The sequence below is a fragment of the Microbacterium sp. 2MCAF23 genome, assembly GCF_052115565.1.
Classification (GTDB): Bacteria; Actinomycetota; Actinomycetes; order Actinomycetales; family Microbacteriaceae; genus Microbacterium.
This window is the reverse complement of the sequence record NZ_JBFRGY010000002.1, coordinates 57,011-114,681: the sequence shown is the minus strand read 5'-3', so window position 1 is coordinate 114,681 and position 57,671 is coordinate 57,011. Positions and strand designations below refer to the sequence as shown.

General features: G+C 70.1%; 46 protein-coding genes and 1 tRNA gene (2 of these 47 running past the window's edge). 20 read left to right on the top strand and 27 right to left on the bottom strand.

What is annotated here, in order from left to right; translation table 11 throughout:
* The 3 genes from hemW to lepA form a co-directional block, all read right to left on the bottom strand.
* Positions 1-709, bottom strand: the 5' portion of a protein-coding gene (gene hemW, locus AB4078_RS02015; RefSeq protein WP_441975769.1) for a radical SAM family heme chaperone HemW. The gene continues 536 nt to the left of window position 1, outside the view; only the first 709 of its 1,245 coding nucleotides appear in the window; its start codon is at positions 707-709; its stop codon lies beyond the left edge, outside the window.
* A gap of 31 nt (positions 710-740) precedes the next feature.
* Positions 741-1,391, bottom strand: coding sequence for a DUF1990 family protein (locus AB4078_RS02010; RefSeq protein ID WP_440731577.1), 651 nt, complete (start codon positions 1,389-1,391; stop codon positions 741-743).
* Positions 1,392-1,463: 72 nt separating this feature from the next.
* Complete coding sequence (lepA, locus tag AB4078_RS02005; protein WP_441975768.1) at positions 1,464-3,317, bottom strand: translation elongation factor 4; 1,854 nt, start codon at positions 3,315-3,317, stop codon at positions 1,464-1,466.
* A 373-nt stretch (positions 3,318-3,690) separates the two neighbouring features.
* On the opposite strand from lepA, the gene AB4078_RS02000 reads away from it, so the two are divergent.
* From AB4078_RS02000 to AB4078_RS01965, 8 genes are all read left to right on the top strand, one after another.
* On the top strand, positions 3,691-4,860 hold the full coding sequence (locus AB4078_RS02000; protein WP_441975767.1) for a hypothetical protein: 1,170 nt from the start codon (positions 3,691-3,693) through the stop codon (positions 4,858-4,860).
* A 150-nt stretch (positions 4,861-5,010) separates the two neighbouring features.
* Positions 5,011-6,429 carry a response regulator gene (locus tag AB4078_RS01995; protein WP_441975766.1) on the top strand — a complete coding sequence of 473 codons (1,419 nt, stop codon included), beginning with the start codon at positions 5,011-5,013 and terminating at the stop codon, positions 6,427-6,429.
* A gap of 7 nt (positions 6,430-6,436) precedes the next feature.
* A complete protein-coding gene (locus tag AB4078_RS01990) occupies positions 6,437-7,801 on the top strand; it encodes a sensor histidine kinase (protein ID WP_441975765.1) in 1,365 nt (454 codons plus the stop codon).
* 319 nt (positions 7,802-8,120) lie between these two features.
* Complete coding sequence (locus AB4078_RS01985; protein WP_440731575.1) at positions 8,121-9,104, top strand: ABC transporter permease; 984 nt, start codon at positions 8,121-8,123, stop codon at positions 9,102-9,104.
* Position 9,105: 1 nt separating this feature from the next.
* A complete protein-coding gene (locus AB4078_RS01980; protein WP_441975764.1) occupies positions 9,106-10,026 on the top strand; it encodes an ABC transporter permease in 921 nt (306 codons plus the stop codon).
* Complete coding sequence (locus AB4078_RS01975) at positions 10,023-12,077, top strand: ABC transporter ATP-binding protein (RefSeq protein ID WP_441975763.1); 2,055 nt, start codon at positions 10,023-10,025, stop codon at positions 12,075-12,077. The genes AB4078_RS01980 and AB4078_RS01975 overlap by 4 nt, the downstream gene beginning before the upstream one ends.
* Positions 12,078-12,198: 121 nt before the next feature.
* Entirely contained in the window at positions 12,199-13,908 is a 1,710-nt protein-coding gene (locus AB4078_RS01970) for an ABC transporter family substrate-binding protein (RefSeq protein WP_440731572.1), read from the top strand.
* 114 nt (positions 13,909-14,022) lie between these two features.
* Positions 14,023-14,748: an alpha/beta fold hydrolase gene (locus tag AB4078_RS01965; protein ID WP_441975762.1), complete on the top strand. Its 726-nt coding sequence runs from the start codon at positions 14,023-14,025 to the stop codon at positions 14,746-14,748.
* On the opposite strand, the gene AB4078_RS01960 is transcribed toward AB4078_RS01965, so the two are convergent.
* Entirely contained in the window at positions 14,699-15,991 is a 1,293-nt protein-coding gene (locus tag AB4078_RS01960) for an MFS transporter (RefSeq protein ID WP_441975761.1), read from the bottom strand. The two genes, AB4078_RS01965 and AB4078_RS01960, sit on opposite strands and share 50 nt — an antisense overlap.
* Positions 15,988-17,343, bottom strand: coding sequence for a GH1 family beta-glucosidase (locus AB4078_RS01955; RefSeq protein WP_441975760.1), 1,356 nt, complete (start codon positions 17,341-17,343; stop codon positions 15,988-15,990). Before AB4078_RS01955 ends, AB4078_RS01960 begins: the two co-directional genes overlap by 4 nt.
* Before the next feature lie 268 nt (positions 17,344-17,611).
* Between AB4078_RS01955 and rpsT the strand changes: the two genes are divergently transcribed.
* A complete protein-coding gene (rpsT, locus tag AB4078_RS01950; protein WP_045270507.1) occupies positions 17,612-17,872 on the top strand; it encodes a 30S ribosomal protein S20 in 261 nt (86 codons plus the stop codon).
* Between the two features lie 209 nt (positions 17,873-18,081).
* Here the strand turns inward: rpsT and holA are convergent, their stop codons facing one another.
* From holA to AB4078_RS01935, 3 genes are all read right to left on the bottom strand, one after another.
* The gene (gene holA, locus AB4078_RS01945) at positions 18,082-19,134 is read right to left on the bottom strand and encodes a DNA polymerase III subunit delta (protein WP_440731568.1); all 1,053 of its coding nucleotides are present in this window, start codon (positions 19,132-19,134) and stop codon (positions 18,082-18,084) included.
* Positions 19,135-19,163: 29 nt separating this feature from the next.
* Positions 19,164-21,575 (bottom strand): ComEC/Rec2 family competence protein, encoded by a 2,412-nt coding sequence (locus AB4078_RS01940; RefSeq protein ID WP_441975759.1) that lies wholly within the window; start codon positions 21,573-21,575, stop codon positions 19,164-19,166.
* A 110-nt stretch (positions 21,576-21,685) separates the two neighbouring features.
* Positions 21,686-22,351: a helix-hairpin-helix domain-containing protein gene (locus AB4078_RS01935; protein ID WP_441975758.1), complete on the bottom strand. Its 666-nt coding sequence runs from the start codon at positions 22,349-22,351 to the stop codon at positions 21,686-21,688.
* 167 nt (positions 22,352-22,518) lie between these two features.
* Here AB4078_RS01935 and AB4078_RS01930 point away from each other — a divergent pair, with 167 nt between their 5' ends.
* A complete protein-coding gene (locus AB4078_RS01930) occupies positions 22,519-23,121 on the top strand; it encodes an HD domain-containing protein (protein ID WP_441975757.1) in 603 nt (200 codons plus the stop codon).
* Positions 23,122-23,132: 11 nt separating this feature from the next.
* Here the strand turns inward: AB4078_RS01930 and AB4078_RS01925 are convergent, their stop codons facing one another.
* Both AB4078_RS01925 and leuS read right to left on the bottom strand, forming a co-directional pair.
* The gene (locus AB4078_RS01925; RefSeq protein WP_441975756.1) at positions 23,133-24,866 is read right to left on the bottom strand and encodes a GDSL-type esterase/lipase family protein; all 1,734 of its coding nucleotides are present in this window, start codon (positions 24,864-24,866) and stop codon (positions 23,133-23,135) included.
* A 54-nt stretch (positions 24,867-24,920) separates the two neighbouring features.
* On the bottom strand, positions 24,921-27,518 hold the full coding sequence (gene leuS / locus AB4078_RS01920) for a leucine--tRNA ligase (RefSeq protein WP_441975755.1): 2,598 nt from the start codon (positions 27,516-27,518) through the stop codon (positions 24,921-24,923).
* 123 nt (positions 27,519-27,641) lie between these two features.
* On the opposite strand from leuS, the gene AB4078_RS01915 reads away from it, so the two are divergent.
* Together AB4078_RS01915 and AB4078_RS01910 are read left to right on the top strand one after the other, a co-directional pair.
* Positions 27,642-28,700 (top strand): App1 family protein, encoded by a 1,059-nt coding sequence (locus tag AB4078_RS01915; RefSeq protein WP_441975754.1) that lies wholly within the window; start codon positions 27,642-27,644, stop codon positions 28,698-28,700.
* A complete protein-coding gene (locus tag AB4078_RS01910) occupies positions 28,697-29,638 on the top strand; it encodes a 3-methyladenine DNA glycosylase (protein WP_441975753.1) in 942 nt (313 codons plus the stop codon). Before AB4078_RS01915 ends, AB4078_RS01910 begins: the two co-directional genes overlap by 4 nt.
* Positions 29,639-29,790: 152 nt before the next feature.
* Here the strand turns inward: AB4078_RS01910 and AB4078_RS01905 are convergent, their stop codons facing one another.
* A complete protein-coding gene (locus AB4078_RS01905; RefSeq protein ID WP_441975752.1) occupies positions 29,791-31,002 on the bottom strand; it encodes a glycoside hydrolase family 3 N-terminal domain-containing protein in 1,212 nt (403 codons plus the stop codon).
* Positions 31,003-31,072: 70 nt separating this feature from the next.
* On the opposite strand from AB4078_RS01905, the gene AB4078_RS01900 reads away from it, so the two are divergent.
* The gene (locus AB4078_RS01900; protein WP_440731560.1) at positions 31,073-32,356 is read left to right on the top strand and encodes a threonine/serine exporter family protein; all 1,284 of its coding nucleotides are present in this window, start codon (positions 31,073-31,075) and stop codon (positions 32,354-32,356) included.
* A gap of 134 nt (positions 32,357-32,490) precedes the next feature.
* On the opposite strand, the gene AB4078_RS01895 is transcribed toward AB4078_RS01900, so the two are convergent.
* Complete coding sequence (locus AB4078_RS01895) at positions 32,491-33,564, bottom strand: NAD(P)-binding domain-containing protein (RefSeq protein ID WP_441975751.1); 1,074 nt, start codon at positions 33,562-33,564, stop codon at positions 32,491-32,493.
* 169 nt (positions 33,565-33,733) lie between these two features.
* Here AB4078_RS01895 and AB4078_RS01890 point away from each other — a divergent pair, with 169 nt between their 5' ends.
* The gene (locus tag AB4078_RS01890; protein ID WP_441975750.1) at positions 33,734-34,015 is read left to right on the top strand and encodes a hypothetical protein; all 282 of its coding nucleotides are present in this window, start codon (positions 33,734-33,736) and stop codon (positions 34,013-34,015) included.
* On the opposite strand, the gene AB4078_RS01885 is transcribed toward AB4078_RS01890, so the two are convergent.
* Together AB4078_RS01885 and AB4078_RS01880 are read right to left on the bottom strand one after the other, a co-directional pair.
* On the bottom strand, positions 34,012-35,532 hold the full coding sequence (locus AB4078_RS01885) for an RNA polymerase sigma factor (protein ID WP_441975749.1): 1,521 nt from the start codon (positions 35,530-35,532) through the stop codon (positions 34,012-34,014). The two genes, AB4078_RS01890 and AB4078_RS01885, sit on opposite strands and share 4 nt — an antisense overlap.
* Positions 35,533-35,671: 139 nt before the next feature.
* Positions 35,672-36,700, bottom strand: coding sequence for a helix-turn-helix domain-containing protein (locus AB4078_RS01880; RefSeq protein ID WP_441975748.1), 1,029 nt, complete (start codon positions 36,698-36,700; stop codon positions 35,672-35,674).
* Positions 36,701-36,785: 85 nt separating this feature from the next.
* Between AB4078_RS01880 and AB4078_RS01875 the strand changes: the two genes are divergently transcribed.
* On the top strand, positions 36,786-37,022 hold the full coding sequence (locus tag AB4078_RS01875; protein ID WP_441975747.1) for a hypothetical protein: 237 nt from the start codon (positions 36,786-36,788) through the stop codon (positions 37,020-37,022).
* Between the two features lie 48 nt (positions 37,023-37,070).
* On the opposite strand, the gene AB4078_RS01870 is transcribed toward AB4078_RS01875, so the two are convergent.
* The 5 genes from AB4078_RS01870 to AB4078_RS01850 form a co-directional block, all read right to left on the bottom strand.
* Positions 37,071-40,427 (bottom strand): ATP-binding protein, encoded by a 3,357-nt coding sequence (locus AB4078_RS01870; RefSeq protein WP_441975746.1) that lies wholly within the window; start codon positions 40,425-40,427, stop codon positions 37,071-37,073.
* Positions 40,424-41,140, bottom strand: coding sequence for a DUF4194 domain-containing protein (locus tag AB4078_RS01865; protein WP_441975745.1), 717 nt, complete (start codon positions 41,138-41,140; stop codon positions 40,424-40,426). Before AB4078_RS01865 ends, AB4078_RS01870 begins: the two co-directional genes overlap by 4 nt.
* Positions 41,137-42,603 carry a DUF3375 domain-containing protein gene (locus AB4078_RS01860; protein WP_441975744.1) on the bottom strand — a complete coding sequence of 489 codons (1,467 nt, stop codon included), beginning with the start codon at positions 42,601-42,603 and terminating at the stop codon, positions 41,137-41,139. Before AB4078_RS01860 ends, AB4078_RS01865 begins: the two co-directional genes overlap by 4 nt.
* Before the next feature lie 98 nt (positions 42,604-42,701).
* Positions 42,702-42,777: transfer RNA gene (locus AB4078_RS01855), tRNA-Ala, on the bottom strand.
* A gap of 109 nt (positions 42,778-42,886) precedes the next feature.
* On the bottom strand, positions 42,887-43,813 hold the full coding sequence (locus AB4078_RS01850; protein ID WP_441975743.1) for a LysR family transcriptional regulator: 927 nt from the start codon (positions 43,811-43,813) through the stop codon (positions 42,887-42,889).
* Positions 43,814-43,931: 118 nt separating this feature from the next.
* Here AB4078_RS01850 and AB4078_RS01845 point away from each other — a divergent pair, with 118 nt between their 5' ends.
* The 5 genes from AB4078_RS01845 (at position 43,932) to AB4078_RS01825 (ending at position 49,818) form a co-directional block, all read left to right on the top strand.
* On the top strand, positions 43,932-45,488 hold the full coding sequence (locus AB4078_RS01845) for an aminotransferase class I/II-fold pyridoxal phosphate-dependent enzyme (protein WP_441975742.1): 1,557 nt from the start codon (positions 43,932-43,934) through the stop codon (positions 45,486-45,488).
* Positions 45,489-45,549: 61 nt separating this feature from the next.
* Complete coding sequence (locus AB4078_RS01840) at positions 45,550-47,052, top strand: amino acid permease (protein ID WP_440731549.1); 1,503 nt, start codon at positions 45,550-45,552, stop codon at positions 47,050-47,052.
* Positions 47,049-47,948 (top strand): universal stress protein, encoded by a 900-nt coding sequence (locus tag AB4078_RS01835; protein ID WP_441975741.1) that lies wholly within the window; start codon positions 47,049-47,051, stop codon positions 47,946-47,948. Before AB4078_RS01840 ends, AB4078_RS01835 begins: the two co-directional genes overlap by 4 nt.
* Positions 47,949-47,989: 41 nt before the next feature.
* A complete protein-coding gene (lysA, locus tag AB4078_RS01830; protein WP_441975740.1) occupies positions 47,990-49,249 on the top strand; it encodes a diaminopimelate decarboxylase in 1,260 nt (419 codons plus the stop codon).
* 23 nt (positions 49,250-49,272) lie between these two features.
* The gene (locus AB4078_RS01825) at positions 49,273-49,818 is read left to right on the top strand and encodes an NUDIX domain-containing protein (protein ID WP_441975739.1); all 546 of its coding nucleotides are present in this window, start codon (positions 49,273-49,275) and stop codon (positions 49,816-49,818) included.
* A 26-nt stretch (positions 49,819-49,844) separates the two neighbouring features.
* On the opposite strand, the gene AB4078_RS01820 is transcribed toward AB4078_RS01825, so the two are convergent.
* The 8 genes from AB4078_RS01820 to proB all read right to left on the bottom strand — a co-directional run.
* Positions 49,845-52,196: an FdhF/YdeP family oxidoreductase gene (locus tag AB4078_RS01820; RefSeq protein ID WP_441975738.1), complete on the bottom strand. Its 2,352-nt coding sequence runs from the start codon at positions 52,194-52,196 to the stop codon at positions 49,845-49,847.
* Positions 52,193-53,080 carry a formate dehydrogenase accessory sulfurtransferase FdhD gene (fdhD, locus tag AB4078_RS01815; RefSeq protein ID WP_441975737.1) on the bottom strand — a complete coding sequence of 296 codons (888 nt, stop codon included), beginning with the start codon at positions 53,078-53,080 and terminating at the stop codon, positions 52,193-52,195. The genes AB4078_RS01820 and fdhD overlap by 4 nt, the downstream gene beginning before the upstream one ends.
* A 186-nt stretch (positions 53,081-53,266) precedes the next feature.
* A complete protein-coding gene (gene rsfS / locus AB4078_RS01810; RefSeq protein WP_440731544.1) occupies positions 53,267-53,653 on the bottom strand; it encodes a ribosome silencing factor in 387 nt (128 codons plus the stop codon).
* Positions 53,653-55,047 (bottom strand): hypothetical protein, encoded by a 1,395-nt coding sequence (locus AB4078_RS01805; protein WP_441975736.1) that lies wholly within the window; start codon positions 55,045-55,047, stop codon positions 53,653-53,655. The genes rsfS and AB4078_RS01805 overlap by 1 nt, the downstream gene beginning before the upstream one ends.
* A gap of 134 nt (positions 55,048-55,181) precedes the next feature.
* On the bottom strand, positions 55,182-55,778 hold the full coding sequence (gene nadD, locus AB4078_RS01800; RefSeq protein WP_441975735.1) for a nicotinate-nucleotide adenylyltransferase: 597 nt from the start codon (positions 55,776-55,778) through the stop codon (positions 55,182-55,184).
* A 9-nt stretch (positions 55,779-55,787) separates the two neighbouring features.
* On the bottom strand, positions 55,788-56,015 hold the full coding sequence (locus AB4078_RS01795) for a hypothetical protein (protein ID WP_441975734.1): 228 nt from the start codon (positions 56,013-56,015) through the stop codon (positions 55,788-55,790).
* 48 nt (positions 56,016-56,063) lie between these two features.
* The gene (locus AB4078_RS01790; RefSeq protein ID WP_441975956.1) at positions 56,064-57,290 is read right to left on the bottom strand and encodes a glutamate-5-semialdehyde dehydrogenase; all 1,227 of its coding nucleotides are present in this window, start codon (positions 57,288-57,290) and stop codon (positions 56,064-56,066) included.
* Between the two features lie 126 nt (positions 57,291-57,416).
* Positions 57,417-57,671, bottom strand: the final stretch of a protein-coding gene (gene proB, locus AB4078_RS01785) for a glutamate 5-kinase (RefSeq protein WP_440731540.1). Its footprint extends 528 nt past the window's final position; only the last 255 of its 783 coding nucleotides appear in the window; its start codon lies off the right edge, out of view; the stop codon is at positions 57,417-57,419.

Genomic DNA, 57,671 nt, shown 5'->3' with positions numbered 1-57,671 from the left:
GCCGGATCTGACGGGCGAGTTTCGTGCCGTCCTCGATGATCAGCGCGTACGCGGAGATGTGATCCGGATCCAGGGCGATTGCGGTCGTCAGCGAGGAACGCCAATCCTCCAGCGACTCCCCCGGTGCGCCGTAGATGAGGTCCACGCTGACCGCGAGCCCTGCGGCGCGGGCCGCGTCGACCGCGGTGCGCACGTTCTCCGGCCGGTGCGTGCGGTCGAGCGCCGCGAGCACGTGCGGCACGGCGGACTGCATCCCGATCGACATCCGGGTGACACCGGCGGCCGCGAGCTCCTCGGCCACCTCAGGGGTCACCGTGTCGGGGTTGGCCTCCACGGTCACTTCGGCATCGGCGGCGATGCCGAACGCGCCGACCACGGCGCCGAGCATGCGGCCGAGGTCGCCCGCCGGCAGCAGCGTGGGCGTCCCGCCGCCGAAGAACACCGTGCTCAGCGGGCGGAGCGGACCACGCTCGGCCAGCACGTCGCGGGCGAGGGCGATCTCCTGGATCAGGGTTTCGGCGTACGTGTCCTGCCGCGCACCGCGCAGCTCGGACGCCGTGTACGTGTTGAAGTCGCAGTAGCCGCAGCGCACCCGGCAGAACGGCACGTGCAGATACGCAGAGAACGGCGCGTCAGGATCGATCGGCAGATCATCCGGCAGGCGGCCATCCGCGGGAGCCGGATCCCCGAGCGGCAGGGGGCCGGCCATCAGGCCGTCCTCCCCGTCAGCAGAGACCCCATCAGAGGGGCGTCGCGTACAGCGGGGAGATCGCCCGCAGGTACCGAGCGAACAGCTCGCGACGGCGGCGCTTCACCAGATACGGGAAGCTGCGGTACAGAAAGCTGTTCGGTCGGTCGAAGGCGCGCACCGTGAACCACACCTCGTCGGCGTCGTTCCACTCGATGTCGAACGACTCCTCGCCGCTCACCACGGATCCGGCGACCGTGCCCAGCACGAACCCGATCCGGTGGGTCTGCTCCGTCACCGAGATCACCCGCAGCTCGGCGTCCGCACGCATGCCCGACACCCGTCCGTGCAGCTTGAGAGTCATGCCGGGGCCCACCCACGGCGTGCCGTCCTCGTCGTAACGCGGCTCCACCTCGGTACGGCTCGGGGCGATCGGGGCGCCCTCGGCGTCGAAGCTGACCCCGGCGTACCCGGGGCTCGATGCCGGACGCACATCCGTGAGCTGAAGACCCGCCGCACGTTGCGCCGTCCAGGACAGCAGGGCGTCGCCGGCGGTGCGGAACCGCTCTTCGCCACTGCCCAGCCGCCACGACTCCTCGGCGGGAATGCTCCGCTCCGGCGGATACTGCATCAGGTCGGGCGCGTGGGTTGCCCCCACGGCGGCATAGTCCACCGTTCCTTCTCGGAATGTCCCGCGACGCATGACAACCACCCTACTTGCTGGCCCCGGCGCCCCACCCAGGTTCTCCCAAGGGTGGGGTGCATCGCGCGCAGCCTACTTCTTGTCCTTGCCCTCGACATCTCCCGAGAGCGCGGCGATGAACGCCTCCTGGGGGACTTCGACGCGGCCGACCATCTTCATCCGCTTCTTGCCCTCCTTCTGCTTCTCGAGGAGCTTGCGCTTACGGGTGATGTCACCGCCGTAGCACTTGGCGAGCACGTCCTTGCGGATGGCGCGGATGGTCTCGCGGGCGATGATGCGTGCGCCGATCGCAGCTTGGATCGGCACCTCGAACTGCTGACGCGGGATCAGCTTGCGCAACCGCTCGGCCATCATCGTCCCGTAGGCGTAGGCCTTGTCGCGGTGCACGATCGAGCTGAACGCATCGACCTTCTCGCCCTGCAGCAGGATGTCGACCTTGACCAGGTCGGACTCCTGGGATCCCGAGGGCTCGTAGTCGAGCGAGGCGTAGCCCTGCGTCTTGGACTTCAGCTGGTCGAAGAAGTCGAACACGATCTCGCCGAGCGGCATGTTGTAGCGCAGCTCGACGCGCTCCTCGGAGAAGTACTCCATGCCCAGCAGGGTGCCGCGGCGGGACTGGCAGAGTTCCATCACGGTGCCGACGTAATCCTTGGGCAGCAGGATGGCCGTCTTCACCATCGGCTCGGAGACGGATCCGATCCGCCCGTCGGGGTACTCGCTGGGGTTGGTGACGGTGACCGTCTCGCCGGTGTCGGAGGTGAGCACCTCGTAGACCACGCTCGGTGCGGTCGTGATGAGGTCGAGGCCGAACTCGCGGGACAGCCGCTCCGTGATGATCTCCAGATGCAGCAGGCCGAGGAAGCCGCAGCGGAACCCGAAGCCGAGTGCGACCGAGGTCTCCGGCTCGTACTGCAGCGACGCGTCGGAGAGCTTGAGCTTGTCGAGGGCCTCACGCAGCTCCGCGTAGTCGCTGCCATCGATCGGGTAGATGCCGCTGAACACCATGGGCTTCGGGTCGGTGTATCCGGCCAGCGCCTCGGTCGCGGGCTTGCGGGCGTTGGTGATCGTGTCGCCGACCTTCGACTGGCGCACGTCCTTCACCCCGGTGATCAGGTAACCCACCTCACCGACGCCGAGGCCCTTGGAGGGCACCGGCTCGGGGCTGGAGACGCCGATCTCCAGCAACTCGTGGTTGGCTCCCGTGGACATCATCTGGATCCGCTCGCGCGGCGACAGCTTGCCGTCGACCATCCGCACGTAGGTGACCACGCCGCGGTAGGAGTCGTAGACCGAGTCGAAGATCATCGCGCGCGCCGGGGCATCCGCGTCGCCGGACGGCGCCGGGATCTGCTGCACGAGACGGTCCAGGAGCTCCTCCACGCCGACGCCGGTCTTGCCGGAGACCCTCAGCACATCCTCGGGGCGACCGCCGATGAGGTCGGCGAGCTCCTTGGCGTACTTCTCGGGCTCGGCGGCGGGCAGATCGATCTTGTTCAGCACCGGGATGATCGTGAGATCGTTCTCGAGCGCGAGGTACAGGTTCGCGAGCGTCTGGGCCTCGATGCCCTGCGCGGCGTCGACGAGGAGGATCGCGCCTTCGCACGCGGCGAGCGAGCGGGAGACCTCGTAGGTGAAGTCGACGTGCCCCGGAGTGTCGATCATGTTCAGCGCGACGGTCTCGCCGTCGACCTGCCAGGGCATGCGCACGGCCTGGCTCTTGATCGTGATGCCGCGCTCGCGCTCGATGTCCATGCGGTCCAGATACTGCGCGCGCATGTCGCGGTCGGAGACCACGCCGGTGATCTGGAGCATCCGGTCGGCCAGCGTCGACTTGCCGTGATCGATGTGGGCGATGATGCAGAAGTTGCGGATCTGCTGCGGAGGCGTGGCGGCCGGCTGCAGCGGAGTGAGGGCGCGAGGTGACATGGGGTCCTGAGGTTGTCCGTGGCGAAGGTCCTGCGCAGCAGAGTGCGCGTGCGGATCGAGCAGCCCCGCTCGAGTCCGGGGATCTTATCGATTCTACGGGAGCGAGCGGTATGCCCGCGGGACGGGCTCCCGGATTCGAGCAACGGGCCTCGGACGTCGATTCCCAGGGCGGACTCTCGAGCGCGGTTCCGCGGCGAGCGCTCGGAACGGGTCGGCCGCTGTGCGAAAAGCCCTGTATCCCCCGATCGGGGGACCCACCGCTCCCCCAGGTCATGGCCCGATGGGCCGATGGTCACCGCTCCTATGCCAAGGGAGGCTCGAAGACAGAACACACCAGGCCGCACATCGGCGGCCGACGGAAGGGAAGCGGTCGATGACTACAAAGACTTTCATCTCCAAACTGAGTGGGGCACTCGCACTCGGCATCGTGCTGACCGGAGTGGGCACGGGGGCCGCGATGGCCGCGACACCGAGCACGACCCCGAGCCCGACCGGATCCTCGACAACCGCGACGCCGGTCGGGACAGGGGTTCCGCCGGCGATGACGAAGAAGCCCGGGGCGGAGAACGCCAAGACGCAGACCGTCTCGGCGACACCGCCCGGCGCCTACGCGATGTCGCAGGTGACGAACGACACCCCGTACACCTGGACCCTGACGCAGTTCAGCACGGAGTACTACTGGACCGGCCCTTGGCTCGTGACGCCGCCGCAGACGCTCGCCCCGGGTCAGACCGCGCAGTGGGTGCCGAACTACGGCCCCTACGGGCAGAGCGGCACGGATTACCGGTTCGTCGACGCGGCCGGGCAGACCCACGACATGTACGTCGTGGACAAGCCGGACAACTTCCGGTCCTACTCCCTCGACCGGGCCTCGAACGGCGCCTGGACCGAGTCCGGAAGTTACCACATGCAGGGGGATCCGGATGGTCTCGCGAACCACGCGGACGCCATCTGGAACTCGCCGACGTCGATCACGATCGACGCGAACAAGGATGCAGCCGACGCGACCGCGATCGTGAACTCCGAGCTGCCGCGGGTCGCTGCGGCGAACGTCAGCTGGACGCCGGTGTCGACGACGCCGACCTTCCAGCAGATCGACCAGCAGCAGATCTCGAGCACGCTGGAGAACTACTCCAGCGCACCGGCGACGCTGGGCGTCAGCCACAGCACCTCGGTCGGCGAGAGCACCACGATCGGCGAGGCGCTCACCTACTCGGAGAGCTCGAACGTGTTCGGCTTCGTCGGGAAGATCGCCGCATCCGTGACGGGCGACCAGTCCTGGGGTGACACCGACAGCGTGCAGATCTCGCAGTCCGCTCCGATCAACCCGGGCAAGTCCGGCTACGTATACCGCGACCTCACCGTCGCGAGCATGACCGGCACGCTGACCTTCACCACCCCGGAGGGCACGACCTTCACGATCGAGAACGTCTCCATCTCGCGCGGCGACATCGTCGACCCGCACGGCACCCGCCACACCGGCATGGACGTCAGCGCGACGGAGACGGCGGCACCGCCGCTCACCGCGGCGGCGGGCCACTGACCGAGGTCCCTGGCTTCCCCCGATCGATGGGGTCCGGAATCCCCCGGTGGCTCCACCGATCAGACGACACCACGCCCTCCCCGCCGCTGGGAACCTCGATACATCGGCGCCCCACCCGGCTAAGACACTCACCCGACAAGGAACACGGACATGACCACCCACACCCCCCAGACCAGCACAGACTCCGCCGACACTCTCCTCCGGTCGCGCCGCGGGCGGCTCCGCGGCCCGCTGGCCGTGGTCGCCGGCTCGGCCGCGGCGATCGCACTGATCGCCTGCAGCGGGCTCGCGGCGGCCAACGCGGCGACCACCGGCGCCGGCTCGCTCGTCATCATCGACGCGAAGGCCGACCAGAAGGGCGCCGCCGACGCCATGACGCTCTACGGCGGCGCATCCAACGCCACGTTCACCCCGACCGCCGCCCCCGTGTACGCGCAGACCGGCTGGAGCCCGGTGTACGACTCGGAGGGAAAGCTCGCCTCGTCCGTGACCGGCAAGCCCGATCAGCCCATGCAGGAGACCGTGACGGTCAGTCACGCGCACAACTCCAGCTGGTCGCTCGGCACGTCACTCACGACCACCGCCGGCTTCAGCGTGCTCGACGCGGTGAACTCGGAGCTCTCGGCCACGTTCACGGCGAAGCACACCTGGAGCGCCTCCGACGGCGACGGGCAGTCGATCGTGATCACCGCCGAGCCGGGCAAGACGGTCTGGCTCGAGGAGAACGTGAGCACGGCGAAGATCATCGGCGACTTCACCTTCGATGCCAACGGCACCCACTACGAGGTCGACAACGTCAGCATCACACAGCCGGCGTCGGAGGCCACCGGCACCAAGGCGGCCGCGGCCTACCGGGTGATGGAGCAGCTTCAGAAGGGCCGGAACCGACCGCACGAGGCGGAGTATCCTTCTCCCGTGGCGGAGCTGCAGCACGGGCACCTGGTCCGGGTCGTCGTGGTCGACGATCATCCGTTCTTCCGTGATGGCCTGGTGCGAGGATTGACCCAGAGCGGTCGGATCCGCGTCGTCGGCGAAGCCGATGACGGCCGGGCGGGACTGGCGCTGATCTCCGACGAACACCCGGATGTCGCCGTCGTCGACTACCAGATGCCCGACCTGGACGGCCTCGACCTGGTGCAGGCCGTCGCCCGTGACAAGCTCCCCACGAGAGTGCTCCTCCTATCCGCCGTCACCGACAGCGCGGTCGTCTTCCGGGCCCTCGAGCTCGGCGCGTGCGGATACCTCGGCAAGGACAGCCGACGGCCTCAGATCGTCGATGCCGTGCTCCAGGTCGCGCAGGGGCACACCGTGGTGCCGCCCGAGCTGACCGCAGGTCTCGCCGACCAGATCCGGCTTCGCGCCGCCTCCAGCGGTCCCGTGTTCAGCGAGCGCGAGCTGCAGGTGCTGCGCGGATTCGCCCGCGGTCTCTCCGTGCCTCAGCTCGCCTCCGAGCTGTTCCTGGGCGCGAGCACGGTGAAGACGCACACGCAGCGGCTCTACGAGAAGCTCGGCGTCTCCGACCGTGCTGCGGCCGTGGCCGAGGGCATGCGGCGCGGACTGGTCGAATGAGCGCCGGATGAGCAGCACGGCGCGCCCCGGTCATTCCACCCCCGGTGAGGAGCCGGCGGGTTCGTCAGCCGGATCCCGACCGTCCCGACTCGCGGTCGGCCACGCCTTCCAGGGGGTGGTCGTCCAGATGGTCCTGAGGCTCGTGCTGGTCGTCTTCCTCGTGCTCACCTGCGTCCTCGTGCCGCCGCTCCGCGACGACTTCGCGTGCTACGGCATCGTTGCCGCGTACGCGATCTGGCTGGCCGCGCTGGGCTGGCTGATCCGGCCCAGGGGCAGCTGGTACGGCCGGCGGGTGTGGCCGGCGGCCTTCGTCGACCTGGCCGCCCTCTCGGCCCTCGCCCTGGTGACGGGCATCGACTCCGGGTCGGCGAGCTGGACCTCCGATGTGCTGCTGCGCGGGTTCTTCCTCGTCCCGGTGATCGCCGCGCTCGAACAGCGCTGGCGCATCTGCCTCGTCGTGTGCGTTCCGGCCGTCGCCACCTACCTCGCGATCGCCTTCATCACCCGCGCTGCCAACGAGGAGCCGACCGCGTCCGTCTGGCTGCGCGGGGTCGTGCTGGCCGGGCTCAGCGCGGGCTGCGTACTTTTGGCCCGGGTGCAGGCGTCCAGAGTCGCCGCGATCTCGGAGCTCGCCACCGCCAGAGACGAACTGCTCTCGCAGCTGACGCTCATCGAGCGACGCGAACGCGCCGACCTCGCCGAGAGCCTGCACGACGGCGCGCTGCAGTATGTGCTGGCCGCGCGCCTGGACCTGGAGGACCTGGAAGGGCTCGCCGCGGCGGAACCCGCGGCGGAGACGCGCGAGCCCTTGGCCCGCATCGACCAGGCGCTGAGTCAGACGGTGATGCTCCTGCGCTCGACCGTGGCCGAACTGCACCCCCGAGTGCTGGAGACCTCTGGTCTGGCGCGCGCGGTCACGGAGCTGGTGCGCACCAGCGCGGCACGCGGCCGGTTCCACGCCGAGGTCGACCTCGACGGTTGGGACGAGCAGACCCGCACCAGCGCAGACGCACTCCTGTTCAATGCCGCACGGGAACTCCTCGCCAACGTGGTCAAGCACGCCAGGGCGACCCAGGTGCGGGTCGCGCTCGGCCTCTCGGATGCAGTCGCCACGCTCGCCGTGACGGACAACGGCGTGGGGATCCCGCCCGGGCGGGTCGACGCCCAGCTCGCCGCGGGGCACATCGGCGTCGCCTCCCAGCGCGTGCGCCTCGCCGCGGCCGGTGGCGGCCTGGAACTGCACGACGGCAACGGCAACGGCAACGGCAACGGCAACGGCAACGGCACGATCGCCCGCGCTTGGGTTCCCGCCACCCCTCTGACCGCGATTCCCTCAGGGGCGGAGTCACAACCTGAGGCGACGACGCCGTGAGATGAAGCCGCCCGCCGAGGCGCGAGGGCGCCCCGGGGTCCGGCGTGCCGCACCGGCGCCCGGTCCCCGGCGGAGGTGGTCGGCTCCCGCGGGTGGGTTCCGCGGCAGGCGAGCCCGATATACGGCATCGCGCCCGGCCGATGATAGTCTCGCGAGGTTGCCGCTCCCCGGAACCGGGTGTCAGCAGCAGCAACACTCCGTCTCGCACTGCGCGGGCCGGAGCACCGCGTCACCGGTTTCGGGTCGTGTTGATATGGCATCGACCCAGCGCTGCGTCGGAGATCCCGCGCTGCGCCTGTGACCAGAGAGAGAAACCATCTTGATCAAGTACTTGCTGCGCCGGGCTCTCGGCTGGCTCCTCATGATCGTGGTGGCGACCAATGTCACGTACTTCCTCGCGTGGGCCTTCCTCGATCCGCGCAGCAACTACGTCGGTCGTCGCCCTCCGCTGAGCGAAGACCAGATCAACCGCCTCCTCGAACCTCGCAACCTCAGCGACACCGTGCCGCTGCTGGAGCGCTGGTGGCACTGGTTCACCGACATCGTCCTGCACTGGAACTGGGGAGTGAGCCCGGTCGGACAGTCCGTGAACGACCAGATCGCGTATCGCATGTGGGTCTCCGGCGAACTCGTGCTCGGCGCGACGATCATCACGGCGGTGCTCGGCATCGCCATCGGCGTGTACACCGCCTCTCGGCAGTACAAGGTCGCGGACCGTGTCTGGCAGGGCATCTCCATCGTCACCATGAACATCCCGATCATCGTCGCGGCGCTCGGCATCGTGATCATCGCGATCGCGATCAACGACGCGCTCGGCTTCCGGTTGTTCTACGTCACGGGGGCGCGCAGCGACGGGGTGACGGGGTTCTTCCCGGTGCTGATCGACACCCTGCAGCATCTGATCCTTCCGACCATCGCGCTGGTGTTCATCGGCTACTCCAGCTACCACTTCCTGCAGCGCTCCCTGCTGCTGGACAACATCAAGGCCGACTACGTCCGCACCGCGCGAGCCAAGGGTCTGACGAAGCCGCAAGCGATCCGCAAGCACGCGCTGCGCACGTCGCTGATCCCTGTCGCGACCCAGCTGGCCTTCAGCATCCCCACCGTGTTCACCGGTGCGGTGCTGACCGAGACGATCTTCGCGTGGAACGGCATGGGCCGGTACTTCGTGCAGACCATCGGCACCAACGATGTCCACGGCGTGGTGGCGATCGCCGCCTTCAGCGCCGTGCTCACGGCGATCGGCGCCATCCTCGCCGACATCGCCGTGGTGGTCCTCGATCCGCGAGTGAGGGTGAGCTGACATGACTTCCCAGACCGTCCAGCCCCCCGTCGGGCCCGACACCACCGCCGCGCGGATCCCGCGCAAGCGCATCGGCACCTTCCGGCTCTACTACCGCCGCTTCGTGCGAAACCGTCCCGCGGTCGCGGGCGTGTTCATCTTCGCCTTCCTCGCGCTGTTCGCGGTGTTCGGCCCTCTGATCGCGCGCTTCAGCTTCAGCGAACTCGACTTCCTGGCGCTCGGCACTCCGCCGGACGGCACGCACTGGTTCGGCACCGCCGCGGACGGCGGGGACCTGTTCGCGCAGACCGCCGTGGGCCTGCAGCGCTCGCTGATGATCGCACTCACGGTCTCGATCGGTACCACGGTGATTTCCGCGATCGTCGGCACGGCAGCCGCCTACTTCGGCGGCACGACCGAGCGCATCATCCTGCTGATCATCCACTTCCTCATGGTCGTGCCGACGTTCCTCATCCTGGCCCTGGTCTCCTCGAACGCCGGCGGGGACTGGCGCGTGATCTCGGCCGCGATGATCTTCATCAGCTGGTTCTTCCCCGCCCGCGTGATCTGGACGATGGCGCTGTCACTGCGTGAGCGCGAGTACGTGCACGCCGCGCGCTACATGGGCGTCCCCGGCATGAAGATCGTGCTGCGCCACCTGCTGCCGAACATCGGCTCGCTCCTAGTGATCAACTTCACGCTCGGCGTCGTCGGCGCGGTCATCACTGAGACCGGCCTGTCCTTCATCGGCTTCGGCGTCAAGATCCCCGACGTCTCGCTCGGATCCCTCATCGGCATCGGAGCGAACTCCCTCGCCAGCGCCCCGTGGACGTTCTACTTCCCCGCCCTCGCGCTGACGCTGCTGACCGTCTCCATGGCGCTCGTCGCCGACGGCCTCCGCGACGCCCTCGACCCCACCTCGGCGGCGGGAGGCCGCGCATGACCGCTCCTCTTCTCTCCGTCCGCGATCTGAACGTCAGCTTCGCCTCCGAATCCGGCCGTGTCGACGCCGTCCGCGGTGTCTCGTTCGACCTCGAGCCGGGGCGGACGCTCAGCATCGTGGGCGAGTCCGGCTCCGGCAAGTCGGTCACCTCGCTCGCGATCATGGGGCTGCTCGATGAGAACGCGAAGGTCGGCGGGTCGATCATGTTCGACGGCATCGAGCTCGTCGGAAAGAGCGACAAGGAACTCTCGGCACTGCGCGGCAACGGCATCGCGATGATCTTCCAGGATCCGCTCACCTCGCTCACCCCGGTGTTCACCGTCGGCGACCAGCTCATCGAGGCACTCACCGTGCACCGCAGCATGTCGCACGCGGACGCGACCGCGCGAGCGGTCGAGCTGCTCCGGCTCGTCGGCATTCCGAGCCCGGAACGGCGACTGAAGTCGTTCCCGCACGAGTTCTCCGGCGGCATGCGCCAGCGCGTGGTGATCGCGATCGCGATGGCCAACAACCCGAAGCTGATCATCGCCGACGAGCCCACCACGGCCCTCGACGTGACGATCCAGGCCCAGATCCTCGACCTGATCGCCACGGCGCAGCGCGAGACCGGGGCCGCGGTCATCATGATCACGCACGACATGGGCGTGGTCGCCAAGACCGCCGACGACGTGCTGGTGATGTACGCCGGCAAGCCCGTGGAGCAGGCTCCTGTGCGCGAGCTGTTCCACGAGACCCGGATGCCGTACTCGATCGGCCTGCTCGGCGCGATCCCGCGCGTGGACAAGGCGGAGAAGCAGCCGCTGGTGCCGATCAAGGGCAACCCGCCGCTACTGATCAACCTCCCCGACGAGTGCCCGTTCGTGGCGCGCTGCCCCATAGCCACCGAGGCCTGCCGCACCAGGGAACCCGAGCTGCGGGCGATCAAGACGAGCGAAGGCGGCGAACACCGGGTCGCATGCGTGCGCGCCGACGAGATCGAGAACGGCCTCATCGGCGGCGTGCCGGTGTATCCGGTCCCGGAGCTCCCCACCAGCGCCCTCGATCGCATCCCGCGAGAAGAGCGACCGGTCACCCTCGACGTCCGCAACATGCAGAAGACGTTCCCGCTCACCCGGGGCGCCTTCCTCAAGCGCAAGGTCGGCGAGGTCCACGCCGTCAAGGGACTGACCTTCGACATCCGCGAGGGCGAGACGATGGCGATCGTCGGCGAGTCCGGCTGCGGCAAGACCACGACCCTGCTCCAGATCATGGACCTGGTAAAGCAGACCGATGGCGAGATCACGATCGCCGGCACCAAGGTGTCGGAGCTGCACGGCGGCAAGGCGGAGCGGACCATCCGACGCGATCTGCAGATCGTCTTCCAGGATCCGATGGGAGCGCTCGACCCGCGCCTCACCGTCGCGGACGTGATCGCCGAGCCACTGCGCGCGATCGGCGTGCCACGAGCCGAAGCCGACCTCAGGGTGGACGAGCTCATGGACCTCGTGGGCCTCGACCCGGCGCACGCGAGCCGGTTCCCCGGCGCGTTCTCCGGTGGTCAGCGTCAGCGCATCGGCATCGCCCGCGCGCTCGCGACCAACCCCAAGATCGTCGTCCTCGACGAGCCCGTCTCGGCGCTGGACGTCTCGATCCAGGCCGGTGTGATCAACCTGCTCGACGAGCTCAAGGTCAAGCTGGGGCTCTCCTACCTCTTCGTTGCGCATGACCTCTCCGTGGTACGGCACATCGCCGACCGCGTCGGAGTCATGTACCTCGGCGAGTTCGTCGAGCACGGCGACGTGGACGAGATCTTCGACGATCCGCAGCACCCGTACACCCAGGCGCTGCTGTCGGCGATCCCCGTCCCCGATCCCGACATTGAGCGCACCCGCGAGCGCATCGTCCTGCAGGGCGATCTGCCGAGTCCGGCGGACCGCCGCGACGGCTGCTCCTTCACCTCGCGCTGCCCGCTGTACAAGATGCTCCCGGAGAATCAGCGCACCCGGTGCGAGACCGTGGTCCCCGAGCTGCACGGTCCGGAGTCGCACGTGAACGCCTGCCACTGGCGGTGACCGAACGGCAGCCGTTGAACTCGAAACGGTAACGGTTTGTCTCGATATACCGGGGTGCTTCGGTTCACGCCGGTTAACTGTCCCTTGTCCCCAAATAGCCGAAAGGCATCGAAGGAGAACCATGAAAAGGCAGCACAAGCTGTGGGGCGTCGTCGCCCTCAGCGGGGCGCTGGCAATCGCCATCAGCGGTTGCTCGGCGACCGGAGGATCCACCGGCGGAAGCACCGACAAGCCCGCCGAGACCAAGACCGCGGACTACAACCCGCAGCCGCGCGAGAACCTCAAGCAGGGTGGAGAGGCGCACTTCTGGATCAGCGAAGTTCCGGCGCAGATGAACTTCATGAACGGTGACGGCACGGCCGACACCTCGCGCCTGGCTGCCTGGTACACCCCGCAGGTGTTCCTGATGGATCCGGACGGCACCGTCAAGGCCAACCCCGCCTACCTCGACAAGTGGGACACGTCCGTCAAGGACGGCAAGACGGTCGTCACCATGAAGATCAACGAGAAGGCGGTCTGGAACGACGGCTCTCCGATCGACTGGACCGCCTTCGAGACGACGTGGAAGGACAACAACGGGTCGAACCCCGACTTCAAGGCGAGCGCCACCGACGGCTACAAGGACATCGAGTCCGTCACGAAGGGCGACACCGACAAGGACGTCATCGTGACGTTCAATCGCGAGTTCGCCTGGCCGGCCATGCCGTTCCTCACCGGCATCCTGAACCCCAAGGTGAACACGCCGGAGCTGTACAACGACGCGTACAACGGCAACGCGCACCCCGAGTGGGGCGCCGGCCCGTACAAGATCACCAACTTCGACGTGAACGGCCAGAAGGTCACCCTCGAGCCGAATGACAAGTGGTGGGGCGACAAGCCCATGCTCGACAAGGTCACCTTCTCGGGCATGGACCGCGCTGCCTCGCTGAACGCTTTCAAGAACGGCGAGATCGACCAGGTCGAGACCGCCTCGGCAGACGCGATCAAGCAGGTGAAGGACGTCAAGGACGCCGTCATCTACCGCGCCCAGCAGACGGCCAAGACGGTGATCCAGCTCGATGGATCCAAGCCGCAGCTGAAGGACCCGAAGGTACGTCAGGCCTTCTTCATGGCGATCAACATCGACCAGCAGAAGAAGATCGCCTGGAACGGTCTGGACTACACCGAGCCGGCAGCCGGCTCGCTGATCCTCTACCCCTTCCAGAAGGGCTACGACGACTCGTTCAAGGCTGCCGGCCTCAAGTTCGACACGGCCGCCGCTAAGAAGCTGCTCGACGACGCCGGCTGGAAGGCCGGTTCGGACGGCGTGCGGGAGAAGGACGGCGTCAAGCTGACCGTCACCTACCCGGTGTTCAGCGACAGCCCTGTCCAGGCCGCTCTCGCCAAGGCGCTGCAGCAGCAGGAGAAGGCTGTCGGCATCGACCTGAAGATCGACACGCGTGCGCCGTCGAACTTCTCGAACGACGTCGCCACGAAGAACTGGGACGCACTCGGCCTCCGGTTCACCGACTCCGACCCGTTCGGCCCGGCCTGGTTCTGCCAGATGTACTGCTCTGACAGCAACCTGAACCTGTCGAGCACCGGCACGGCTGAGATCGACAAGAAGATCAAGGGCGACGTCGAGTCGCAGACCACCACCGAGTCGTGGACCAAGGCTGCGATGAAGCTCGAGCCGGAGATCATCAAGGAGACCTGGGGCGTCATCCCGCTCTACAACGGTCCCTCGATCCAGGTCGCAAAGAAGGGTCTCGCGAACCTGACCCCCGAGACCTACGTGGGCCTCGACCTCTACCGGGTCGGTCCCGTCGAGAACGTCGGCTGGGAGAAGTAAGCACCCGCCGCAATTCTGGAGCGGGGTCGGTGGTTCGCCACCGGCCCCGCTTCGTCGTTCTGCGCCTGCTGCACACGCGCGGCCCGGGCGGTCGCACCTTTTAGACTGGCGGCCATGAGCCGCTCCCCCGCGTCCGTGGTCCTCGTGCACGGGATCCGCACCTCGTCGACGATGTGGCGCGCGCAGGAGGAGTTCCTGGCCGAACGCGGCAATCCGGCGGTCGCCGTGGATCTGCCCGGCCACGGCACCCGCATGGACGAGCCGTTCGCCCTCGAGGAGGCGATGCGCACGGTCGACGCCGCGGTGCGCGACGCCGACGGACCCGTGCTGCTGGTCGGGCACTCGATGGGAGGGCTGCTTTCGACCGCGTATGCCGGGGCGGATCCGACGCCGCCGATCGCCGGCTTCGTCGGGGCCTCGTGCACCGCGCTCCCCCGCGGCGCGGGGCTCGCCGCCTATCGCGTGCTGGCGGGCGCGCTGAACGCCATGCCGGATCGCGGCATGTGGCTGAGCCGTCAGGTGCTGGACGCGACGCTGCCCGCCTCGACGCGCGAGGACTTCGGCGCCGGCGGCTACGCCATGGTCACGCAGGACGAGGCGCTGCGCTCGCTCGTCGAGTTGGATCTCGTCGCCGCCGTGCCCCGCATCCCGGTGCCCACCTGGTTCGTGAATGGGCAGTTCGACCAGCTCCGCACCCACGAGACGCTGTACCGCCGGCTCGCGCCCGACGCGGAGTTCATCATCGTGCCGCGCACGACGCACTTGGTGACCGCGATGAGGCCGCGAGTGTTCAACGCGGTGCTGCAGCTGGCACTGGCGACGCTGGAGACGGCGCCCTGACCGCATAGGTCATCGCCGCCCCCACGAGCGACAGCACGGCCGCAGCGCCGAACAGCAGCCCGAACCCGCCCACCAGGGCGACGAGGCCCGCACCGAGCAACGGCCCCAGTAGCTGCCCCAGCTGCGCCGAGACGTTCACGAGCCCGAGGTCGCGCGCGTGGTCGTCCGGATCCTTCAGCAGATCCGTCGCGAACGCGAGGCTCACCGCCATGTACGCACCGTACCCCGCTCCCATGATCCCGGCGGCGACCGCGGTCATCTCGAACGAGGGACTGATCAGGATCACCACGCCGGAGACCGCCTGCACGACCGCGGAGACCGCGGTGATCGTCCGGCGCACCCGCAGCGGGTTCGCCGAGGCGCGGTCGGAGAGTATGCCGGCGACGATCGATGCGATCACGACGAACACCGTGTAGATCACGATCAGGATCAGCAGATCGTCCTGCGCCTGCGCCGAAGGGACACGGACGCCGTAGAGCAGGAAGAACAGCAGCAGCGAGGTGCCGAAGGCGTTGCCGATGTTCACGACGAAGCGGCTGACGAGCAGCCACAGGAAGTCCCGGTCGCGCCACGACGCCGTGCGGGCGACGGTGCGCGGAGCGGGAAGGGCGAGCTCGTGCGCCGGCGCGTCCGGCAGCAGCAGAGCCGTGCCGGATCCGACCACGGCGATGATCGCGGCCATCAGATAGTAGGACTGCTGCACGTTCAGTCCGATCAGCACGACGGCTCCCACGCCGACGACGATGCCGACCGCCTGGGCCGAGCTCGCCGCCGCCGAGGCCGCGCCGCGCTGAGTGGTGAGCTGGTCCGCGATAATCGCCGTGAGAGCCGCCGAGGCGACCGACACGCCCACCGAGACGACGATCCACGCACCGCCGACGGCGACGGGACCGGCCACGATGCCGGTCAGCACCAGCCCGACCGCGGCGAGCAAGGATCCGCCGATCGCCCACGGCCGGCGGCGTCCCCACCGCGAGCGGGTGCGATCCGACCAGCGACCGGAGACGGGCGCGGCGATGATGCCGACGAGCCCGCCCACCGACAGCACCACGCCCGCCCACACGACGCCGGCGATCCAGTTCTCGCCCGGGGCGCCGGTGTCGAGCTGCAGCGGCAGCAGGAGCTGGATGGGGGTCAACTGGACCGTCCAGATCGCCAGCCAGGCGAGCGTGAACAGCGTCATCCAGAGCGGGCCGACCCTCTTCCCCGCACTCGGAGCGGCAGCGTCGGAGTGATCGGTCATGAGCGTGCCTCCTCGATGAGCGCGCGGTACCAGGCGTACGAGGCCTTCGGGGTGCGCTGCCCCGTGTCCATGTCGACGTGCACGAGCCCGAACCGCTGCGTGTACCCGTCGGCCCATTCGAAGTTGTCCAGCAGCGACCACACCGTGTAGGCATCGACGCGCACCCCGGCGCGCATCGCGGAGAGCACCGCGGCAAGGTGGCCGCGCAGATAGGAGACGCGCGCGGCGTCCTCGATCCGCTGGTCGACATGGTCGGGTTCGGGGAACGATGCGCCGTTCTCTGCGATGACGACGGGCGGCAGCGCGATACCGTAGCGCTCCTTCGCATCGATGAGGAAGGTGGTCAGCGCCTCGGGCACGATCGGCCACAACGGCCCGAAACCGGTGACCGGGGCGCCGGGGGTCGGTACCACCTCGAACGGAATCGGTCCCGCCGATGCCGCGACGGTCGTCGGGTTGTAGTAGTTCACGCCGTAGACCTCGCAGGGGGCGCTGATCAGCGCGAGATCGCCGTCCTGCACCGGGAGCGTCACGCCGAGCGTCTCCAGGTCGGGGTAACGCCCGAGCAGCACCGGATCCGCGTACATCCGGTTGTGGATGAGGTCGTACAGGTACGCCGCCTGCTGGTCGGCCTCCGAATCCGTTGCGGGCAGCACCTGCGTGTGGTTGTTGACGATGCCGACGCTGGTCGCACCGCGCGCGTGCAGGATCCGCGCCGCGTATCCGTGCGCGAGGAGCTGATGATGCACCGTCGGCAGCGCGTCGAAGAGCAACGTGCGACCCGGCGCGAGTTCTCCGATCGCATAGCCCTGCAGAGTCGTGGAAACGGGCTCGTTGATCGTGTACCACTGCCGCACCCTGTCGCCGACCGCGTCCGCGACCACCTCCGTGTACTGCGCGAACCGCTCGGCGGTGGAGCGGCTCAGCCAGCCGCCGTCCTCCTCCAGCGCGGAAGGCAGATCCCAGTGGTACAGGGTCGGCGTCGGCGCGATCCCGGCGTCGAGCAGGCGATCGACGAGCCGGTCGTAGTAGGCGAGCCCCTGCGGACTCGGCCGTCCGTCAGGGAGCACGCGCACCCAGGAGATCGAGAACCGGTACTCGTCGACGCCGAGTCGTGCCAGCAGCGCGACATCCTCGGCGACACGGTGGTAGCTGTCCGGTCCTGAATCCGCCGTGCTGGCATCGCGCACCCGGCCGGGGGTGTCCACGAAGTCGTCCCAGATGGATCTGGCGCGTCCGTCCTCGGCTCTCGCCCCCTCGATCTGGAAGGCCGCCGTCGCGGCGGAGAAGCGCAGCCGGCGCAGCAGCCCACGCTCGAGCGCAGGCACGTCAGCGATGACGGATTCGGGCATGGACGACTCCTTCGGGTCCTTCGCCAGCGTGCACACCCTACACCGACGCCTCGCCCCGAACGCGACGGCGTGTCATGAGGAACGAGACCGCGTCCCACGATGATGCCGAAACCGCCGGGACCCGATCCACCGGTTCGGCATCAGACCGGATCCCTGATAAGATCGGTGATTGGCTTGCGTGTCAGGTCCCACCCCTGCACGCTGCCGGAGGCGCCCCTCTACCGCCAGGCCGGCATAACCATCCATCACTCGAACGAAGGTTCCATCCGTGGCGAACATCAAGTCGCAGATCAAGCGCAACAAGACCAACGAGAAGGCGCACGAGCGCAACAAGGCCGTCAAGAGCGAGCTGAAGACCGCCGTCCGCAACACCCGCAAGGCCATCGCCGGTGGCGACAAGGCTGCCGCCGAGGCCGCGCTGAAGACGGCGTCGAAGAAGCTCGACAAGGCCGTCAGCAAGGGCGTCATCCACTCGAACCAGGCCGCGAACCGCAAGTCGTCGATCGCGAAGCAGGTCTCCGCTCTCTGAGCCGGAACTTCCGAAGGCCCGTCCCGATCCGGGGCGGGCCTTCGTCGTGTCCGGATGGTCGCACCCCCGGGGTCGTTGAGCGAGCACCGAGCGCAGCGAGGCGCGAGACGAAACGCCGTCACTCACGAGAGCACCGCGTTTCGTCTCGGTCGGCTTCGCCGTCCTCGCTCAACGTCCACGGAGGTGACCACCCCGGGTGGCGTGCTCGCTCAGCGGACTGCTTCGCCGTAGGGCGCGCGTGTGGCGATCACCGTGATCATGCGCTCGAGCGCGAAAATCGGATCGCGGGCCGCGCCCTTGACGTCAGCGTCCGCGCGCGCCGTCGCCTGAATCGCGAGCCCCAAGGTGCGCTCGTTCCAGCCGCTCAGATCGCGGCGTGCCCGGTCCACCTGCCAGTCCTTCATGCCCAGGCGGGCGGCGAGTGCCGCATTCGACTCCCGGGAGCCGGCGACGCGCGCCATCGACCGCAGCTTCATCGCGAACGCTGCGACCATGGGCACCGGGTCGGCCCCGGAGGACAGGGCGTGCCGGAGCGCGATGAGCGCCTCGCCCAGACGCCCGGCGATCGCGGTGTCGGCGACGACGAACGCGGAGACCTCGACGCGCCCGCCGTAGTAGCGCTCGACGAGGTCAGGCGTGACATCGCCCTGCACGTCGTTGATGAGCTGTTGACAGGCGGCGGCGAGTTCGGTGATGTCGTCGGAGAAGGCGGAGACCAGTGCGCGCAACGCCTGCGGCTGGATACGCCGACCGGCGGCACGGAACTCCCCCGCGGCGAAGTCGGCCTTCTCGTCGTCGCGCTTGATGGCCGGGCAGGCGATCTCGATCCCCCCGCCGGTGCCGGCGCGGATCGCGTCGAGCAGCTTCTTGCCGCGCACGGTCGCACCGGTGTGGCGGAGCACGACGGTGGCGCCTTCCTGTGGATGCTCGAGGTACGCGACGGCTTCGGCGAGGAACGCGTCCGTGCAGCGCTCGACGCCCGAAATACGCAGCAGGCGCGGCTCGCCGAACAGCGACGGCGAGGCCAGGCCGAGCAGGCTGCCCGACTCGTAGTCATCGGCGCGCAGGTCGCTGACCTCGAGCGCCGGATCCTCCGCCCGCAGGTAGGCGCGCACTCCCGCGATCGCACGCTCCGCGCAGATCTCCTCGGGCCCGGACACCAGCACGATCGGCGCCGGCCGCGGCTCGCGCCAGGACACCTGCGGGATGTTCGTCGCCTTCCCTCCACGTCGTGCGGCGGAGGTGGAGCGCGGTGCGGGCATACCACCAGCGTACCGGCGGGTGCGGACGTTCACGGCGCCCGTGCCGTCGACGTCGGCAGGGGGTGCGGTGTCGACCGCCCGTCGCCTGCCGGGGCCGGGCGCTCGGTCCAGACGCGCAGCCCCTCCTCCCCCTCGGACACGAGGATGGTGCCACGCTGGTCGGTCCGCAAGATCGGCGTGCGCAGGGCCTGCAGCATGTCCAGAGTCTGCACACGCGGATGCCCGTAGTCGTTCCCCTCGCCCACCGAGATCAGGGCCAGCGCCGGATCCAGATCGGCGTAGAGCTGCGGATCCTGATCGGCACTGCCGTGATGCGCGACCTTGACGACGGTCTCGTCGTGCGGGTGCGCGAGCCGTCGTAGCATGCCCTGCGACTCGGCCGACAGATCGGCCAGGAACAGGCTCCGCGGCACGCCGCCGCCGGTGACCTGCAGGATCACCCCGGCGTCGTTGCCCGGTGGGAAGACCTTCTCATCGCGACGAGGCCAGAGCACGCGCCAGTCCGCCCCACCCAGCCGTCCGGTCATGCCCGCAGCGGCATCCATGATCTGCGCACCTCCGCGCTCGAGTCGATCGAGCTGGTGCTGGTGTGCCGCCGTGTCCACGGGTCCGTGCAGCACGGCGTCCGCTCGGCCCACGAGCGCGTCGGATGCGCCGGCGTGGTCGTGATCGAAATGGGTGAGCACCAGCAGATCGAGTCGCGTGATGCCGAGGTCGTCGAGACAGCGCCGCAGCGGATCCGGATCCGGCCCGGTGTCGATGAGCATGGTGTGCCCGGAGGAACGCACCAGCACCGCATCGCCCTGTCCGATGTCGCACATCGCGATCCCCCAGTCCGCGGGGCGCTGCAGCAGGGAGACCGGTCCGGTGACGATGCCCCAGCCCGCCGCCGTGCCGATCACGACCGCCCCAAGACCCCCCACGATCGCCCGCCACCCAGCGCGCAGCGGGCGATGCGGCGCGATCACCCAGAAGGCGCACGCGCTGAGCGCCGCCACGGCGAGGGCCGAGCCGATGCCGGCCGGGGTCTCGATCGTGGCCAGCGGCAGTGCGGCCGTGGTCACGGCGGTCTGCGCGATCCACGCGGAGGGCAGCCAGGCCGCGGCGGCGAACAGGTCGGCGAGCGCGGGGACAGGCATGGCCAGGCACGCGAGCAGGCCCAGGATCGTCGCTATCGGCGAGGCGGGCTCGGCCAGGAGATTCGCGACCACGGAGACCAGCGACTGCCGTGTCGCGAACAGGGCGATGATCGGCCCGCAGGCGAGCTGCGCCGATAGCGGGACCGCGATCGCCAACGCCACCGGCCTCGGAAGCCGGCGTCCGAGCCCGGCTGCCAGCGGCGGAGCGAGCACGATGAGGCCCGCTGTGGCGGCGGCCGACAGCGCGAAGCCGGGGGCCGCGGCGAGACGCGGATCCGCGAGCAGCAGCACCGTGATCGCGAGCAGCAGCACCGAGAGGCCGGCGCGCGGGCGCCCGAGCAGCAGTGCCGCCATGGCCACCCCGGCCATGGCCGCGGCCCTGATCACGCTCGGCTGCGGTGTCACCAGCACCACGAACCCGGCGAGAGCGAGCACCGCGACCGTGATGCGGAACACTCTGCCACCGCCGCAGAGCGCGACGATCCCGAAGGCAGCCGCGGCCACGAGGGCGAGGTTGCTGCCGGACACGGCCGTCAGATGCGAGAGCCCGCTGGCCTTCATTGCCGTATCGAGGTCGTCACTCACCGCGCGCACGTCTCCCACGGCGAGTCCCGGGAGCAGCTCGGAACCGGGCTCGGGCAGGCGCTGGGTGCGCTCGATGAAGGCCGCCCGCACGTCCCCCGCGAGACGCTCGACCGGGCCGCCGCGCGACAGCTGCTCGGCAGCGCCCTTCGCGAACAGCACGAGGGCGGCACGCTCCCCGGGGTCGGTGCCCTTCGCCTCTGCCGTCAGCCGCAGCACGGTCCCGGGGCCGAGCGTAGCGGCGTGCGCATCGGGAGGGATCCCGATCCGCACCGGCACCCGCAGCGGCCGGGGATCGTCGCCCGGCCCGAGCCGGGACGTGTCCGCATCGGCCCAGAGCCGACCGTCCGCGCCGAGCGAGGGCAGCGACCGCACGCTCACCTCCGCGGTCACCGCATGTCCGGCCAGCGACGCAGCCTGGTCGCGGGCCGGTGCCGTCGCCGCTGCAGCGCCGCCGATCGCGGCCGCGACCGCGAGGCACACGATCGCGAGGGGCGCCGCTCGGGCCACCGCGTCGAGCGTTCTCGGACCACGCGACAGCACGCCAAGCGACGGCGCACCACTCGGCGATGCGAACACGGGCACGGCAGACGACGAACGGCGGGCGACGAGAACGACCACGACGCCCAGCACCGCCAGAGCGATCACGATTCCCGCCACTCCAGGCAGGAACGAGACCGCCAGCGCGATCGCCCAGGCGGTGACGGCGACCGGCACCATGCGCACGTCCCTGAGCCGACGCCGGATCGGCGCAGCAGCGTCCGCCGAGCGGGTCTCCGGAGGAACGACGCCGCTCCGGGCCGCTGCCGGAGTGCCGTGCTCGGGCGGGCTCATACCCGCACCAGGTCGCGGATCCCGGCCAGCATCTTCTCGCCGATGCCGGAGACACCGAGGAGGTCGTCCACGCTCGTGAACCGCCCGTTGGTCGTACGCCATTCGATGATGCGCTGCGCGAGCGCCGGACCCACCCGCGGCAGCTCCTCGAGCGCGGCAGCGTCCGCGGTGTTGAGGTCGATGAGGCCTCCGGGTCCCTGGCCCGCGGCTCCCCCGCCCGTCGGACCGGATCCGCCGGCAGACGCGCCGGGGGCGGTGGCTGCCGCACCGACGGCGGGGACCAGGATCTGCTCCCCGTCGACGACCTGCCGGGCGAGGTTCACCGCGGTCAGATCCGCGGTCGGCAGCGTGCCGCCGGCCGCGGCGAGCCCTTCGGCGACCCTCGCGCCGTCGTCGAGCACGTACAGCCCCGGCTTCGCCACCTCGCCCAGCACGTGCACGTAGACCGAGCCGGCGGAGATCACGGATCCGCTCGCGCTGGGCTCCGGCATCAGGGAGATGCTCTCCGGCGCCGTGGACCGGCTCAGCAGGCCGATGCCGACGGTGACGGAGACGGCGACGAGCGCCACCACCACGGCCGCGCCGAGTCCGAGGCGGAGCCGTCGGGGCGCACGCACGACGACCGTCGGCGCGACGCCCTCAGACTCCACGTGCTCGCTCACACGCCGACGCTAGGCGCACAGGCGGACGCGCAGATCCGGGTCCGCGCAATCCGTGCACAACCCGGGGCGCCCCGACGCTGTGGAGGACAAGGACGACCGCAACGCGGCGACCTCGAGCCGCCCCGACCGATACGCTGATCCCACCGTCCGAACGACCCGGAGCCGCCATGCGCCTGCACGACTTCCTCCCGCCCGACACCGCCGCAGCTCGCGGAGCGCGCGAGATCGTCACGCGGTTCCAGTCCCCCGCGCTGGTCAACCACGTGCTGCGCAGCTGGTTGTGGGCGGAGGCGTTCGCGCTCGTGGAGGGGCACCGCGGCATCGACCACGAGCTGCTCTACACGGGCGCCGTGCTGCACGACATCGGACTCGCTCCTGCGTACGACAATCACGTCCTCGGCTATGAGGAGGCGGGCGGCTTCGTCGGCGAGGCGTTGACGGCGGGCGCCGGATGGTCCGCCGGCCGTCAGCGCCGCGTCAACGAGATCATCGTGCGACACAACTGGCCGTCCGTGGATCCGGCCGACGACGTCGAGGGGTACCTGTTGGAGACCTCGACCGGCCTCGACATCTCTGGGCGCCGCGACGAGGAGATCCCCCTCGAGTTCCGCCGCGAGGTGCTCGCCGCCTACCCCCGACTCAGCCTCGCCGCGGAGTTCGGCGACTGCGTGCAGCAGCAGTCGGCGCGCAAGCCGCACAGCCACGCGCGCCGCCTCGTCGACGGCGGGCTGCTGGGCAAGCTCGCCGACAACCCGCTCGAGCGGATCTGACCCGCAGTCGGTCAGCGCCCGAGCACCGCGCGCAGGGCCTCCGCGTAGTGCGGCGCGATCTTCGCATGCCCCACGGGTGTCAGGTGCACCGCGTCCGCCTGCGGCGCCGAGTAGTCACTGACCCAGCCCGCGACCGAGATCGCCGAGACGCCCTGGGTCCGCGCTTCCTCGGTGACCGCCGCATCCATCGCCCGTCGTGCCGCGTGCGCCGCGTCACTGCGACTCATCACGCCGTTCACGACGATCGGAGTGTTCGGGTACGCCTGCCGCAGCAGGCCGATCAGCTGGCCCTCCGCAGCGGTGACCTCTGCCGTGGGGCGCTTCTGCGCGGTGTCGTTGCCGCCCAGGGTGACGATCACCACCCCCGGGTCCCCTTCGGGCAGCAGCACGCGGTTGCGGGCCACGCTCTCCACGACCCCCGCCGTACTGCCCCCGATCGGAGCCAGGTATCCGGATCCCGGATACCCGAACTTCGCGATGTTCGAGAAGCCTGCGCCCCGCGCCCCCTGGTCGATCCATGAGTCGCCCGAGCATTGGGAGTCGCAGATGAGCACGGCCGTGGATCCGTCGACCGGCGTCCCAGGGACGGTGAGAAGACGGCCCGCCCGCAGCACCGTCTGCGCCTTCTCCCAGTCCTGATGCGCGCCGCGGTCATCCGTCCAGGAGTCCTTGATCGGCCAGCCGAAACGGGCCGGATCCGCCGCCCAGATCGCGAAGTCCTCCGCATCGAGACGGAATACCCCGACGCCCTCATGCCACAGCAGCACGCCACCGGCGAAGGCCTGATAGCGACCGCCCGTGACGTCGACCTTCTCTCCCGCCGGCAGGCCGAGCTCGCCCGTGGGGCCGCCCAGCTCCTCGTACCGGTTCTGGATGTCGCCCGCCGTGGTCGCGAGGATCGCCCCATCGCTGTCCGAGCGGTACAGGGCGCCGCCCTGGAACGACTGCATGGCGCCGCCCGCGAGCTTCGACGCCTCGGCCGTCGGCAGGCCGAGCGCGCCGCCCGCTCCGCCGCGATCGTGGTACGCCGCGAGGAACGGCGGCTGCACCGATGCCGCCCCGGTGCCGCCGGACCACCACACTTCGCCGCCGTCGAACTCCTGCACCAGGCGATCGCCGACCGCTCGCTGGATGCCCTTCGGGTACCCGAGCGGTCCGAAGGCCCCCGCTGCGCGACGATGGGCCTCTGCGATGTCCGAGACGGTAGGCACCGCCTTGCCGTCGCGCACATAGATCGTGCCGTTCACGAACTCCTGCACGACGGTGCCCCGCCGATCCGCGTGCTCGGCGCCCTTCGGGAAGCCGAGTCCGCCGCGTTCCTGCGAGTAGCGCAACCACGACCGCCACAACGCGCCGCGCACCAGGATCGGATCGCCATCGCCGTCCGCGAAGATCCCCGCCCGCTGGAAAGCCTGCCACGGCCGGTCGGCGGATCCGCTCTGCTCCGCGATCGGCAGGCCGAGCGACGCCATGCCGCCGAACTCGTCGAAGGCCCCGCCGACCGCGTTCGCACGCACGACATGCGCAGAGCCGTTCGCGGCCGCGTAGATCGTGCCCGCACGGAAATCCTGCCGGCACACTCCGCCTGTGCACGTCTCGCGGTTCCATGCAGCGCCGAGCTCAGCGTCGTGCTGGTGCCAGAGCACGCCGATCGCGCTGGTGTCGCTCACCGGTCGCGGCAGCTGCCACGCCAGCAGCAGGCCCGCACCGGCGAGCACAGCGACCAGAGCCACCGTGCCGAGCACGCGCCGCATCACCCTGAGGGCGCGCGCTCCCTTCCCCCCGGAGCGCAATGGATCTCAGCCCTTGACGGCGAAGTTCACGATCTTCGGCGCCCGCACGATGACCCGCACGATCTCCTTGCCGTCCAGGGCGCGCTGCACCTTCTCGTCGGCGCGGGCCAGCGTCTCGAGGTCCGCGTCGCCGATCTTGGCCGGCACCTCGAGCGTCGCACGGACCTTGCCGTTGACCTGCACGGCGCAGGTGGCGGTGTCCTCGACGAGCAGCACCGGGTCGGCCTGACGCCAGGTGACGAGGCCCACGGACGGCTCGTGCCCGAGGATCTCCCACATCTCCTCGGCCGTGTGCGGAGCGACCAGATCGAGCATGACGGCGACGGTCTCGGCGGCCTCGCGCACGGCGGGGTCGGCGGGACCGGCTCCGGTGTCGATCGTCTTGCGGACCGCGTTCACCAGCTCCATCAGGCGTGCGACCAGCACGTTGAACTTGGTCTGCTCCACGAGCGCCGGCGCATCGGCCAGCAGATGGTGGGTGGCGCGGCGCAGCGCCGCATCGCCGCCGGCGAAGACGACATCGACCGGGCTCGCGACATCGTGCGCCGCACGCAGCGCGCGGGCCAGGAACTTCTGGGCGCCGGTGGTCGAGACGTCCTTCCAGTCCTTGTCGTCCTCCACGGGCCCTGCGAAGGCCAGGGCCACACGCAGCGCGTCGGCGCCGTAGGCGTCGAGCTCCTCCTGGAAGAGCACCAGGTTGCCCTTGCTCTTCGACATCTTCGCGCCGTCCAGGATCACCATGCCCTGGTTGATGAGGCTCGAGAACGGCTCGGTGAAGTCGATCAGGCCCATGTCGAAGAGGACCTTGGTGATGAAGCGTGCGTACAGCAGGTGCAGGATCGCGTGCTCGACGCCGCCGACGTAGGAGTCGATGGGCGCCCAGCGGCGCGCCTCGTCCACGTCGAACGCGACCGTGTCGCTCTGCGGCGACAGGAACCGCAGGTAGTACCAGGAGCTGTCCACGAAGGTGTCCATGGTGTCCGGGTCGCGCAGCGCCGGCTCCCCGGTGCCGGGCACGGTCGTCTGCACCCAGCTGGTCGCGGCTCCGAGCGGGGAGGATCCCTTCGGCGACAGATCCAGCCCCTCGACGCTGGGCAGGCGCACCGGCAGCTGCTCCTCGGGCACGGGCACGATCTCGCCGTCCTGCGTGTGCAGCATCGGGATCGGAGTGCCCCAGAACCGCTGACGCGAGATCAGCCAGTCGCGGAGGCGGTAGTTCTTGGCGGCGCGGCCTCGACCCGCCGCCTCCAGCTGCTCGATCGCACGGGCGATCGCGTTGCGCTTGGACAGGCCGTTCAGCTCGCCGGAATTGATCATGCGGCCGTCGCCGGTCAGGGCGATGCCGGTCTTCGCCGGGTGCTGGTCGTCCAGCGACTCCAGCGGCTCGATCGGCACGCCGTCCTCGTCCACCTCGATCACGGGCAGCGCGCCGGTGATCGGGGCGGTCGTGTCGACCACGACCCGCACCGGCAGATCGAAGGCGCGGGCGAAGTCGAGGTCGCGCTGATCGTGCGCGGGCACAGCCATGACCGCGCCGTGTCCGTAGTCGGCCAGCACGTAGTCGGCGGCCCAGATCGGCAGCCGCTCGCCGTTCACGGGGTTGATCGCGAAGCGGTCGAGGAACACGCCGGTCTTCGGCCGGTCGGTCGCCTGCCGGTCGATCTCGCTGGTCTTCTGCACCTGCGCGAGGTACTCGGAGAAGCGCTTCTGCACCTCCGCCGACGACCCGGCGGCCAGCTCCGCGGCCAGGTCCGAGTCGGGCGCGACGACCATGAAGGTGGCGCCGTGCAGGGTGTCAGGACGCGTGGAGAACACGGTGACGACGCCCTCGCGCCCCTCGATCGCGAAGTCGACGTCGGCGCCCACGGAGCGGCCGATCCAGTTGCGCTGCATCTGCAGCACCTTGTGCGGCCAGAAGCCCTCGAGCTGGTTCAGGTCGTCGAGCAGACGATCGGCGTAGTCGGTGATCTTGAAGTACCACTGCGTGAGGTTCTTCTTCACGACCTCCGCACCGCACCGCTCGCAGCGCCCGTCGACGACCTGCTCGTTCGCGAGCACCGTCTGGTCGTTCGGGCACCAGTTCACCGGACTCTTCTTGCGGTAGGCCAGGCCCCGCTCGTAGAGCTTCAGGAACAGCCACTGGTTCCAGCGGTAGTACTCCTCGTCGGAGGTGTGCAGCACACGGCTCCAGTCGAACGAGACCCCGTAGGCCTGGAAGCCCGCCTTCTGCTGCGCGATGTTCTGGTACGTCCACTCGCGCGGATCCGCTCCGCGACGGATCGCGGCGTTCTCGGCCGGCAGGCCGAACGAGTCCCAGCCGATCGGGTTGAGGACGTTGTGCCCGCGGTGCCGCCAGAATCGCGCCACGATGTCGGAGTAGAGGTAGTTCTCGGCGTGGCCCATGTGCAGGTCGCCCGAGGGATACGGGAACATCGCCAGCACGTACTTGCGCGGGCGCACGTCCTCAGCCCCGCCGGCCTGGAAGGTCTCGTTCTCCGCCCAGTACTTCTGCCATTTGGCCTGAAGCGCGTGCACCGACAGCGACTCGTCTTCCTTCGACGGGGATGCGGTGTGGGACGGGTTCTCAGACAACGCGACGACCATTCTCTGCGGCAGGGAAAAGAGCGCCCCGAACAGGGCAACCTCCAGGTTATCCCAGCCGGTGAGGGGCGGCGTTCCACGCCCGGAGCCTGCATCGGGGTGCGGACGTGAAAGACTAGACGCGCTATGCCCTCGCCCTCATCACGACCGGAGCGGATCCACTGGTTCGCCCGCCTGGAGCACCGCTTCCACGCGTGGCGTGAACGGCGCGCCCGCAGACGGGGCCGCACCGCCACGGTGGTGCCGTTCCCGGGCTACGGCGGACCCGGCTGGATCCGGGTAGTCGGCCGCGTACTGATCCTGCCGAAGACGCGTGGGCGGGGCAAGGACGCGAGCGTGCGCGGCTGGCGCAGCTTCGTGGGCATCCCGGTGAGCTTCGCCACTGTCACGATCACCGTGGCGGGACGCACGCACGAGGTCGCGGCCGATCGCGGCGGGGTCATCGACTGCCGGATCGAGGCCGACCTGCCCAGCGGGTGGCAGCAGGTGACGATGTCGGTCGAAGGGCAGGAAGCGACCCCCGCGCGGATCTTCGTCGTCGCAGAGGACGTGCGCTTCGGCGTGGTCTCCGATGTCGACGACACGGTCATGGTGACCGCTCTGCCGCGTCCGTTGATCGCGGCGTGGAACTCCTTCGTGGTCGACGAGCACGCCCGCACCCCGGTCCCCGGAATGGCGGTGCTGCTCGAGCGGCTCATGCGGGACAACCCGGGGTCGCCGATGATCTACCTCTCCACGGGCGCCTGGAACGTCGCGCCGACGCTGAATCGGTTCCTCTCGCGGCACCTGTTCCCGGCTGGATCCATGCTGCTCACCGACTGGGGCCCCACCCACGAGCGCTGGTTCCGCAGCGGGCGCGAGCACAAGCTGCAGAACCTCGGACGACTCGCCGACGAGTTCCCGCACATGCGGTGGCTGCTGATCGGCGACGACGGACAGCACGACGAGGCCATCTACGGCCAGTTCCTCGTCGAGCACCCCGAGAACGTCGCCGCGGTCGCGATCCGTCGGCTGCTTCCGGCCGAAGGCGTGCTCGCCGGCCGCCGCGCCGCGGCTCGCGCCGACGGTGACGCGGCCGATGCCGAGGCGCGCGACGAGGACCTCGCCCCCTGGGTGAGCGCGGAGGACGGCGCCGGGATCCTCGACGAGCTCATCGACGTCGGCGTCGTGCATTCCGAGTCATGAGCCGCGCCGCCGGGACACCGGCCCTTGCTCCCCCGACTTCGGCTCCCCCGACTTCGGAGAGCGCGATCGCCGCCACGGTCGTGCGCGCCCGTCTCGACCGCGGGACCTGGTCCGCCCGCGCAGATGCCCATGCCGAGCGCGCCGACGCGCTGACGGCGGAGCACCGCGCCCGCCAGGCGCGCCGCGAGAAGCACCCGGTCCACGACTTCCTGTTCACGTATTACGGCTACAAACCGGGACAGCTGCGCCGGTGGCACCCCGGGGCGGGCGTCGTGCTGGAGGATGCCTCCGAGCGTGCGCAGTGGCGCTGGTACTCCCCCGCACCGGCGGCGGTTCCCGGATCTGCGGTCATGCCCGACGCGGCGGCCTTCGCCGCGGAGAAGCCTGAGCTCGCGCGTCTCGTGCACGCGATGCTCGCGCGTACCGCCGCCCGTGCCGGCCAGTTCGGCTGCTTCGGCCTGCACGAATGGGCAATGGTCTATCGCACGCCGGAGCACCGGCATGAGGTGCCGCTGCGTCTGGGCCAGGCCGGCACCGATGCGGTTGTGGAGCAGGGCGAACTGCGCTGCACGCACATCGACGCGTACCGGTTCTTCACGCCGGAGGCGGTGCCGCGCAACCGGCTCGCCCCGACCCGCGAGACACAGCCGCTCCTCGAGCAGCCCGGATGCCTTCATGCGGGCATGGACGTCTACAAGTGGGCCATGAAGCTCGGACCGCTCGTGGAGGGCGAGATCCTGCTGGACGCGTTCGAGCTGTCCCGCGACATCCGGATCCTGGACATGGAGGCCGCCCCGTACGACCTGAGCGACTGGGGCGTCGAGCCGGTGCGGATCGAGACGGCGGAGGGCAAGGCCGAGTACGTGCGCCGGCAGCGCGAGTTCGCCGAGCGCGGCAACACTCTGCGCGCACGGATCCTCGAGGCCTGGCTGGGCTGACGCCTTCCCGCTCAGCTCCTTCACCCGCACCCCCGCAAGAATGCTCCCTCGGTTCTCCCCTGCTCACTTGTCGCGAATTGTCGTTCTCCGCGACGCTGAGCCGCAATCTGCGACCAGTGAACGAGGTGCGCTCGGCACCGGCGTGCCGTCGCTCAACGCCCCCTGCTGCGATCCGCGATGTCGAGCCGGAGGGCGACCACCCGGGAGGCGGCCTCGCTGAGGCGCTCGGCGGGGAGGGCCCCGCTGCGCACGGCCGCAACCAGCCCGTCTGCGATCTTCTGCGCGGTGTCCGGCCCCGCGCCGTCGAGCGCCAGCACGAGATCGCTCCCGGCCGCGACCGACTGCACGGCGTCGGCCACCTCATCGGCATAGGCGGGCTCACCGGAGTCGACCAGCATGTCGAGGTCGTCGGTGACGATGACACCCCGGAAGCCGAGGTCATCGCGCAGGATCTGATGCCAGCGTGGCGACAGGGACGCGGGCTGTGCATCGACGGCGGTGTACGCGAGATGCCCCATCATGACGATCGGCGCACCCGCCCTGATTCCGGAGAGGAACGGCGGCGCGACCTGTGCCCGCCACGTCGCCAGGTCCATCCCGGTGCTCGGGATCATGTGGTGCGAGTCCCCTTCGGCGGCGCCGTGCCCGGGGAAGTGCTTGAGCGTGGCCGAGACCCAGGGCGCCTGCCCGCGCACGGCGGCGTCGACCCGTTCGGCGGCCGCGGCCGGGTCCGTCCCGAACGAACGGGCGTAGATGAACGACTCCGGCGACTGCGCAACATCCGCGACCACGCCGAAGTTGACCGTCACCCCCGATTGCGCAAGCAGCGTCCCGCGCTGGCCGAACGCGACCCTGGTGGCGTCCGCAGGTTGCGCCTTGAGAACGTCCGCGCCCGGCTGGTCGTCCCAGGGCAGCCGCACGACGTCGCCGCCCTCCTCGTCCGTGGCGATCAATGGCGGCAGCCCCGGATCGACCGTGAGCGCCGCGGTCATCGCGTGCAGCTCGTCGGGAGTGGCGGGCATGTTGGAGCCCATCAGGATGAACCCGCCGAAGCCGCCGCCCATCATCGCTCGCATCGGAGCCGGATCCGTGCCCGGCACGTTCCCCATCACCAGACAGGCCGCCTGCTGAGCGAGATCCATCAGGCTCAGGATCTCCTGGGCTCGGGATCGATTGTCAGCCGAGGACGACGGTGCGGGAGTCGCGGCCGGCGCGGCCGAGGTGGTCGGGGCGGCGGGCCGGTGCGAGGAGCCACCGGGCGCGCACGCCACGCCGGCGAGCAGCGTCGAGAGCAGCAGGAGCACGACACCCCCGCGTCGGCGGGCCGGGTGCGGCTCGTGGGCTCGGGTCGAGGACAACCGCATGCCTCCAGACTAGGCGGCCCCTCTGAGCGCCTTCGTCGTGCGGGCGGCGCAGGTCCTACGATTTCAGGTGATGTCCGACCCGATCTCCCCCGACGTCGCACTCGGCGATCTCGGCGCGCTGCTGCTGGACACCGGCGTGTCCGTGACCGATGTGCGCGGCACGCTCGAACGCGCCCGCGACGCGACCGCACCCGGTACCGACCTGGCATTCGCCGTCCTCCCCGAGCATGTCTTCGTCAGTCGCCCCGGAGTTCCGGGGGCCACGACGATCTCAGCCGGCGGAGGACCCGTGCTGACGTTCCGTCAGACTGCGCACGCCTCACGCCTCGCGCGGCGGCTGGAGGCGGGTCGCGTCACGCTGGACCAGGTGCCGGCGCACATCGCGCACATCCGCGGCCTGGAACGCCGCCACCCTGTGCTGCAGACGACGCTCGGCGGTGGGCTGCTGGCGGCGGGGCTCGCCGTGCTGTTCCGCTGCCCGTGGTGGGCGGTCGTGCTGGCCCTGCTCGTCGGCGGGCTGGTCGCGGCGATCGTGATGGCGACGGAGCGCATCCGGGCGGCGGCGGCCGTGGTGCCCTTCGTCGCCTCGCTCATCTCCACCCTCGTCGTCGGCGTGGTCGCCGATCGGCTCGACTTCGGCGCGGTGCCGCTGTTCGCGGTGTGCGCGCCGGTGGCCCTGCTCGTGCCCGGCGCTCTCATCACGAACGCGCTGCTGGAGCTCACCGCAGCCGACATCGTCACCGGGGCATCCCGCCTGGTGTACGGCCTGATCATGCTCACGTTCATGGCCGCAGGGATCTTCACGGGCGCCGCGGCGACCGGGCTCAGGGTGGACCCGCGCTCCGCCGCCCTCGTCGGCGAGACGTCGCTGGTCACCGGGCACGGAGGCTGGGAGGCCGTCCCACCGCTCGCCTGGAGCTGGGTCGGCGTGGTGGTGCTCGCGATCGGGATCGGGCTGAGCTTCGGATCCGGATTCCGCCTCACGATCGCCACCGTGATCGTGATGATCTGCACCTACGCGGCGCTCATGCTGCTGAGCCCGTTCACGGGAAGCACGATCGCCACGGGGATCACCGCCGGGCTGCTGTTCCTCGCCGCGCGCGTGCTGGAGCGGGTGACGCTGGCGGTTCCCGCGACGGTGTCGTTCCAGCCGGCGTTCCTGCTGCTGGTCCCGGGCACGGTCGGGCTCGTGGCCCTCGCGTCGTTCGATGCCGCGGCGCTCGCCGCCGCGCCGATGATCTTCATCAGCCTGTGCATCGGGACCAAGGTCGGCGCGCTGCTCGCCGATCTGCTGCGCATCACGCGCCCCGTCTCGGCGACCACCATGACCGGTTCGATCCGCATCATCCGCTGATCGCCTCGAGGCTCACTGGTCGCTCCCTTGAGGCTCACTGGTCGTAAAGTGCGGTTCTGCCGGGTTCTATGCCGCAATTCGCGACCACCGAGCGGATCCGAGATACGAGATCCCGTTCCCAGATCCGCGACGCGTCAGGGAACCGGGACCTGCTCCGCTCGCGCTCGCGCGAGATACCGCTGCACGCCTCGTGCCGCGGTCCGGCCCGCGCGGTTCGCGCCGATGGTGCTGGCGGAGGGTCCGTAACCCACGAGCTGGATCCGCGGGTCCTTCACCGCTGTCGTGCCCCGCCCGTTGCGATCGAGCTGAATACCGCCGCGCTCGCTGCGCAGATGCAGCGGGGCGAGGTGGCCGATCGCGGGCCGGAAGCCGGTGGCCCACAGGATCACGTCCACGGGTTCGAACGAACCGTCCGCCCAGCGCACGCCGTCCGGCTCCACGCGCTCGAACATGGGCCGGCGCGCGTCGTAGACGCCGAGCCGCGCCGCCGCCTGCTCCTGCGGTCGCAGCATGAGGCCGGTCACGCTGACCACGCTCTGCGGAGCCAGCCCCTGCGCGACACGCTGCTCGACGAGCGCCACCGCGGCAGCTCCCGCCTCGGGAGTGAAGTCGTCGGTGCGCCACACCGGAGGGCGACGTGTGGCCCACAGCACGTCGGTGATCGGGGCGAGGGCCCCCAGGAACTGCACGGCCGAGGCTCCGCCTCCGACCACGAGTACCCGCTTTCCGCGGAAATGCTCCGGCCCCGGGTAGTCGACGGTGTGCAACTGCTCGCCGAGGAACGTCTCCATGCCCGGGTAGTGCGGCAGGAACGGCTGCGTCCAGGTGCCTGTGGCGTTGACGAGGGTGCGCGAGCACCAGGCGCGGTCGCCGGCGTGCACCACGAGGATCCCGTCCTCGTCCGTCACGCGCTCGACGTGCACCGGCCGGATCACCGGCAGATCATGGGCGCGCTCGTACGCGGCGAAGTACGACGGCACTGCGAGGTTCGCCTGCTCGCTCGTGCGCGGAGGCGGAACGGATCCGGGAAGCTCGGCCACGCCGTGCACGTCCTGCATCGTGAGAGCGTCCCAGCGGTGCTGCCAGGCCCCGCCCGCCGCCTCGTCCGCGTCCAGGACCACGTGCTCGATGCCGAGCCGACGCAGGTGGTAGGAGCTCGACAGGCCGGCCTGACCGGCGCCGATCACGATGCTGTCGAGGATGTCCACGGCGTGTGCAACGTCCCGAGCGCTTCCGCTGTTCCCTGCGCCGATCCTCCGACTTCACCGGGATCCTCGCCGGGACGCGTCACTTTCCGCGCGCGACGGACTCTCTTGGTCGATGGCCCGTTCGGGCCCGAAGGTGGGCTCCCACGGGCCGACCACGAGGGAGGATGAAATGCGCAACCCCGAGATGCCGGCTGACGGATCCGAGCCCGAACCGGATGGATCGGTCGAACCGGGTGGATCGGTCGAACCGGTCGAGCGGACGATCGACCAGAGGCCGGTGCGACTCGGCGCTGCGTGGGATCTGGCCGTCATCATGGCGGCCGCGGCTGCCGACGACATGGCCGAGGCTGCGGCAGCGAGTCCGATGCCGTCCTGCACGAGGAGCGGCCCTCGCGCCGCCGAGCATCCCCACACGATGGCTCGCAGGGCGATCGGCTCGGTCCGCGCCTAGGGAAGCACCACGCTCAGTCCGAGCGAGAGCCCGCTCCAGGCGTCCGCCGATGCCGACGCCGTTGCCGTTGCCGTTGCCGTTGCCGAGAACTCGCCACCACCCGCGCTGATCGGCAGCACGACGATGCCCACCCCGACCGCAGCGGTCGTCGCAGTGGGGGCAGTCGCGTCGGACGTCGTGGCCACGTCCGTCGTCGCAGTCGCGTCGAACGCGGCGGACATGTCGGCTGCGGCGGCCGGCTCGGCCGTCGCAGTCACGGCGGGTTCGTCCGTTCCGGACGAGAACTCCACGGCGCAGGCGGCCGCGACCGTCGTCGGCGCCACCTCGGCGGACACCGTCCCGGCGACCCGCACCCCCGCGCCCGGCAGCTCCGCGATCGGGGGGCTCGGCGCCACAGCTGCAGGCGGCGTCACCGGTACGGGGACTGGAGACGGTGCGAGGGCCGGACCCGGTGCTCGTACCAGTGCGGGTTCCTGCGGGACGTCGACGGAAGCCGGGGGCGTGTCGACGGCGGGGACGGCGCGCATCGCCTGCGCAGGCGCGGGTGGTGCAGGCGAGACCGTGAGCGCGGGCGCGGGACTGCTCTGGGCGTCGACCGGCGGTGCGACCGGTGGCGCCGCAGTGACGAGCGCCGTCAGCACGAGGCTCCCGACGGTGGCCGCGCTGACGCCCCCGCCGAAGATCCATGCGAGCAGGCCCGCCCCGGCGGCCGTCGTGGTGGCGGCCGCGGCGGCCGTCCCGCCGCTGAGCGACGCGGTGATCGGCAGTCCGGCGCCGGCTGCACCCACCAGGACTGCGGCCAGCGCCCCGCCCTGCGCTCGCGCGACGGACGAGCGCATGCCGACGAGCAGGTCTTCGCAGAGCACGCAGGTGATCAGGTGCGCGGCGACCTCCGCAGCGAGGGCCGCGTTCCGAGGCTGCGCCAGGTGCCGAGGGAGCAGCCGTGCGACGTGCGCGTGATCGCCGCGCAGCGACACCGGAACCTGCTGCAGCAGCCATTGGTGCTTCATCCCCGCGCGGGCGCGACGCTGCAGCGCAGACACCGCGTTCGGTTTGATCCCCAGCGCGCGGGCGATCTCGGGGCGGCGCGCCTGGTCGACCTCGGAGAGCCAGAGCACGCGCTGCCAGCGATCAGGAAGCGCGCCGAACGCGGCGAGCACTTCCGCGGAGTCGGACTCGCGCTCGACGTGGCGGAGACCATCCCGCGGGTCCGCCTCGTCGAGGTCCTCCGCGTCGAGCACGCGAGCGGCGTCTCTGCGCCACCGGATGGACGTGTTGCGGATCACCGACCGCAGGTACAGCCGGAACGCGAACTCCGGTCCCTTCTGGCTGGTTCGCACCTGCTGGTAGATCGCGAGGAAGGACTCCGACACGAGGTCCTCCGCCCGGGACGGATACAGGTGCCCGGCGTAGCGCAGAGCCGCGTCGAAATGCCGCTGCCACAGCACCTCGTAAGCGCCGCCGTCGCCGTCCCGCACGGCACGAAGCAGCTCCGCATCGCTGCGAACCTCGTGCATGGGTTCCTCCCGAAGACGTGCGGACCGACTTCAGTCTGTCATCCCGTCGCCGGATCCTCGTCTTGGTGCTCGTGCGCGTGGCGCGCTCAGGCTCGCTCTGTTGACGTGCCGGCTGTCCGGCGGGACCAGCGGGCCGACTCTAGCCGAGGGACAGCAATTCGCGTCCGGCTCGCTCACCAGCGGCCTCGGCATCGGCATCGGCATCGGGCGCATCGCAGGCGAAGGTGCGGCGGTAGGCCGTCGGCGCGATCCCGACCTCACGCGTGAAGTGATGCCGGAACAGCGTCGCGCTGCCGAACCCGCAGCTCGCGGCGATCTCCTCGATCGACGCATCGCTCGTCTCCAGGACCAGCCGGGCGTGCAGCACGCGCTGAGAGATCAGCCACTGCATGGGCGTGACGCCGGTCTCTGCCACGAACCTCCGCGCGAACGTGCGGGTGGACATGTGGGCGCGCTGTGCGAGCGACGCCACAGAGTGCTGCTCGGCGAGCCGGGCGTTCATGAAGGCGAGGACGTCGACCAGCGCATCGCACTCCGCTTCCGGCACCGGCCGGCTGATGTACTGCCGCTGCCCGCCGTCGCGCTGCGGCGGCACGACCATGTTGCGGGCGATCACGTTCGCGATCCCGCTGCCGAGCTCGCGTCGCACCAGGTGCAGGCTCGCGTCGATGCCCGCCGCAGTGCCCGCGCTCGTGATCAGATCGCCGTCATCCACGAAGAGCACATCGGGATCGACACGGGCACTGGGATGGCGACGCTGCAGCTCCTCCGCATACCGCCAGTGCGTGGTGCACGGCCGCCCGTCGAGCAGCCCCGCGGCACCGAGCAGGAAAGCCCCGGAGCACGCGCTCAGCAGGATGGCGCCGCGAGCCGACGCCCGGCGGAGCGCGTCGAGCAGTTCGACCGGATACTCCTCCTCCGGGCGCACCCGGACCGCGGGCACCGCGATCACGTCCGCGTGCTCCATCGCCTCGAGTCCGTGTTCCGGGATGACCTGGGCGCCCACCTGCGTGCTCACGGGCCGCCCGGCCTCGAGCCCGCACACGCGGAAGTCGAAGGCCGGCACGTCCGAATAGACGCTGCGGTCGAGCCCGAACACCTCGGTGAGGAGGCCGAACTCGAACACGGCGAGGCCTTCGATCACGGGGAGAGTGACACTGTGCAGCATGGGGCGATTGTACTGGCTGGATCTTTATGGCAAAAGTCTTTCCGCCATCTGGTGGCAGGATTCGGGCGGTCATAGCTTTAGAGCCATGACCGAGACCAGCGCAACCCCCACTACTCTCCGGATCCCGCGACCCCGCACGGACGCCTTGACGCGCCGCGACGCGGGAACCGCACCGATCACACCGTCGTCACGCCGTCGTGTGCGCCTGGCCCTGCCCGCGTGGCTGCCCCGCGCGGTCCTGCGCCGCGGCGCGACTCCCACCCGCGAGGACGCGCGCGCGCTGCGCGACCTGCGTGCCGTGCAGGACCGCAGCGACTGGTGACGGCGCTCCCTCTCGTGGGCGCCGCCATCGAGCCGACGCGCCGGTCGCTCAGCGAACCTCCGGCATCGCGACCTTGAGCTTCGCCCAGGAGCGGCCCTGGGTGTCCTTCAGGATGTCGTATTCGACGTCGACGTGCGGCTCGATCGCGCTGTACTTGTCGTTCGGTGCCCCGATGACCAGCTGGAACCCGAGCCCACGCCACGCGCCGATCGCGCGCTTGGTGAAGTGCGCGTCCGCCTTGATGAGGGCCTCGTCCATGAACACCGGGGCGTACCGCGGGCGTTCAGCCCCGGCATCCCCGAGCTGATACCGCAGAGCTGCGCCGACGATGAACGCGATGAGCTCCTGCGACTCGCCACCCGACTTCTCGCCGATGTGGTCGTAGAGCGCGACATGCGCCTTGGTGTCGGCGGTGACCCGCTCGGCGCTCACGCGCACGTGATTGCGCACGTCGATGAGATCGGCGAAATCTGGCGCCGAGCGCCGCAGGTGCCCGATGAGCCGAGACATCCGGCGATAGGCGTGTTCTCGCTCCTGATCGGTCGAGGCTGCTTCGATGAGCCCGCGCACTTCGCGCAGATCACGACGGAAGCGCTTTCGCGCTTCGGACTGACTCTCGCGGGTGGTGATCTGCAGGCGGTGGTGATCGTCGTAGAACGGCAGGTCCTGCATGATCCGGTTGATCGGCTCGATCCGCTCGCGGATCTCCCGCAGCGCCCGTCCGAGCGTGGAGTCGAGGTTCGTCAGGTCGTTGCCGGACAGGTGCACCAGGCTGTCCCGCCACTCGCTCTCGAGCTGATGCAGACCGCTTGTCTCGAGGGCGGTGAGGATGCTCTCGAAGTCGTCGACATACAGATCCGGATCCGCGAGCAGGTTCGGGTTCTCCCAGCGCTCCAGGAAGCCGGTCATCAGGCGGCGCATGGCCTCGCGCTGCTCGTGATGGGCCTCGAACGCCGCCGTGCGGTCCTCGGTCAGCCGCGCGCCGGCGGTCTGCAGGGCGCCGTCGAAACGCTCCAGCAGCACCGACGGGGCCGCCTTGGCCGATGCGGGCGTGGCGAAACGGGCATCGAGATACTGCGCCTGCTCGGCGTCGACCGCACGACCGGATCCGGCCGCCGCCTCGATGAGGGTCTGCCCGGCATCCACATCGTCGGTGATCTCCCCCCAGCGCTGCTCGACGTGCTGACGTTCCGCGACGGTTGCGCCGATCTCCTCCCGCAGCTGCCCGGCAAGCCGCTTGGCCTTCTCGATCTGCGCACCGATCCCGGCGATGTCCGGGTTCTTCTCGGCGACCTCGGCCTCCACGCCGCGCCAGCGCTCCTGCTCGGCGACCAGTGCGTCGACATCGACCCGATCCCAGATGACGTCCACGACGCGCGCGAAGGCAGCGCGCTCAGCATCGAACCCGTCCAGTGCCGCCTCGGCCGCGGCGACCGCCTCCTCGGCGCGATCGAGGGCCGGCCGCAGCTCGCTCACCGTGTGTTCCAGTTCGCGCAGCCGCGTGCGGTTGGAGAATCCGAGCACGTTCGTGCGGCCATGGCCGCCATGCGCACCCTGATCGCCGCGGGAGATCTGGCCGGCGATGGTGAGCGCCTGCTCATGCTGTACGAGATCTGCCGCGGTGGGCACGCACACGAAGCCGAACCGCTCGGCGAGCCGCACCTGCAGCCAGCCCGTGAACGGGGTGTCGGCGTAATCGAGCCGGCCCGGCAGCCGGTCGTCCGCTCCCCCGCCGCTCGCGCGGAGGCCTGTATGCACGCCGTGGTAGGTGAGCCGGCGCGGTGTGCGCACGCCGTCGATCGCGGTGCGGAACCGGTCGAGGTCGGCGACGTCGAGGAGCACCGTGGTCGCGAAGCCTCCGAGGGCCAGATTGAACGCCTCCCGCCACGGCTCGTACTCCGTGCGGACCTCGATCAGCTCCCCCACGAACGGCAGCTGGTGCGGCTCGAGCCCGGCAGCCGCGGCGAGCAGCTCGCGCGAGCGGTACAGGTCACCGGGGATGTTTCCCGAGAACCCCGAGGCCTCGTCCAGCGCGCGCTCGCGCTGGACGAACTCGGCTTTCAGCGCGTCCCGCGCGCGCCGTGCATCGGCCCAGGCGTCGCGAGCCCGGCCCTTCGCGCCCACGTCGGAGAGCACCGTACGGGCGCGCGCCACGAGCTTCTCGAACTGAGTCCGGCCGTGCACCTCGGCGCCGAGTGCGCGTGCGTCCTCGTCGAACCTGGCACGGAGCGTCCGCGCCTCGTCGAGGCGACGTTCCACGCCGCGGAGCTCGCGCTGGGCGGTCTCGAGCCTGTCACCGCCCCGTTCGCGCAGCAGGTCGCGCAGTCCGTCGTGCTCGGCCTCCGCCGCCTCCGCCTGCACGCGCATCTCGCGCACGAGCACATCGAGAGTGCGCGTGCGATCGCGCAGCTCGTCCTCGACATCGCGGAGCAGGTCCATGCGCCGCTCGGCACGCCACAGGGACGCGATCGAGTCCGGATCCTCGAACACGCCGACCTCGTCGATGAGCGCCATCCGCACGGCTGCCGCATCGATGCGGTGACGCAGGTCGCGGATCGGCTCGAGAGCGGCAACCTGCTGCCGTGCGACGAGCATCCGCTGCTTCGTGCTCTCCAGCTCGTCGAAGTGCTGCGTCACGGCGTCCGCGGTGCGCATGGTCTCGGGCTCTTCGAGCACCAGTCGCTTGTACAGGTCGTCGACCGTGGTGATCTGCTGTCCCGCCTGAATACGCGCGAGCAGGCTCATCGCATTCGATCCGGACCCTGCAGCGCCGATGCCCAGCACCGAGTGCAGCCGCGCCGAGAACTCGCGGTCCGTGCCCACCGGCTCCAGGCCTGCGGCGCGCACGGAGGCATCGGTGAGGCGCTGCGCAGCGGCCCGCTCGAGCACGGCCAGGTCGAACGCGGCGTTCGTGGTGGCGCGCACGCGCACCGTGTCCTCGAGCACGCGTGCGCCGGCCGGGATGTACCAGGCGCGCACCGCGGTGAAGCGCGAGCCGTCGTGGTCGAGCCACGTCATCGCGATCGCGGTCCAGGTGTCCTCCCCGTCGCCGCGGAGCACCTGCACCTTCGTGCCCTCCTCGGTGCGCGTTTCGTCGAGCTTGCCGCGACCGTAGGAGAGCACGTTGCGCTGCTCGTCGCCGCGCGGGCGCCCGGTGACACCGCCGTTCGACGCGCCGTTGAACGGAGTGGTGTGCGGCATCATCAGTGCGATGTACGCGTCCATGAGCGTCGACTTGCCGGATCCGGATCCGCCGCAGAGCAGCGTGGCCGCGGGCGAGAACCGCACGCGGTGGGGTCCGCCGTCGTAGCCGCCCCAGTTCACGAGCTGCAGATCCTCCGCGACCCACTGCTGTCCGCGGGAGGCAGTGGGGATCAGTCCGAAGAGCGTGTCGATCATCGTCATGAGAGGGCGTCCTCCAGTGCTTCCTCGGCGTCCGCGACGACGTCGAACGCGACGCTCTCGGCGCCGGACACACGCGCCGCGGCGGTCTCGCGCAGCCAGTCGCGCAGCTCGGTGAGCTTCTCCGCGCTCAGTACGACCTCCACGAGAGGTCCGATCCGAAAGCGGCCGGTGGTCTCCTCGCTGATGATCCCGTCGTTCGAGAGTTTGCGCATCGCGTCGCGCACGGCTTTCTGACGGCGCGAGATGTCGCCGTCCGCGTCCGTGAAGTAGCTGAGTACCGTCGCCTCCACGTCCTCGATGTCGATGCGGGGCGCCGCCTCGCCCGATGCGTTCTCGCGCTCGTAGACGGTGCGCAGGTGCACGAGCACGAGGGTCTCAGAGCGCGTGTAGGGCGTGTCCCGCAGCAGGATCGGGATGTCGAGCTCGTCGATGCGGACCTGTTGCTTGTAAGCGAGTCCGCGTGCGTGGTCCACAACCAGCCGGATGTAGACGTCGTTGAGACGCGATTCGATCACGCTCTGGTGGTCCAGAAGAGTGCGCCACTCGGTGCGGTTGCGGTCCGCGAGCAGGAAGCGCCGATGCAGGATCAGCGCGAGAGTGCGCCGCACCTCGGGATCGAGTACTCCGCGGTCGCCCGGGAACAGCTCGGCGAGGTCTTCCTCCATCGCGACGGGCTCGATGAACCCGGAGGCTCCGGTCCGGTCATCGGTCATGATTGCTCTTCCTTCCTCGCCTGCACGGTCACGGATCCGAACGCGAACCGCCGTGCCGTGCCGTCGGGGCGCACGGCTTCCACGATCGATACGCCTTCCCCGTCGGAGAGTCCGTTGCGGTGGGCGATCTCGAGCAGGCCGAGCAGGTCGACCGGGCGGCGGGCACCCTCGCCGATCGCCTGGAACGCCTCCCCCAGATCGAACGGGTCGCCGAGCCCGGCGACGTACTCCTCGAGCTCCGTATAGTGCGGGCCGCCCCAGGCGCGGGTGTCGGCATCGACGAACTCGACTTCCTGGCCCTGCGTCGCCAGGGCCGCCGGCGCTCCTGGCGGGCGGATGTCGCCGAGCGACTGGCGCAGGTGACCGATGCTCGTGACGGGCAGGCGACGCAGCGGATCCACGGGCGTCTCAGGGGTGCGGGTCTGCGTCCACGCCTGCAGGCCGGCGATCACATCGCGCAGCAGTTCGTCGACCTGGCGGTCCCGGGCGGGATCATGCGTGCGCACCTGGCCGGCGATGACGTGCGAGGCACGGCGCTGGGCTGTCAGGACCTCCTGCACGCCGAGTTCCATGCGCCGCCCGATCATGTCGAGTTCCGTTCGCTGGGTGACATCCAGCAGCTGGGCGAACGGGCGCGCGAGCAGCCCGTGCAGCTGATCGGCCAGCGCGTCGATCCGCTCAGGATCGCCGATGAGGCGCAGCGCTCCGGCGAACGCCTGTCCCTCGCGCGTGGACTGCATGACCTGCTGACCACGCAGCAGGTATTCCCGCAGCACCTCGCCGGTCGGACGCTCGTCGCGGCGCAGATCGCGGATGACATCGCGCTGCATGGCCTTGATCGACTCCGCGACGCGGGTGAAGTCCGCGGGCAGACCCCGGGAGAGGTGCAGCACGTTCTCGGCCTCTTCGAGCAGCTCATCGTCGGGGACGGGATCCGCCGAACCGTCCTCGAGCGCCACGATCCGGGCGTCGAGCTCCGCTCGCTCGGCACGCAGCCGCGCGAGGCGTCGCGCCGGGTCGCCGTCCGCGTCCCCGGCGAGACGCTCCACAGCCTCGAGCAGGGTTCGCACCCGGGAGTTGGAGACGCGAGAGCCGCCGCCCGTGAGATCGGCGATCTCCAGCGCGCGCACGGCGTGCGCTGTCAGCCGATAGACCTCGCTGTCACCGTCGATCTGCTGACCGAGCCAGCCGACCTTGACCCAGTACCGGCAGACTTCTCGCCCCGACGTGGAAGGCAGCCGTCGGTCGTCGCCCTCGTAGCCCGCCGCACGCAGCTGGTCCAGCATCTCGCCGACCTCGACATGCGCGTCGGCGACGGCCACGGTCGGACGATCGGCGGAGAACATCTGACTCAGCGCCGCGACGACGAAGGGAGCATAACGGCCGTGGAGCAGATCCAGCGTCGGCGTCTTGAACGCCGCGAGCGCGCGCAGATAGGCGCCCTCTGCTCTGGATCCCGTCACGATGGCACCCCAACGACAGTCGCCGACACGTACCGCGCCCCCTCGCTCCCGCTGATCCGATGGACGACGAAAGCCCCCGGCGAACCGAGGGCTTTCAATGGTGGACCTGAGGGGACTCGAACCCCTGACCCCCTGCATGCCATGCAGGTGCGCTACCAGCTGCGCCACAGGCCCAGACGCTGTTCGCGGCTTCCCGCGACAACTCATTCAGCCTACAACATGGCTGTCTCGCCGCGCCAATCGAGAGGGCCGCCGCGAGCCGCCGGGCGTGTCATGCCCACGGTCACGCAGTGGGCAGTGCGCTGAAGGCGTCCCGGATCGCCAGCACCAGCTGGCGGACCGCGGTGGAAGGGCCACGCGTCGATCCCTCCGCCGATGTCGCCACGAGAACGGAGCGCACGAAGGACGGATCCTCGATCGGACGCAGGACGATCCCGGGATGCGAGCCGCCGACGGCGAGACTGGGCAGCAGCCCCACGGCCAGTCGGGCCGCGATCATCCCGAGCATGACCTGGAAATCGTCCGTGCGGATCGCGACGTCGAGCGCATGCCCCCGGGCGGCGAACGCGTCGATCACGATCGTGTCCATCGGGTCGTTCCCCGCCGCAGCGAAGAGCCACCGCTCCTGCCACAGAGTGAGGAGCGTCGGCACGTCGATCGGCCTCGGGGTCGCGAGCGGATGGCCGGCGGGCAGGGCCAGCAGCAGCGGGTCGCGATGCACCTCCCGAGTCGCGACATGCGTCCGGAACGGCAGCTCGTATCCGGGCACGGTATAGACGAGGGCGGCGTCCAGTCCTCCGCGATTGATCCGGTCCACGAGGGTCGGCACCTCCTCGAGCATCGCGTCGACTTCGATTCCGAGATCGTCGACCCGGGGAACGACCGACGGCAGGATCTTCGCCCCCGCCGTGGGAAAGGTCCCGAAGCGCAGACGCACCCGCCCCATGGACGTCAGCTCTCTGGCGTCCCGGATCGCGCGCTCGCCCAGGGTGAGGATCTCCTGCGCCCGTTCGAGCAGCAGCGTGCCCACCGGGGTCAGCCTGCTGCCGCGCGACGAGCGGATCAGCACGGGCGAGCCGACGAGGCGTTCGAGGTTCTTGAGGTGATAGTCGACGGTCGGCTGTCCCCAGGCGAGCCGTCGCGCGGCGGCGGTCACCGACCCCTCGGCGTGCACCGCGCGGAGTGCTTCCAGCTGTCGCAGATCGAGCATTGAAACCAACCTCCTATGTCGGATCAGGCCTCTCTTGCGGCTGAGTCACATACAGGATATGTGGCCCAGGAGACTTTCCGGGATTCCGTGCGAGCCGGATATTCCGCACCATGGACCAATGCCGTCCTTCGCCTCGCTCACCGTCGACCCGTCCGCGTCTGCGATGTCGGCTTCGTCGATCGCGGATTCCCGCCACCGCGAGACTCCGTACGCCGACGCGCTCGAGCGCCACGCGAGCCGATCGCCGATCCAGCTGATGGTCCCCGGCCACAGCGGCAACGGCGCCGGCATCAGCGCCCGCCTGGCGGAGTACTTCGGCGAGCGCGTGCTGCAGCTCGACGTGCCGATGCTCCTCGACGACATCGATCTCGGCGAGAACTCCCCGCTCTCGCGGGCCCTCGAGCTCGCCGCCGACGCCTGGAGCGCGCGACGCACCTGGTTCCTCGCCGGTGGCGCTTCGCAGGCCAACCGGATCGCGGCGCTCGCTGTGCGCGGCCTCGGCGCGAACATCCTCTCCCAGCGCAGCGCGCACTCGAGCTTCAGCGACGGCGTGCTCACCGCCGGACTCACGCCCTCGTTCGTGCTCCCCTCGGTCGATGCCCGCTACGGGATCGCTCACGGTGTCTCCCCCGCCGCCCTCGACGACGCCCTGACCGCCGCGGCCGACCGCGGTCAGCCCGCGAACGCCGTCTACGTCGTCTCGCCCAGTTATTTCGGATCCGTGGCCGACATCGCCGGTCTCGCGGAGGTCGCGCACGCGCACGGCGCCCCGCTGATCGTGGACGGAGCCTGGGGGCCGCACTTCGGATTCCACCCCGAGCTGCCGGAGTCGCCCACCCGTCTCGGCGCCGACCTCGTCGTCTCGAGCACGCACAAGCTCGCCGGATCCCTCACGCAGTCCGCCATGCTGCACCTCGGCGACGGCCCCTTCGCGGACCGCCTCGAGCCGCTCATCGAGCGGGCCGTCTCCACCACGTCATCGACCTCCTCCTCGGCGCTCCTGACGGCCTCCCTCGACATCGCGCGCCACGCGCTCATGACCGAGACGGAGACGATCGGCCAGTCGATCGCCGGGGCGAACGCGTTCCGCGACGCGCTGCGCGAGGATCCGCGCTTCTCCGTGGTCAGCGACGGCTTCGACGCGTTCGACGACATCGTCGCGACCGACCCGCTCCGCGTGCCGATCGATGTGTCGGCGACAGGCGTGAGCGGCCATTGGCTCCGCCAGCACCTGCTGGAGGTCGAGGGCATCTACTTCGAGATCTCGACGGCCACCGCGCTCGTGGCCCTCATCGGCGCCGGCAAGGCACCCGACCTCGAGCACGTGCACCGCGTGCTCTCCGCGGCGGTCGATTCGGACGAGGCGCACGCAGAGCGCGCCCAGGCGGATACCGCCGGCTTCCCGGCGCTGCCACCCTCCGGTGCGCTGCGCATGCTCCCCCGCGACGCGTACTTCGCGGGCACCGAACTCGTCCCCGCCGCGGAGGCGGTCGGCCGCATCTCGGCCGACACCCTCGCCGCGTACCCTCCGGGGATCCCGAACGTCATCCCGGGCGAGGAGATCACGGCGCAGACCGTGGCCTTCCTGCAGGCCGTGGCCGCGTCTCCCAGCGGATACGTCCGCGGCGCGGTCGACCCCGACGTAGCCCTGTTCCGGGTGACGAGAGCGGACTGACCCCCCGATCCTGCCGAACCCGAGTCGCGCAGAATCACACATCCAATCAAAGGAGACTGGAATGACCACCATCGCCCAGCAACTGCTGCGCCGGAAGCCGACCACGCCGGTCGGCGCCGGCGAAGTCCACCTGAAACGCAGCATCGGGCTGTTCTCGCTGACCATGATCGGCGTCGGCGGCACCCTCGGCACGGGGATCTTCTTCATCCTGTCGCAGGCCGTGCCCGTCGCCGGTCCGGCGGTGATCTGGTCATTCGTGATCGGAGGCGTGGTGGCAGGTCTCACGGCGCTCTGCTACGCCGAGATGGCCGGCGCCGTGCCGGTGTCCGGATCCACCTACTCCTACGCCTACGCGACTCTCGGCGAGGGCACGGCGATGGCGGTCGGCGCATGTCTGCTGCTGGAATACGGCGTCTCGACCGCGGCGGTCGCGGTCGGCTGGTCCCAGTACGTCAACCAGCTCCTGCAGAATCTGTTCGGCTGGCAGATCCCGGTGCAGCTGTCGCAGGCTCCCGAGCAGGGCGGCATCGTCAACGTCCCCGCCGTCATCGTGATCGTGCTGTGCGGCCTGCTGCTGATGCGCGGCGCCCGTGAGTCGACTCTCGTCAACAGCATCATGGTGGTCGTCAAGATCGCGGTCGTGCTGTTCTTCTGCGCGATCGCCTTCACCGGCTGGAACGCCGACCATTTCCACAACTTCGCGCCGGCGGGCTTCGCCGGCATCGTCGGCGGCGCCGGCATCATCTTCTTCTCCTTCGTCGGTCTGGACGCCGTCTCGACCGCCGGTGACGAGGCGAAGAACCCGAAGCGCAACCTGCCGCTCGCGATCATGTTCGCCCTCGGCATCATCATCACGCTGTACGTGCTCACCTGCCTCGCCGCCCTCGGCGCCCAGGCCCCGGCGAAGTTCGAGAACCAGGACGCAGGCCTGTCCGCGATCCTGCAGAACATCATCGGATCTACCTGGCCCGGCACGGTCGTGGCGATCGGCGCGATCATCTCGATCTTCTCGGTCACCCTGGTCTGCCTCTACGGCCAGACGAGGATCCTGTTCGCGATGTCGCGCGACGGCATGATCCCCCCGGTCTTCGCGAAGGTCGACCCGCGCACCCTCTCCCCCGTGAACAACACGATCATCGTCGTGATAGCGACGAGCATCCTCGCGGCCGTCGTCCCGATCAACTTCCTCGCCGAGATGACCAGCATCGGCACGCTCGTCGCCTTCCTCGTGGTGTCGATCGGCGTGATCATCCTGCGCGTGCGCGAACCCGAGCTCGAGCGGGGCTTCCGCCTGCCGCTCGGCTGGACGATCCCGATCCTGTCGATCATCGGCTGCATCGCGATCATCACCCAGCTGCGCGTGATCACGATCGTGGTCTTCGTGATCTGGGCGGCAGTGTTCCTGGTCTTCTACTGGTTCTACGGGCGCACGCACTCGGCGCTCGGGGTGGGCCATCCGGTCGTCGCCGCCCCGGACGTCCCGTACACCACCGCCGTCGCCCAGCCGAGCACGGACGCCGTGCGCCAGGCCGCCGCCGAACGCCGGACGGACGGCGACCGATGAGCCTGCTCGTCGGCCTGAGCCCCGCGAGCCGCTCGGCGTCGGTGCTGCACCTCGCCGCGATGCTGGCGCGGTCGGCGGACACCGACCTGATCGTCACCACGGTGATCCCGGAGACCTGGCCGCGCTCCGTGGGACACGACGATGCGGAATGGCACGCGTTCACCCGCGACGCCGCGAACGCCGTGCTCGACCACGCCGCCGCGGTGCTCGGCGGATCGGTGCCTGCGCAGTTCGTCGTGCACGAGGCATCGTCCGCCCGGCGCGGCTTGCTCGAGCTCGCCGAGCTCCGCGACGCGGGCATGATCGTGATCGGATCCTCGTCCGCCGCTCCGCTGGGACGGATCGCCCTGGGATCCGAGAGCGACGCGCTGCTGCACGCCTCCGCGGTACCGGTGGCGATCGCGCCGCGCGGCTTCCGCACCAAGGGGGACGCCAGGGTCGGTCGCGTCACCGCGGCCTACCGCGGCACGGACTCGTCGGCGGATCTCGTCTTCGGCGCGGCGACCGTGGCCAGGTCGGTCGGTGCGGCCCTGCGGATCGCGTCGTTCGCCGTCGTGCCGAACGTCTCCGGCACGGCCGGGGCGGGGTTCGACGCTGAGCGGAGCATCGCCGAGCAGTGGGCCGACGACATCCACGCCCACACCGCACAGCTGCTCTCGGAGGTCTCCGCCCTTCCGGACGCGCCGGAACTCGCCGGCACCGTGATCGGCCTGGGCGACACGTGGGAGTCCGCCGTGGATGACGTGGAGTGGGACGCCGACGAGGTGCTGGTCGTAGGATCGAGCAGTCTCGGGCCGATCGCCCGGGTCTTCCTCGGATCCAACGCGACCAAGGTCGTGCGGCACTCCCCCGTGCCTGTCGTGGTCGTCCCGCGACGCGCCCTGGATCCCGCCTGACGCCGCCACCCCGAACCGCACCGACGCGAAGGACGCAGAACATGCCGCACCAGATCCTCGACCTGTTCCCCGCCGGGACCACCGTCGATGCCGACGGCACCCTGCGCTTCGGGGGGTGCCGGGTCGACGACCTGGCGCGCGAGTTCGGCACGCCCGCGATCGTGGTCGACGAGACCGCACTGCGGGCACGTGCCAGGGAGTACCGCACCGAGCTGACCTCGCGCTGGCCGAAGGCCCGTGTCGTGTTCGCGTCGAAGTCATTCCCGGCGACCGCGGTGCAGCGCGTCATGGTCGAGGAGGGCCTGGGGCTCGACGTCGCCGGCGGCGGCGAGATCCTCAGCGCCCTCCGAGCCGGGGTGGATCCGGCCCTCCTCGTCTTGCACGGCAACGCCAAGTCGACAGAAGAGCTGCAGATCGCGGTGGACGCGGGCCTCGGCCTGGTCGTGGTCGACAACGCCGACGACGTCGACCGGCTCGAGCAGATCGTGCCGGAGGGCCGTCGGCAGGACGTGCTCGTGCGGATCATCCCCGAGGTCGAGTCCTCCACGCACCCGCACGTGCAGACCGGGCAGGTGGGATCCAAGTTCGGGCTCACGATCCCGGTCGCCAAGGAGCTCATCGCGCGGATCGAGGCCAGCCCGAAGCTCTCGATGCGCGGCGTGCACGCGCACGTCGGCTCGCAGATCATGGATCCGTCCGAGCTCGCCGCCGCCGTCGCCCCGCTCGCCGAGCTCGGCACCTTCCCTGTGTACGACCTCGGCGGAGGGCTCGGTGCGCGCTACACCTACGACGAGCATCCGGCGAGCGTCGCCGAGTACGTCGAAGCGCTGCTCGCCGCCGCCCGAGAGCATCTTCCGGCGGACGCCGAGCTCATCATCGAGCCCGGCCGCAGCATGGTCAACGGCTCGGCGATGACACTCTACACGGTCACGACCGTGAAGCGGGACGCACGGACCTTCGTCGCGGTCGACGGCGGGATGGGCGACAACCTCGAAGTGGCACTGTTCGCGCAGCGTTACGAGGCCGCCCTCGCCGGCCGCCTCGATGACGAGGCCGTGGAGGACGTCGTCGTGGTCGGGCGGCACTGCGAGTCGGGCGACGTGCTGATCGACCCGCTGCGGCTGCCCGCACCGCGTGTCGGCGATCTGCTCGCCGTGCCCGCCACGGGCGCCTACACGCACACGATGGCCAACAACTACAACGGCTACCGCCGCCCTCCCGTCGTCTTCGTCCAGGGCGGCGAGGCCAGGGCGGTCATCCGCCGCGAGACCTGGGACGACCTGTTCGCGCGCGACCTCTGATCGACTCGGTGCAGAATGGCGGGATGCGCCATGACGACCTGATCCATGACCTCGCTGCCCTGCGGTCGTCCGCCGTGCGCGATTCGTTTCACGCGTTCGTCCGCGGCGGAGGCGACACCGCGTTGCGCCGGGATGGCGGAGCCGAACACGTCACGGGATCCTGCTTCGTGTTCTCCCCTGACTTCACTCAGGTGCTCCTATGCTTCCATGGCAAGGGGCAGTTCTGGGTGCAGTTCGGCGGCCACATCGAGCCGGGCGATCCTTCGATCGCCGCTGCTGCGCGGCGGGAGGCGAGAGAGGAGTCCGGGATCAGCGACCTGGCGCTGCTCTCGACCGGGATCATCGATCTCGACCGGCACGACCTGAACGGTGGCTTCGCATGCTCGGCGCACTGGGACATCGGCTTCGCGGCCCTCGCTGATCCCACCACGTCCCTGACCGCGGTCAGCGAGGAAAGTGAGGACGTGCGCTGGTTCCCTGTCGGCGCCCTACCCGCAGAGATACCCGATGGGTTCGCAAAGCGCCTCGCTGCCGCGCGCGTCGCGGCCATGCAGATCTCTGTCGTCTGAGCACCAGCGGCCGTGCCGGAGGAGACTCACGCATCCGCCGCCGACGGCGCGACCGTGACCTGGATGCTCTTCATGAGCGGCTGGTCGCTCTGCGCGCTGAAGTCGGCGTGCCCGATGAGCACGTTCAGCTCCGGCATATAGCCGGCAGCGCAGCCCTGGGGCAGGTCGTACGGCACCGCGCGGAACCCGTGCACGATCCGGGTGGATCCGTCCTTCGACGTCGAGCGGATGTCGACGAGATCGCCCTCGGCGATGCCGCGCGCCCGCATGTCGTCGGTGTGCAGGAACACCAGCTCGCGCAGGTTCTTCACGCCGCGATAGCGATCGTTGTTCGAGTAGATCGTCGTGTTCCACTGGTCGTGCGAGCGCATGGTCTGCAGCACCAGGGTCTCCGCGGAGGCCGGGATCACGTCGGGCAGCGGAGCATGCGAGAACTCCGCCAGACCGGAATCCGTGTCGAACACGCGCTCGCGGGCAGGCTGCGGGATCCGGAAGCCGTGCCTGCTCTGGATCCTCTGGTTGAAGCCCTCGAAGCCCGGCAGCACCTGAGCCATGACGTCGCGGATCCGGTCGTAGTCGGCGACGTAGGCGTCCCAGGGCGTCTGCGACTCAGGGAGCGTGGCCTTCGCGATCCCCGCGATGATCGCGGGCTCCGAGCGCAGATACGCGGACGCGGGACGTTTGCGCCCCACGGAGAGGTGCACCATGCTCATGGCGTCCTCGACGGTGACGCCCTGCGGGCCGCCTTCCTGCTGGTCGCGCTCGGTGCGTCCGAGGCAGGGCAGGATCAGCGCCTTCTCCCCGTGCACGAGATGGCTGCGGTTGAGCTTGGTGCTCACCTGCACCGTCAGTGCGCAGCGGCTCAGCCCCTCGGCCGTGTAGGACGTGTCGGGCGCCGCGAGCACGAAGTTGCCGCCCATTCCGACGAACACCTTGACGGTGCCGTCGTGCATGCCGCGGATCGTCTTGACGGTGTCCAGGCCCTGGTGGCGCGGCGGGTCGATGCGGCAGACCTCGGCGAGCCGATCGGTCCACGCGGGCGGGCGGTGGTCGATGCCGCAGGTGCGATTGCCCTGCACGTTGCTGTGCCCGCGCACGGGCGACGGCCCTGTGCCAGGGCGCCCGATGTTGCCGCGCAGCAGCAGCAGGTTCACGATCTCGCGCACCGTGTCCACGCCGTGCTCGTGCTGGCTCACACCCAGGCACCAGCTGATGATCGCGCGCTCCGAGCCGAGGTAGACGGCGGCCGCCTCGCGGATCCGCTCCTCGCTGAGGCCGGACTGGCGCACGAGCTCGGCCCAGGGCGTCGCTTCGACGAGCGCGCGGTAGTCCTCGAGCCCGTTGGTGTACTCGCGCAGGAACGCGGCGTCGAGCACGGTCGGATCCGCCTGAGCCGCCTCGAACACGACTTTCGCCATGCCGCGGAGCAGGGCGAGATCGCCGCCGAGCCGCACCTGAAGGTTCATCGTGCTCGTGTCGGTGCTGCGGTTCAGCGCCATGTCGACGAACTCGTGCGGCACGATCGTGCGCGTCGCGCCCGCCTCGACCAGCGGGTTCACGTGCACCACCTGCGCACCGCGGCGCACCGCGTCGGACAGGGCCGTGAGCATGCGCGGCGCGTTCGACGCCGCGTTCACCCCGAGCACGAACAGCGCGTCGCACTCCTCCCAGTCCTTGAGGTCGGCGGTGCCCTTGCCGGTCGCGATCGACGCCGTGAGCGCACGCCCCGACGCCTCGTGGCACATATTCGAGCAGTCCGGGAGGTTGTTGGTGCCGTACTCGCGCACCATGAGCTGGTACAGGAACGTCGCCTCGTTGCTGAGCCGGCCCGAGGTGTAGAAGCTGGCTTCGTCCGGGCTGTCCAGGCCGCGCAGCTCCGCCCCGATCAGGGCGAACGCGTCGTCCCACGTCATCGGCACGTATCGATCGGTCGCGGCGTCATAGCTCATCGGCTCGGTGAGGCGTCCCTCGTTCTCGAGGTCGAAGTCCGTCCACGTCGAAAGCTCGGCGACCGTGTGCGCCGCGAAGAACTGCCGGTCCACCCGCTTGTGCGTCATCTCCCACGTGACGTGCTTGATGCCGTTCTCGCAGATGTCCAGTCGCAGGTTGCCGAGGTCGTCGGGCCAGGCGCAGCCGGGGCAGTCGTATCCGGACCTGCCGTGGTTCATGATGAGCATCGCGCCGGATCCCGCGATCGGCTCGCGCTCGCGGAGCAGCACCTGGCCGACGGACTTCGCGGCACCCCAGCCCGCGGCTGGGTGCCGATAGGGCTTGCGGGACCAGGAAGCGGTCGTGCGCGGTCCGTATCCGCCCTGCCGGGGCTCGCGCGGCATGAGCCCGAAAGCCGTCCCTCCGCGTGCGTCCACGTCGTCGCTCATCGTTCTGCCTGTCCTTCCCGCGCCGAGGACTCACCGCGCGTCGCTGCATCGATCCGCACGCGCTGTGCGTGCGCGTACACGTTCATGGACTGCCCTCGGACGAACCCGATCAGCGTCAGCCCCGACTCGTCCGCGAGCTCGACCGCCAGCGAGGACGGCGCGGAGACCGCGGAGAGCACCGGTATCCCCGCCATGACGGCCTTCTGCACCAGTTCGAAGCTGGCTCGGCCGGACACCTGCAGCACGGTGGACCGCGGCGGCAGCCGTTCCTCCTGGAGCGCCCAGCCGACCACCTTGTCCACGGCGTTGTGCCTGCCGACGTCCTCGCGGATGACCAGAAGCTCGCCCGTGACCGCGTCGAAGAGCGCCGCGGCGTGCAGTCCGCCGGTCTTGTCGAATGCGGCCTGCTCGGCCCGGAGCCGGTCGGGCAGCTCCGCGATCCATGCGGCGTCGACCGCGACCTCGTCGGGCGAGGACGGGGCGAAGTGGGACGTCGTGCGCACGGCATCGATGCTGGCCTTGCCGCAGACGCCGCAGGAACTGGTCGTGTAGAACCGCCGCGCCTCGTCGGCGCTGGGCAGCCGCACCCCTGGTGCGAGCGTCGTATCCAGCACGTTGTAGGTGTTCGCAGCTCCCCCGGTGCCGGGGCCGCCGCAGTGGATCGCGGTGCGGAAGTCGGAGCTCTGGGAGATCACGCCCTCCGAGACGAGGAACCCGATCGCGAGTTCGACGTCATGGCCCGGGGTGCGCATCGTGACCGCGAGCGGGGCACCGGCGATGCGGATCTCCAGCGGCTCTTCGACAGCGAGCGTGTCGGCGCGACGACGCACGCCCTCTCCCAGTGCGATCCGAGTGACCGGCCGCAGCGTCGTGATCCGTCCCACGGCTCGACCTTACTCGCGGATCCGCCGTCCGAAGTCCCGAACGCCAGGTGTTTGTCGATCCGTGCGACGACACGGTGCCCGAGCACAGATCGTCCGTCCCGCACGCGCTCGAGAAGGCGCGTGACCGGCACCGATCCGCGGTGGTCGAAGGCGGATCGGGATGACCGATCCCGAGGCCCGCCTCGGTCAGTCCTGTTCGGAGGGCACGCCCAGCGGCGCGGGCTCGGCGATCGGCACCACGGGGCAGTCCTTCCAGAGACGCTCCAGGCCGTAGTACGTGCGCTCCTCCTCGTGGAAGACGTGCACGATCAGGTCGCCGAAGTCGAGCAGCACCCAGCGGGCTTCGCTGCGTCCCTCTCGGCGCACGCGCTTGTAGCCCGCTTCGATCATCTTGTCCTCGACCTCGTCGGCGATCGCGGCGACGTTGCGCTCGCTGTTGCCGGTGACGAGCAGGAAGATGTCCACAAGCGGCAGCGGCTCGGACACGTTCAGCGCGAGCAGATCCTCTCCGCCCTTGGAACGGGCCGCGTCGGCGGCGATCTGCAGCATGTCTGCGGCGGAGGGCGACTGCATCAAGAGAAGGCTCCTGTGGTGATGGCGACGATGAGCGCGCCGACCAGGGCGACGGCGAGGGCGCCGGCGGTGATGGTCAGTGCGAGCATGAGCTTGTTGCCCTTTTCGGGCTCGGGCGGGCGGATGACCTCGCCCGCGGGCTTGATCGTTCCGATCGCCGCGCTGGCGGCGATCGGCGTGGGCGACGAGGCAGGGGCGAGTTCGCCGTCGACGAGCACGGCGTCGACCTCCTTGCCGTCGGCGACGCCGTCGGCGTGACCGCGTGAGCCGAGGCCGGAGGGCAGCTCATAGCTGCCGGTGACGAGGATCTCGCCGGTCGAGGCGACAGGGCCCGACAGCGACAGGCCGCCAGGAGCCTGCTGGAAGATCAGGGCGTTCGGCGCCGCGTGGTGCGACCCTGTGGAGTCCCCGATGAGCGCATCGAAGGAGTCGGCCTGCGGCGTCCGAGGCTGCTGTGCGAGCACGCGCTCCCCGAAGCCGGGGTTGAGGGTCGATCCGGAATCAGCGGGAGCCGACTTCGGCAGGGGCCGCGGCGTCTCTTCGGCCGACATCGGCGTGGCCGGAGCCGCCGGTGCGGGGTTCTCCGCAGCGGACCACAGAGCGGACTGCTCAGACGAGAACGGCAGGTCCACAGGTGTTGAATCGGGCTCAGCCGCCGGCATCGCGGCGGGCACCGCAGGCAGCAGCGGTGCGGGCGCGGGGTCTGCCGGGCGGGCGGGGACGACGGGGCGCTCGCTCTCCGCGCCCCGGGGCGCGGCCGAGACGGGATCGGCGTGCCACGTGCGTCCGGTCTCCTCCTCGGCGCGCATGACCGAGGAGACCGAGACCGGCGCGACGTCCTGTTCGGCGTCGTCGACGCCGTCCTGTTCGTCGGCAACCCGGGTCGGCGCGGCGGTTGCGGCCGATCCGTACGAACGGCGACGGCTCGGATAGCTGGGGCGGGGCACGTCCGTGATCATCCCCGCCTGCTCGGGTGCGGCGGGTGCGGCAGGCGTGGGCGTGGGCGTGACGGGCGCCGGTGCCGGCGGCACGCTGAACGAAGGAACCGCCGGGCCGGCAGAAGTCTGAGACGCGGACGGCGCGGACTCCGCCGCCGACGATGCGCTCTGGGATGACGGATCAGACACCGGCACCGAGCCCGTGCGGATCCGCTCCTGCTCCCGCACCTGGCGGCGGGTGAGCGGCTCCTCGCCCGCGACGGAGTCCTGGGATTCGACGGAGCTCGGCGCGGCCGCGCTCTCGGTGACAGGCTCCGCCACCGGCGCTACCGTCGTCTCGATGACGGGCTCCGGAGCGGCCGGGGCCGCCGGTGCGGCGTCGGCCTGCTGACGTGCCGCCTCGGCCTCCTCAGGAGTGACGATCGGGGTCGATCCGGTGAGGCGGGCCTCGCGCATCTGCTTGCGAGTCAGCTGGCCGCTGCCAGATGACTGATCAGCAACGTGCTGGCCGCTGCCAGATGACTGATCAGCAACGTGCTGGCTGCTGCCGGATGACTGATCAGCAATGTGCTGGTGCTGATCCGATGTGCTCATGACATGCTCCGATAAAGATGATGCTTCGCGATGTACTGGACCACTCCATCCGGCACGAGGTACCAGACCGGATCCCCCTCGCGGACGCGGGATCGACAATCTGTCGACGAGATCGCGAGGGCCGGGACCTCCAGTTGACTGACGTCAGCCGGTGGCAGACCGTCCGTGCTCAGCACATGACCAGGTCGGGATACGGCGACGAAGTGGGCGAGGTCCCACAGTTCATCATGATCCCTCCAGCTGAGAATCTGCGCCACGGCATCCGCGCCGGTGATGAAGAAGAACTCCGCATCAGGACGCTGCGCCTTCAGATCCCGCAACGTGTCGATCGTGTACGTGGGCCCGTCGCGGTCGATGTCCACGCGGCTCACGGTGAACGACGGGTTCGACGCCGTCGCGATCACCGTCATCAGGTAGCGGTGCTCGCTGTCCGACACCCCGCTCTTCTGCCAGGGCTGCCCGGTGGGCACGAAGACGACCTCGTCCAGTCCGAACGAGTGCGCCACCTCGCTCGCCGCGACCAGGTGCCCGTGATGGATGGGGTCGAACGTCCCGCCCATCACGCCGATGCGCGGCGCAGGAGTGGTCGTCATCGGATCAGCTCAGTGACCGTGACCGGCTCCGTGTCCTTCATGACCGTGCTCCGCGGCCCACGCCTCCGCCTTCCGGCTGTGACGGTTGGCGACGTTGCGGTAGGAGAGAGCGACCAGGCCGAGGAGCGCGAACACGCCGGCGGCGATCAGCCCGAACGGAAGCGTCTCCAGCGCCACGTTGCCGTGGTGCTCGGGGGTCTCGGCTGCGGCCTGCACGAGCTGTGCGACGAGGTTCATCGATTCTCCAGAGTGATCAGGGTGGATCTCAGCTCCCCAGTCTAGCCCTCAGCCGCGGGTCTGCCCCGACCCGCGCGCGAGCCACTTGGTGCTGGTCAGCTCGGCGAGTCCCATCGGCCCCCTGGCGTGCAGCTTCTGCGTCGAGATGCCCACCTCGGCACCGAAGCCGAACTCGCCGCCGTCGGTGAACCGCGTCGACGCGTTCGCCATCACGACGGCGGAGTCGACCTCGGCCAGGAATCGCTCGATCGCCAGGGCATCCGTGCTGATGATCGACTCGGTGTGGCCTGTGCTGTACTGCCGGATGTGGGCGAGCGCCTCGTCGAGATCGTCCACCACGCGCATGGACAGATCGAGGCTCATGTGCTCGGTCCCCCAGTCCGCATCCGTCGTCGGGACAGCCGCGGGCACGAGCCGGCGGATCTCCTCGTCGCCGTGGATCGTGACGCCCTGCGCGATCAGGGCGTCCGCGACCTCGGGGACCAGCCGGTCCGCGGCGCCTCGGAGTACGAGGACGGTCTCCACCGCGTTGCACACGCTCGGACGCTGCACCTTGGCGTTCACGACGATGTCGCGTGCCCAGTCCAGCGGTGCCGTGTCGTCGAGCACGATGTGCACCACGCCTGCGCCGGTCTCGATGACGGGCACGGTCGACTCGGTCACCACGGTCTCGATGAGCCCTGCGCTGCCGCGCGGCACGAGCACGTCGATGAGGCCGCGCGCGTGCATCATCGCGGTGGCGCCGGCTCGGCCGAAGTCGTCCACGGTCTGGATCGCCTCCGCGGTCACGCCGGTCGAGGCCAGCGCCTCGCGCATCACACGCACCAGCACCGTGTTGCTCTCCTTGGCGGCGCTGCCACCGCGCAGCACAGCGGCGTTGCCCGAGCGCAGCGCGAGCGCGGCGATGTCGACGGTGACGTTCGGGCGCGCCTCGTAGATCGCGCCGACCACGCCGAACGGCACCCGCACCTGTTCCAGGGCGACACCGTTGGGCATGCGGTGCCCGCCGATGACGCGACCGACCGGATCCGGCAGCGCCGCGACCTCCCGCACGGCGGCGGCGAGTGCTTCGATGCGCTTCTCGTCCAGGCGCAGACGATCCAGCAGCCCATCGCCGATGGCTTCTGCGACGCCTCGGGCGAGGTCACGGGAGTTTGCGGCGATGATGTCGTCCGAGGCGGCGACCAGCGCGGCAGCGATCGCGTGCAGCGCCGCGACCTTGCCATCGCTGGTGAGCTGCGCCGTCTCGCGGGACGCCTCCTTGGCGGCGCGCATCCGCGTCTCGGGCGAATCCGGCCCGTCCTGCGCGGAGGCGTCGGCGGGCACGGCGAAGTCGGCGATCACGGTGGACATGCGGTCAGTGTACCCACGCTCCGCACCCCGGGGACCCGGATGACGGATTCAGACCGCCGGTTCGAACCAGGTGCCGATCTCGGCGCCGGAGAGCGCATCGGAGACCAGATCCGCGCTGGTCACGAGCACGCCGATCCCGCTCGCCGCCGCGAGGCGCGCGGCGGAGACCTTGGTCGCCGCTCCCCCGGTGCCGACGCCGTTCACGACGGTCGCGCCGAACTCGAGACCGGAGAGGTCGGCACCCGCGGCGACGACATCGAGCGGCTCGGCCGCGGGGTCGGAGGGCGGCCGGGTGTACAGCGA

Coding starts and splice junctions, on each gene's coding strand:
- AB4078_RS02010 (WP_440731577.1), bottom strand. CDS start 1,391: ATGCGTCGCGGGACATTCCGAGAAGGAACGGTGGACTATGCCGCCGTG.
- lepA (WP_441975768.1), bottom strand. CDS start 3,317: ATGTCACCTCGCGCCCTCACTCCGCTGCAGCCGGCCGCCACGCCTCCG.
- AB4078_RS02000 (WP_441975767.1), top strand. CDS start 3,691: ATGACTACAAAGACTTTCATCTCCAAACTGAGTGGGGCACTCGCACTC.
- AB4078_RS01995 (WP_441975766.1), top strand. CDS start 5,011: ATGACCACCCACACCCCCCAGACCAGCACAGACTCCGCCGACACTCTC.
- AB4078_RS01990 (WP_441975765.1), top strand. CDS start 6,437: ATGAGCAGCACGGCGCGCCCCGGTCATTCCACCCCCGGTGAGGAGCCG.
- AB4078_RS01980 (WP_441975764.1), top strand. CDS start 9,106: ATGACTTCCCAGACCGTCCAGCCCCCCGTCGGGCCCGACACCACCGCC.
- AB4078_RS01975 (WP_441975763.1), top strand. CDS start 10,023: ATGACCGCTCCTCTTCTCTCCGTCCGCGATCTGAACGTCAGCTTCGCC.
- AB4078_RS01970 (WP_440731572.1), top strand. CDS start 12,199: ATGAAAAGGCAGCACAAGCTGTGGGGCGTCGTCGCCCTCAGCGGGGCG.
- AB4078_RS01965 (WP_441975762.1), top strand. CDS start 14,023: ATGAGCCGCTCCCCCGCGTCCGTGGTCCTCGTGCACGGGATCCGCACC.
- AB4078_RS01960 (WP_441975761.1), bottom strand. CDS start 15,991: ATGACCGATCACTCCGACGCTGCCGCTCCGAGTGCGGGGAAGAGGGTC.
- AB4078_RS01955 (WP_441975760.1), bottom strand. CDS start 17,343: ATGCCCGAATCCGTCATCGCTGACGTGCCTGCGCTCGAGCGTGGGCTG.
- holA (WP_440731568.1), bottom strand. CDS start 19,134: ATGCCCGCACCGCGCTCCACCTCCGCCGCACGACGTGGAGGGAAGGCG.
- AB4078_RS01940 (WP_441975759.1), bottom strand. CDS start 21,575: ATGGTGCCGGTCGCCGTCACCGCCTGGGCGATCGCGCTGGCGGTCTCG.
- AB4078_RS01930 (WP_441975757.1), top strand. CDS start 22,519: ATGCGCCTGCACGACTTCCTCCCGCCCGACACCGCCGCAGCTCGCGGA.
- leuS (WP_441975755.1), bottom strand. CDS start 27,518: ATGGTCGTCGCGTTGTCTGAGAACCCGTCCCACACCGCATCCCCGTCG.
- AB4078_RS01915 (WP_441975754.1), top strand. CDS start 27,642: ATGCCCTCGCCCTCATCACGACCGGAGCGGATCCACTGGTTCGCCCGC.
- AB4078_RS01910 (WP_441975753.1), top strand. CDS start 28,697: ATGAGCCGCGCCGCCGGGACACCGGCCCTTGCTCCCCCGACTTCGGCT.
- AB4078_RS01905 (WP_441975752.1), bottom strand. CDS start 31,002: ATGCGGTTGTCCTCGACCCGAGCCCACGAGCCGCACCCGGCCCGCCGA.
- AB4078_RS01900 (WP_440731560.1), top strand. CDS start 31,073: ATGTCCGACCCGATCTCCCCCGACGTCGCACTCGGCGATCTCGGCGCG.
- AB4078_RS01890 (WP_441975750.1), top strand. CDS start 33,734: ATGCGCAACCCCGAGATGCCGGCTGACGGATCCGAGCCCGAACCGGAT.
- AB4078_RS01885 (WP_441975749.1), bottom strand. CDS start 35,532: ATGCACGAGGTTCGCAGCGATGCGGAGCTGCTTCGTGCCGTGCGGGAC.
- AB4078_RS01880 (WP_441975748.1), bottom strand. CDS start 36,700: ATGCTGCACAGTGTCACTCTCCCCGTGATCGAAGGCCTCGCCGTGTTC.
- AB4078_RS01875 (WP_441975747.1), top strand. CDS start 36,786: ATGACCGAGACCAGCGCAACCCCCACTACTCTCCGGATCCCGCGACCC.
- AB4078_RS01870 (WP_441975746.1), bottom strand. CDS start 40,427: ATGACGATGATCGACACGCTCTTCGGACTGATCCCCACTGCCTCCCGC.
- AB4078_RS01865 (WP_441975745.1), bottom strand. CDS start 41,140: ATGACCGATGACCGGACCGGAGCCTCCGGGTTCATCGAGCCCGTCGCG.
- AB4078_RS01850 (WP_441975743.1), bottom strand. CDS start 43,813: ATGCTCGATCTGCGACAGCTGGAAGCACTCCGCGCGGTGCACGCCGAG.
- AB4078_RS01845 (WP_441975742.1), top strand. CDS start 43,932: ATGCCGTCCTTCGCCTCGCTCACCGTCGACCCGTCCGCGTCTGCGATG.
- AB4078_RS01840 (WP_440731549.1), top strand. CDS start 45,550: ATGACCACCATCGCCCAGCAACTGCTGCGCCGGAAGCCGACCACGCCG.
- AB4078_RS01835 (WP_441975741.1), top strand. CDS start 47,049: ATGAGCCTGCTCGTCGGCCTGAGCCCCGCGAGCCGCTCGGCGTCGGTG.
- lysA (WP_441975740.1), top strand. CDS start 47,990: ATGCCGCACCAGATCCTCGACCTGTTCCCCGCCGGGACCACCGTCGAT.
- AB4078_RS01825 (WP_441975739.1), top strand. CDS start 49,273: ATGCGCCATGACGACCTGATCCATGACCTCGCTGCCCTGCGGTCGTCC.
- AB4078_RS01820 (WP_441975738.1), bottom strand. CDS start 52,196: ATGAGCGACGACGTGGACGCACGCGGAGGGACGGCTTTCGGGCTCATG.
- rsfS (WP_440731544.1), bottom strand. CDS start 53,653: ATGCAGTCGCCCTCCGCCGCAGACATGCTGCAGATCGCCGCCGACGCG.
- AB4078_RS01805 (WP_441975736.1), bottom strand. CDS start 55,047: ATGCGCGAGGCCCGCCTCACCGGATCGACCCCGATCGTCACTCCTGAG.
- nadD (WP_441975735.1), bottom strand. CDS start 55,778: ATGACGACCACTCCTGCGCCGCGCATCGGCGTGATGGGCGGGACGTTC.
- AB4078_RS01795 (WP_441975734.1), bottom strand. CDS start 56,015: ATGAACCTCGTCGCACAGCTCGTGCAGGCCGCAGCCGAGACCCCCGAG.
- AB4078_RS01790 (WP_441975956.1), bottom strand. CDS start 57,290: ATGCGCGCCGCCAAGGAGGCGTCCCGCGAGACGGCGCAGCTCACCAGC.